General features: G+C 73.5%; 32 protein-coding genes, 1 tRNA gene and 4 pseudogenes. 17 read left to right on the top strand and 20 right to left on the bottom strand.

Annotated elements, in window-relative coordinates; genetic code table 11:
* Both BJP40_RS05040 and BJP40_RS33990 read left to right on the top strand, forming a co-directional pair.
* Positions 1 to 1,055: pseudogene (locus BJP40_RS05040) on the top strand (YfhO family protein); the annotation flags it as partial.
* A gap of 10 nt (positions 1,056 to 1,065) precedes the next feature.
* Positions 1,066 to 2,028 carry a class I SAM-dependent methyltransferase gene (locus tag BJP40_RS33990; RefSeq protein ID WP_177204302.1) on the top strand — a complete coding sequence of 321 codons (963 nt, stop codon included), beginning with the start codon at positions 1,066 to 1,068 and terminating at the stop codon, positions 2,026 to 2,028.
* Positions 2,029 to 2,383: 355 nt separating this feature from the next.
* Here BJP40_RS33990 and BJP40_RS05030 read toward each other — a convergent pair whose 3' ends face one another.
* The 6 genes from BJP40_RS05030 to BJP40_RS35245 all read right to left on the bottom strand — a co-directional run bounded on the left by BJP40_RS05030 (position 2,384) and on the right by BJP40_RS35245 (position 7,160).
* On the bottom strand, positions 2,384 to 4,021 hold the full coding sequence (locus tag BJP40_RS05030; protein WP_071278897.1) for a serine/threonine-protein kinase: 1,638 nt from the start codon (positions 4,019 to 4,021) through the stop codon (positions 2,384 to 2,386).
* Positions 4,018 to 4,623, bottom strand: a complete 606-nt coding sequence (locus BJP40_RS05025; protein WP_071278895.1) for a hypothetical protein — start codon at positions 4,621 to 4,623, stop codon at positions 4,018 to 4,020. Before BJP40_RS05025 ends, BJP40_RS05030 begins: the two co-directional genes overlap by 4 nt.
* A 390-nt stretch (positions 4,624 to 5,013) precedes the next feature.
* Positions 5,014 to 6,192 carry a methyltransferase domain-containing protein gene (locus tag BJP40_RS05020; RefSeq protein WP_107416705.1) on the bottom strand — a complete coding sequence of 393 codons (1,179 nt, stop codon included), beginning with the start codon at positions 6,190 to 6,192 and terminating at the stop codon, positions 5,014 to 5,016.
* A gap of 13 nt (positions 6,193 to 6,205) precedes the next feature.
* Positions 6,206 to 6,337: a hypothetical protein gene (locus tag BJP40_RS35250; RefSeq protein ID WP_256220637.1), complete on the bottom strand. Its 132-nt coding sequence runs from the start codon at positions 6,335 to 6,337 to the stop codon at positions 6,206 to 6,208.
* Between the two features lie 75 nt (positions 6,338 to 6,412).
* Positions 6,413 to 6,509: transfer RNA gene (locus BJP40_RS33985), tRNA-OTHER, on the bottom strand.
* A gap of 75 nt (positions 6,510 to 6,584) precedes the next feature.
* Positions 6,585 to 7,160 (bottom strand): hypothetical protein, encoded by a 576-nt coding sequence (locus BJP40_RS35245; protein WP_071278894.1) that lies wholly within the window; start codon positions 7,158 to 7,160, stop codon positions 6,585 to 6,587.
* A gap of 107 nt (positions 7,161 to 7,267) precedes the next feature.
* On the opposite strand from BJP40_RS35245, the gene BJP40_RS05010 reads away from it, so the two are divergent.
* The 5 genes from BJP40_RS05010 (at position 7,268) to BJP40_RS04990 (ending at position 9,686) form a co-directional block, all read left to right on the top strand.
* On the top strand, positions 7,268 to 8,101 hold the full coding sequence (locus BJP40_RS05010) for a helix-turn-helix transcriptional regulator (RefSeq protein ID WP_071278910.1): 834 nt from the start codon (positions 7,268 to 7,270) through the stop codon (positions 8,099 to 8,101).
* Positions 8,098 to 8,283: a DUF397 domain-containing protein gene (locus tag BJP40_RS05005; RefSeq protein WP_071269151.1), complete on the top strand. Its 186-nt coding sequence runs from the start codon at positions 8,098 to 8,100 to the stop codon at positions 8,281 to 8,283. Before BJP40_RS05010 ends, BJP40_RS05005 begins: the two co-directional genes overlap by 4 nt.
* 11 nt (positions 8,284 to 8,294) lie before the next feature.
* On the top strand, positions 8,295 to 8,483 hold the full coding sequence (locus BJP40_RS05000; protein ID WP_371258601.1) for a DUF397 domain-containing protein: 189 nt from the start codon (positions 8,295 to 8,297) through the stop codon (positions 8,481 to 8,483).
* An 11-nt stretch (positions 8,484 to 8,494) separates the two neighbouring features.
* Positions 8,495 to 8,698: a DUF397 domain-containing protein gene (locus BJP40_RS04995; RefSeq protein WP_071278890.1), complete on the top strand. Its 204-nt coding sequence runs from the start codon at positions 8,495 to 8,497 to the stop codon at positions 8,696 to 8,698.
* 484 nt (positions 8,699 to 9,182) lie between these two features.
* A complete protein-coding gene (locus tag BJP40_RS04990; protein WP_071278888.1) occupies positions 9,183 to 9,686 on the top strand; it encodes a hypothetical protein in 504 nt (167 codons plus the stop codon).
* Positions 9,687 to 9,717: 31 nt separating this feature from the next.
* Here the strand turns inward: BJP40_RS04990 and BJP40_RS04985 are convergent, their stop codons facing one another.
* Positions 9,718 to 10,419, bottom strand: coding sequence for a VOC family protein (locus tag BJP40_RS04985; protein ID WP_071278886.1), 702 nt, complete (start codon positions 10,417 to 10,419; stop codon positions 9,718 to 9,720).
* A 479-nt stretch (positions 10,420 to 10,898) separates the two neighbouring features.
* Between BJP40_RS04985 and BJP40_RS04980 the strand changes: the two genes are divergently transcribed.
* Positions 10,899 to 11,336, top strand: coding sequence for a VOC family protein (locus tag BJP40_RS04980; RefSeq protein WP_071269155.1), 438 nt, complete (start codon positions 10,899 to 10,901; stop codon positions 11,334 to 11,336).
* A 49-nt stretch (positions 11,337 to 11,385) separates the two neighbouring features.
* On the opposite strand, the pseudogene BJP40_RS04975 reads toward BJP40_RS04980, so the two are convergent.
* Both BJP40_RS04975 and BJP40_RS04970 read right to left on the bottom strand, forming a co-directional pair.
* A pseudogene (locus tag BJP40_RS04975) lies at positions 11,386 to 11,705 on the bottom strand (hypothetical protein); the annotation flags it as partial.
* A 190-nt stretch (positions 11,706 to 11,895) separates the two neighbouring features.
* Positions 11,896 to 13,935, bottom strand: coding sequence for an N-6 DNA methylase (locus BJP40_RS04970; RefSeq protein WP_071278908.1), 2,040 nt, complete (start codon positions 13,933 to 13,935; stop codon positions 11,896 to 11,898).
* Between the two features lie 332 nt (positions 13,936 to 14,267).
* Between BJP40_RS04970 and BJP40_RS04965 the strand changes: the two genes are divergently transcribed.
* Positions 14,268 to 15,092, top strand: coding sequence for a DUF4190 domain-containing protein (locus tag BJP40_RS04965; RefSeq protein ID WP_071278884.1), 825 nt, complete (start codon positions 14,268 to 14,270; stop codon positions 15,090 to 15,092).
* Positions 15,093 to 15,184: 92 nt separating this feature from the next.
* On the opposite strand, the gene BJP40_RS04960 is transcribed toward BJP40_RS04965, so the two are convergent.
* Positions 15,185 to 15,934, bottom strand: a complete 750-nt coding sequence (locus tag BJP40_RS04960; RefSeq protein ID WP_071278906.1) for a GNAT family N-acetyltransferase — start codon at positions 15,932 to 15,934, stop codon at positions 15,185 to 15,187.
* Between the two features lie 261 nt (positions 15,935 to 16,195).
* Positions 16,196 to 16,414, bottom strand: a pseudogene (locus BJP40_RS04955) (HNH endonuclease family protein); the annotation flags it as partial.
* 87 nt (positions 16,415 to 16,501) lie between these two features.
* Here BJP40_RS04955 and BJP40_RS04950 point away from each other — a divergent pair.
* The 4 genes from BJP40_RS04950 to BJP40_RS04935 are packed head-to-tail and all read left to right on the top strand — an operon-like array spanning position 16,502 to position 22,417.
* The gene (locus BJP40_RS04950; protein WP_071278882.1) at positions 16,502 to 17,986 is read left to right on the top strand and encodes a tyrosine-type recombinase/integrase; all 1,485 of its coding nucleotides are present in this window, start codon (positions 16,502 to 16,504) and stop codon (positions 17,984 to 17,986) included.
* Positions 17,983 to 19,788: a hypothetical protein gene (locus BJP40_RS04945; RefSeq protein ID WP_071278880.1), complete on the top strand. Its 1,806-nt coding sequence runs from the start codon at positions 17,983 to 17,985 to the stop codon at positions 19,786 to 19,788. The genes BJP40_RS04950 and BJP40_RS04945 overlap by 4 nt, the downstream gene beginning before the upstream one ends.
* Complete coding sequence (locus tag BJP40_RS04940) at positions 19,785 to 21,908, top strand: hypothetical protein (protein ID WP_071278878.1); 2,124 nt, start codon at positions 19,785 to 19,787, stop codon at positions 21,906 to 21,908. Before BJP40_RS04945 ends, BJP40_RS04940 begins: the two co-directional genes overlap by 4 nt.
* The gene (locus BJP40_RS04935) at positions 21,905 to 22,417 is read left to right on the top strand and encodes a hypothetical protein (RefSeq protein WP_071278876.1); all 513 of its coding nucleotides are present in this window, start codon (positions 21,905 to 21,907) and stop codon (positions 22,415 to 22,417) included. Before BJP40_RS04940 ends, BJP40_RS04935 begins: the two co-directional genes overlap by 4 nt.
* Positions 22,418 to 22,452: 35 nt before the next feature.
* On the opposite strand, the gene BJP40_RS04930 is transcribed toward BJP40_RS04935, so the two are convergent.
* The 5 genes and pseudogenes from BJP40_RS04930 to mfd all read right to left on the bottom strand — a co-directional run bounded on the left by BJP40_RS04930 (position 22,453) and on the right by mfd (position 29,372).
* Positions 22,453 to 23,580, bottom strand: coding sequence for a DUF6183 family protein (locus tag BJP40_RS04930; RefSeq protein WP_071278874.1), 1,128 nt, complete (start codon positions 23,578 to 23,580; stop codon positions 22,453 to 22,455).
* A gap of 66 nt (positions 23,581 to 23,646) precedes the next feature.
* Positions 23,647 to 24,453 (bottom strand): HNH endonuclease family protein, encoded by an 807-nt coding sequence (locus BJP40_RS04925; RefSeq protein WP_079170928.1) that lies wholly within the window; start codon positions 24,451 to 24,453, stop codon positions 23,647 to 23,649.
* Positions 24,454 to 24,933 carry an HNH endonuclease family protein gene (locus BJP40_RS04920; protein ID WP_079170927.1) on the bottom strand — a complete coding sequence of 160 codons (480 nt, stop codon included), beginning with the start codon at positions 24,931 to 24,933 and terminating at the stop codon, positions 24,454 to 24,456. It abuts the gene before it with no gap.
* A 226-nt stretch (positions 24,934 to 25,159) separates the two neighbouring features.
* Positions 25,160 to 25,626: pseudogene (locus BJP40_RS31370) on the bottom strand (hypothetical protein).
* A gap of 215 nt (positions 25,627 to 25,841) precedes the next feature.
* Entirely contained in the window at positions 25,842 to 29,372 is a 3,531-nt protein-coding gene (gene mfd, locus BJP40_RS04915) for a transcription-repair coupling factor (RefSeq protein ID WP_071278872.1), read from the bottom strand.
* A 56-nt stretch (positions 29,373 to 29,428) separates the two neighbouring features.
* Between mfd and BJP40_RS31365 the strand changes: the two genes are divergently transcribed.
* Entirely contained in the window at positions 29,429 to 29,899 is a 471-nt protein-coding gene (locus tag BJP40_RS31365; protein ID WP_079170926.1) for a type II toxin-antitoxin system VapC family toxin, read from the top strand.
* Positions 29,900 to 30,317: 418 nt separating this feature from the next.
* On the opposite strand, the gene BJP40_RS04905 is transcribed toward BJP40_RS31365, so the two are convergent.
* Both BJP40_RS04905 and BJP40_RS04900 read right to left on the bottom strand, forming a co-directional pair.
* A complete protein-coding gene (locus BJP40_RS04905) occupies positions 30,318 to 32,912 on the bottom strand; it encodes an ABC transporter permease (protein WP_071278870.1) in 2,595 nt (864 codons plus the stop codon).
* A complete protein-coding gene (locus tag BJP40_RS04900) occupies positions 32,909 to 33,697 on the bottom strand; it encodes an ABC transporter ATP-binding protein (RefSeq protein WP_071278868.1) in 789 nt (262 codons plus the stop codon). The genes BJP40_RS04905 and BJP40_RS04900 overlap by 4 nt, the downstream gene beginning before the upstream one ends.
* Before the next feature lie 329 nt (positions 33,698 to 34,026).
* On the opposite strand from BJP40_RS04900, the gene BJP40_RS04895 reads away from it, so the two are divergent.
* The gene (locus tag BJP40_RS04895; RefSeq protein ID WP_371258600.1) at positions 34,027 to 35,811 is read left to right on the top strand and encodes an MFS transporter; all 1,785 of its coding nucleotides are present in this window, start codon (positions 34,027 to 34,029) and stop codon (positions 35,809 to 35,811) included.
* Positions 35,812 to 35,972: 161 nt separating this feature from the next.
* On the opposite strand, the gene BJP40_RS04890 is transcribed toward BJP40_RS04895, so the two are convergent.
* Both BJP40_RS04890 and BJP40_RS04885 read right to left on the bottom strand, forming a co-directional pair.
* On the bottom strand, positions 35,973 to 38,561 hold the full coding sequence (locus BJP40_RS04890) for an SUKH-4 family immunity protein (protein ID WP_071278866.1): 2,589 nt from the start codon (positions 38,559 to 38,561) through the stop codon (positions 35,973 to 35,975).
* Positions 38,562 to 38,571: 10 nt separating this feature from the next.
* The gene (locus tag BJP40_RS04885) at positions 38,572 to 39,558 is read right to left on the bottom strand and encodes an SMI1/KNR4 family protein (RefSeq protein ID WP_071278864.1); all 987 of its coding nucleotides are present in this window, start codon (positions 39,556 to 39,558) and stop codon (positions 38,572 to 38,574) included.
* Positions 39,559 to 39,787: 229 nt separating this feature from the next.
* On the opposite strand from BJP40_RS04885, the gene BJP40_RS04880 reads away from it, so the two are divergent.
* On the top strand, positions 39,788 to 40,351 hold the full coding sequence (locus BJP40_RS04880) for a YwqJ-related putative deaminase (protein WP_079170925.1): 564 nt from the start codon (positions 39,788 to 39,790) through the stop codon (positions 40,349 to 40,351).
* A gap of 12 nt (positions 40,352 to 40,363) precedes the next feature.
* The coding region (locus tag BJP40_RS04875; RefSeq protein ID WP_177204301.1) for an SUKH-3 domain-containing protein at positions 40,364 to 40,536 on the top strand (173 nt) is incomplete at its 3' end.

Genomic DNA, 40,536 nt, shown 5'->3' with positions numbered 1-40,536 from the left:
CGCGGCACAGCGAGCGCGCCGACGCCCTGGCGGCGGCCGACGGGTGGCCGCGGTACCGCACCGACCCGGGCCGGCCCGAGGTCACCGGCAACGACCCGCTGCTCCTGGGTGGCCAGGGCGCCTCGTACTACAGCAGCCACACCCCCGACGTGTGGACGAGGACGCTGGCCGCGCTCGGCGGCGGCTGGACGTCCAACGGCCGCAACGTGCAGAGCCTCGACAACCCGGTCACGGACGCGCTGTTCGCCGTGGGCGCCCGCTGGCGTGGGGACGGCGGGATCGTGCGGAACGACCGGGTGCTGCCGCTGCTCACCGTGCGGCCCGGCCTGTCGGAGGAGGCGGGGCGGGCGCTGCGGTACGGGCCGTCCGCGTTCCGCAACCAGGAACTCCTGCTCGGCGCCCGGGTCTACGACCTGCCCACCGACGGTGTGTGTCCGGTCGGCAGCGACGTCTTCGTCTGGGCGCCGGACTTCACCGGCTCGGCCCGGCTCGGCGCGGGGGGCCGCACGGCCGAGCTGCGCGGCGGGCTGCCCCGGCGGCGGGCCGCTATGGAGGCGCTCGGCACGCAGGTCACGGGGGGCACGAAGGTGGCGTGGCGCGGCAGGGGCGCGGTGCCGCAGGGCAGTGTCGGCTGCCTGGACCGGGACCGGTTCGCGGCGGCGGTCGCCGCCCTGGAGTCGGCGGGCGGCGCCCCGGACGTGGACGTCCGCGGCGACGGCGTCCGCGCCGTGTTCCCGGCGGGCACGGACGGCCTGGCCGTGCTGGCGGCGCCCCGCATCGCGGGCTGGCGGTGCGCGGGCCGGCCGGCCGGCGAGTACCTGGGCCTGGTGGCCGTGGAGCTGTCCGGGCGGGTCACGGTGAGCTGCGCGTTCCGGCCGCCGGGGCTGCGTGCCGGGCTGGCCGCCGGGGCGGGTGCGCTGCTCGTCTGGGCGGCCTGGGGGGTGCTGCGGACGCGGCGGCGCGCCGGGGCGGGGGGCGCCGCGGCGGAGGAGGCCACGGGGAGTTCACCCGTACGACACCGTGCCTTCGGCCGGGAGCCGATCGACGCGGCGTAGCTTGCCCGGCATGGCCTCTCTTCTGAGTAACCGGCTGGTGACGCGGGCGCTGCGGCCGGCGTTCACCCTGGTCGAGCAGCGTATGGAGCGTGTGACGCACGCGTTCCAGAAGGACCTGGACGCCCTGCACCACGAGGTGGCCGATCTGCGGCGGCAGAGCTACGGGCTGGGCCTGCTGCTCGGTGAGCCGGGGCGGGACGGCCACCGCATGCCGACGGCCCCTCAGGTGGACCGGCTGGTGGGCGAGGTGTGCGCGGTGACGGGCGCGCCCGCCGAGCGGGTGCGGGGTGAGGTCGCGGTGGCGTACCGGCATGTGGTGGCGCTGGAGGCGCTGGGGGTGGGGGCGGTCGGCGGGGCCCTGTCGGACGTGTGCGGGCGGCTGGCGGCGGTGCCGCTGCTGGCCGCCCGGGGCGGCGGGAACGTGCTGGAGGTGCTGGAGGTGGGCGCCGGGCACGGGCTGTTCGCGGCGGGGCTGCGGCGGATGCTGGGGCGCGGCGGTGCCGAGGCGCGGCTGACCCTGGTGGACGCGGCGGACGGGACGCCGCCCCGCGAGGAGGTGGTGCGGGCGAACCTCGCGCTGGGCGGCGCCGACGGGGCCGTGCGGCTGGTGCGGGGCGCCCTCGCGGACGCGGAGGTGCGGGCGCGGCTGGCGGACCGGCGCTACGGGGTGGTGCTGCTGTCCGACGCGCGGGACGCGGACGCCGTGCGGGACCTGGCGGCGCCGGGTGCCCTGCTGGTCGTCCCCGCCGCGGCGGCGGACCCGACCGCTGCTCCTTCCGCTTCCGGCGGCGGCGCGGGGCTCCCCGGCCACCGGGCGGCCACGGGCGGGCTGCGCGCGCAGGACCCGGTGCGGGCGGCGGGCACGACGCTGCTGGAGGACAGGCCCCCGTCCGGGGGCGGCCGGGCCGGGGCTCCGGTGCGGGGCACGTACCTCGGCCGGGTCGCGGACTCCGTGTACTTCCGGGCCGGCTGAGGCGCGCTGCGGGGCCGCCTGGGGCGCCGCTCCGTTCGAGGTACACCACCGGGCCGTCTGGGGCGTACCGCTCCGGCCGAGGTACACCACCGGGCCGCCTGAAGCGCGCTACGGGGCCGCCTGGGGTGTACCGCTCCGTCCGAGGCGTGCGTCAGGCGCGTTCGAGGCGTATGACGGGGGCCGCCTGGGCCCCGCCGCCCCGGGTCGGCGGCCGGGGCCCGCCGGGGCCCCTGACGGCCCGTTGCCTTCCTGGTCACCGGCCGCGGACTCCGGCGCCCCGCCGATCCCCCTACGGCCCGCCGCCCTCCGGGTCACCGGCCGCCACGGGACGGCCTGGCGGCCCCGCGCCTCCCGGTCACCGGCCGCGGACCTGCTGCTGGTGGAGGAGGGCGCGGCGGAGCTCCGCCGGGAGCGGGTGGTAGGGCCCGTACACCCGCTCCGTGTCGTACAACAGGTTCTGGAACTGCTGGTGGGCGGCGCTGTGCTCGCCGGTGGTGAGCAGCAGGTGCCCGATGCGGTGCCGGATGTCGAAGGCCCTGGACGGGTCGCCGCCCGGCTGCCGGGCGCCGCTCTCGTGGTACGGCAGGAGCGCCCGGTACTCGGCGAGCGCGGCGGCGGCCTCGCCGAGCTGCTCCAGGCACAGTGCCGCGTCGTACCGGTACTGGAGGGTCTTCGGGTCGCCGGGGCCGGCCTCGGCGGCGCGCTCGTCGGCGAGGCGGCGCAGCTCGGGCAGGGCCCGCCGGTACTGCCCGTCGTCCATGAGGGTCGTGGCGTACTGGCGGCGCAGGATCCGCACCACCGCCGACTGCTCGCCGTGCGCGGCGGCGGCGGCCGGGAGGATCGCGCCCAGCAGGTCGACGGCCTGCGTGATGCGGCCCTCCCCCAGCAGGCGTTTCACCTCGTCGACGGCCGACGCCACGTCGGTCCGGGAAGCGGCGGCGGGCACGGACGGCGGCCGGGTCGGCGGGGGCGGGAGGGGCAGGGGGGTCTGCTGGGGCACCGGGGTGTGCTGAGGCAGCGGGAGCGGCGTCTGCTGCGGTAGGGACGGGGATGCGGGGACGCGGGCGGCGGGGCCCGCGGGGCGGTCGGGCCACGGGGCCAGGGGCCGCAGGAACGGGCGCGTCGGGTCCATCGGCGCCGGCACCGGCAGCGCGGATCGGTCCGGCAGGAGCGGCGCCAGCGCCTCGTACACCTCCTGCGCGCCGGACGGCCGGTCCTTCGGGTCCTTGGCGAGGAGCCGCAGCACCAGGGCCTCCAGCGGCTCGGGCACCTCCGGGCGCAGCTGCCGGACGGGCGGCGGCGCCTCGTACAGGTGGCGGTGCAGCACGCCGAGGGCGGTGGAGGCGGCGAAGGGCACGTTGCCGCTGAGCAGTTCGTGCAGCAGCACCCCGAGCGCGTATAGGTCGGTGCACGGGCCGACGGCGCCGCCCATGGCCTGCTCGGGCGCCATGTAGGCGGGGCTGCCGATGGGTGAGCCGGTGTGGGTGAGCCGGGTGGTGTCGGTGTCCAGGACGGAGGCGACGCCCAGGTCGAGCACGGTGACCGTGCCGTCGGGCTTCACCATCACGTTCCGCGGCTTGAGGTCGCGGTGCACGATGGGCACGGCGTGCACGGCCGCGAGGACCGCGCAGAGCTGGGCGGCGACGGCGACCGCCCAGGGCCAGGGGTAGGGGTCGTGCTCGGCCAGGTGGTCGGCGAGGTCGGCGCCCTCGACGTACTGCATGACGAGGTACAGGTCGTCGCCGTCGCTGCCCGCGTCGTGCACGGTGACCAGCCCGGGGTGGGCGACCTGGGCGGTGACCCGGCACTCGCGGACGAAGCGGCGGCGCATCTCCTCCGCGGCGGTGGCGGGCGCCATGTGGTCGGGGCGCAGCAGCTTGACGGCGACTCGGCGGTCGAGCCGCCGGTCGTAGGCCGTCCACACCTGGCCCATGCCGCCCTGGCCGATGACGGTGGACAGTTCGTACCGGTCGGTGATGACCCGCCCGTTCACGGGCGCTCGTCTCTGCGGAGGAGGTCGCTGAGCTCGTCGAGTTCGGCGCGGACCTGGTGGATGCGCGGCGACGGCGGCCCCTGGGGCTGCGGGGTCGCCTGCGGCGGCGGTGTCTGCGCGTGAGCGGCACCCGTCGTGTGCGGCGGCGTCTGCGTGTACGGGTTGGGCTGGGGCGGCCGGGCCGGCCCCGCCTGCTGCGGGTACGCGTAGCCGCCCGGCGCGGGGGTCTGCGGGTGGGTGCGGGCGTACGGCTGCGCGGGGGCGGCGTGCGCGGCGTCGTGGTGGCGGATGTCCGCGTACAGGAAGTACCCGGTGAACAGGGCCGCGTTCAGCAGCATGGCGCCGGCCGCGAAGCTGTTGCGCACGGACTCCGGGTCGGAGCTCGTGAGCATCAGGCAGCCGATCGTCGTCACGATCGACAGGCCGAACAGCCACCAGTCGCGGGGGCGTCGCGTGACAATCGCCAGCCGCAGCGTCGTGGCGCCGGTGAGGAAGCCGATGCTCAGCAGCGGCAGCACGGCGAACAGCACACGCCACACGACGACGTGCGTGGGCGTGCGCTGCGGTGGCGGGGTGCCGGGGCCGTGGCCGTAGCCGTACATGGCGCCCTCCTGACGACGTGTGGGTGACGTGGTCGAGGGTATACAGCCACGCCGACATCCACCCCGCGGTGTACCCGACCTGTGACCCTGCCCAGGGCCACCACGAGCCCCGGCCCGCCCCGGCCCCGGACGCCCCGGCCCGCGGGCCGGGACCGGACCCGGCCCCTGGCGGGGGAGAAGCGTGCCTGACCCGTGGCCCGGACGCAACGACCCGCAGGACGGGAGCGGACCCGGCCCCGGCGGGGGACAACCGCGCCCGCCCCGTAGCCCGGACCCGACACCGGCGGCGGCGGCGGCGGACAACCGTGCCTGGCCCGGCCGGCGAAGGCCCCGCTCGCGCGCCACGAACAGTGCACATGGCAGGGCACGGGCGGGGCCGTCGCGGACGCGTCAGACCGGCCAGTGGTCGGCCGGATCGTCCAGCCAGGCGCTCTGCCCTTCCGCCGTCACGGTGAGCCCGAACCGCTCGTGACCGGGCTCGCCCTTGTCGCGCCACCACCGGTGGGCCGCCTCGGCCTCGTCCCACAGGCGGCGGGGACCGGACTGCCAGACCGACGCCGTGCCCGCGTCGCGGAACAGCGCGCACGCCCACGACCTGCCGTCGAGGCCGTACAGCCAGACGGGCCGCGCACCGTCGCGCTTGTCGGCCACCGCGTGGGCGCAGTCACGCACGCGCAGCCCGACCGCGAACCTCTGGGCGCTGAACCGGTCCTCCCCGAGGAACGCGCTCTCCGTCAGGTCGGTGGACGACGTGGCACGGCCGTCCGCGCCACCCGTCACGTACGCGTGGTGGTCAGGCCGGACCGCCCGCTGGGCCCGCAGCTTCATGAACTCCACCGGCCCGGTGAACGTCCCGGAGGCGCTGCGCCCGTCCCTGGCGACCACCAGCCGCGCCACGGCGTCACCGTGCCCCCAGTGGGTCCCCCAGGGTGCCACGATCACCCCAAGGGGACGGCATTGGGCCACCCACGCGTACGGCAGGGTCCGCACCGCGCACGTGGCGATGACCCGGTCGTACGGCGCGCCGTCGGGCCGGCCCGCGAGGCCGTCGCCGTGGACCGCGCGGACGGCCAGGCCGAACCGTTCCAGTGCCGTGCGCGCGGCAGCCGCCACAGCCCGGTCCACCTCGACGGTCACCACGTTCCCGGCGCCCAGCCGGTACGCCAGGAGGGCGGCGTTCCAGCCAGTGCCGGTACCGATCTCCAGGGCGCGGTGGCCCGGTGAGACGTCCAGGTCCCGCAGCATGCGGAAGACGACGCTCGGCATGGACGCGGACGAGGTGGGTTCCGTCCCCGGTTCGGTGCCCCGGTGCAGGCCGTCGTCCCACTGGGTCACGATCGGCACGTCGGCGTCCGCGTAGTCCTGCCAGCTCTGCGGGTCGTCGCTCCGCGAGACGGGCACGCTGCGCCCGGACGCCATGTCGAAGGGCCACATCAGGTCCGGCAGGAACGCGGCGCGGGGAACGTGTGCATAGGCGGGCGCCCAGTCCGGCGTGAGGGCGCCCGCTGCCATGAGGACGCGCCCCAGCTCCGTGCGGCTGGGGCGGTCCTGGTGTGCGTGGGTGGTCACGGTGTCGGCGGCCCTACTTCTTGGGCGGGTTGGGGACGCCGGGCCCGCCGTCCGGGGTGGGCGACGGGTGCGGGCCGGGGTACGGCTCGCCCGGCAGGCCGTCGCCCCCGGCGCCGGTGCGGTGGATGGTCTCGGGAGGGGTCATGACGTATCTCCTTCGTCTCTGTCTGCTGGGTGTGGCACCTGGCGGCCGGCCGTCACACGGCAGCCGGGTGGGCCGCCCCCTGGCCCGGACTCGAACCGGGGTCTTCGCGCGCCTCACGGGTGATGTGTACGAGCTCCCGCGCGCGGGCTCTTCCTGACTGAGCTACCAGGGGTGGTGCCGCCCCCGTCCCGGGACCGTCCCGGCGGTGGGGGGGCCGGACCGGGGCGTCCGGCACGGGGGCGGCGGTCTACCGGCGCATCCCCTTGAGCCGCTCGTGATGGAGTCGGGCCAGGGCCCGCAGCTGGTCGCGTTCCCGGTCGGTGGCCGGGCGCAGCCGATTCCCGTACGCGTCCCACTGCCGACCGGTGGGGCGGACGAGCCGCACCCTGGGCCCGCGGCATCCCGCCACCACGCCGGGCATCTCGTCGTCCAGGTCGTACACGGCCGTCCCGGGCCGCAGGTCCGAGGGGCGCGTGAAGGCGGACGGGCGGGCCCCGGCCGCGACGGTGGCCGCCGTGACCGCCGGTCGGGTGCGCTCGTGCGGATGACACGCCAACTCACGGTTGCAGTCGTCGACTTCGCCGCAGCGGCCGGCGGACCGGGCCTCCTCCCGCTGCCTGGCGAGCGCCCCGCACACGTCACAGCCGTCCACGGGCACGGGCTCCAGGGCGGGAAGCGGCACAACGGGCCGCGTCAGCCCGGCGAGGACCCGGGTCAGCAGGTCGGGGGTGGGCGGGGTGTGCCGGCCGTTCGGGACTCCGGCGGGATGCGGCACCCGCCCGGCGACCGCGCCGCCCCCTCCCGGGAAGTACGGCAAGCTCATGACCACTCCTCTCCGTAGTGACATCGCTACTCAGGGAGGTTCAGCGTGGCCCACGGAGGGGAACGCTTCAACCAATCAGAAGCGAACGAAGGGCCGGTGAAAGTCCCCTGAACCGCAAGGAGTTACACCCGGACAGCTCTCCACAGGCGGCCTACGGGGCGCGTTTGCGCAGCTTGCGGGAGGCGCGGTGCTGGACACAGGACGAGCTGGCCGAGCGCACGGGGTATTCCAGCGTGCACGTCTCGGCAGTGGAAACTGCTCGGAAGCCTCCAACCCTCCGGTTCGCGCGCTGCCTGGACCGCGCCTTCGGCATCGAGGGAGCCGAGACGTTCGAGCGCCAGTGGCGCGAGCTCCGTCAGGGCAGCCTGCTGGAGGGCTTCCCGGAGTACGTGGGCCACGAAGGCAGGGCGGTGGAGATCCGCCTCTACGAGGTGGGTGTCATCCCGGGGTTGCTCCAGACGCCTGAGTACGCGGAGACTCTGGCGGCTGACGCGGTTCGGAGGGGAGCCGTCACTGCCGAACAGGCCGCGGAACGTGTGGACGTCGTAGCGCGAAGGCAAGCCGCACTCGCGCGCACCCCGTCCCCGTTGATCCTTGCCGTGCTCGACGAGAGCTGTATCCGTAGGCCGATTGGTGACCGCACGGTCATGGAGGCGCAGTTCGAGCGCCTGTTGAGCTTCGCCGAGCAGCCTCACACCCTGTTGCAGGTGGCGCCGTTCTCCATCGGTGCGCGACGACCGATGAACCTGCCGGTCTACATACTGACGATGCCCGACCGCTCGCTGATGCTGTACTCGGGGTCGGCGCAGCGGGGCCACCTTGAGCGGGAAACCGCCTCTGTGGTGCCCATGCTGACGGCCTACCATCAGTTGCAGGCGGAAGCACTGCCCCAAGCGGCATCCGTGGCCATGATCGAACAGCTTCGAAAGGGCACTCCGTGACGACCGTACCTCTCCGTTGGGTCAAGTCCTCCTACAGCGACAACGGCGGCGCCTGCGTCGAGGTCGCCACACTGCCCGGCGCTGTAGCCGTCCGCGACAGCAAGAACCCGCAAGGCCCCCGACTCACCCTGACCCGCGACGGCTTCGCCGGGCTCGTGCAGCTCGCCAAGCACACGGCATGAAAGGGCGCGCGGTGACGACGACCGTACCTCTCCGTTGGGTCAAGTCCTCCTACAGCAACAACGGCGGCGCCTGCGTCGAGGTCGCCACACTGCCCGGCGCTGTAGCCGTCCGCGACAGCAAGAACCCGCAAGGCCCCCGACTCACCCTGACGCGCGACGGCTTCGCCGGGCTCGTGCAGCTCGCCAAGCACACGGCGTGAAGGGGCACGCTGTGACGACAACCGATTCCCTCCGCTGGACCAAGTCCTCCTACAGCAACAACGGGGGCCAGTGCATCGAGTGGGCCCCCGACCACGCCGCGACGACCGGCGAGTTCCTCGTCCGCGACAGCAAGAACCCCCACGGCCCCCGACTCACCCTGACCCGCGACGGCTTCACCGGGCTGGTCGAACTCGCCAAGCACGCGGAGCTGTAGCCGCTCCCACCACACTCACCCGGAGCTCCCGTCCCTGACGTAAGGAGGCGGGGGCTCCGGCCGTTCGGTCTTGCCGCAATGGCGGGCCGACAGGAGGGAGCCCGGTGGGGGCGACCGAAGCAGTCCGCGACGGCCTGCGCGCCGGTTCTGTGGCATGCACGAAGGCTGGACCGGGCGGTCAGCGCCGTCTGGTGCACCCTGACGCCGGCCGCAGGAACTCGCGGCCCCACGCATCCGGACCGTGATCGCCACCTGCTGTCTGTGCACTCCCCGCGGCACTGCTGTGCGGCACGCCCCCAGCCGCCCCTGGCGCGGGCAACTGCCGACGCCCGCGGCTCCGACCGCTTGAAGCTCCCAGAGACACGCGACCCCGGACCTGCCCGCTCCGTGCCCGCATCACCCCTGCTCCGAGGTCACCACAGGACGCCCCCAGGCAGGATGCCCCACGCGGCGAGTGCCGCCCAGACCACCAGGGAGTCCCCGCATGGCTGACTGCTATCCGTACCGGATCACGACCCACCGAGAGGTCCTGACGGTGATCTGGCAGCCCGGGGAGGACGATGGCCCCGATGCGCTCGCCGTCGACGACCACGGACGACTCCTTGTGGTCGAAGACCGTGAGACGCTCCAGGAGTACTGTGCTCGCAACGGATGGAAGCTCGTCGGGGAGGGTGAAGCCACTCTCGATCTGGACGTCGTACGGCAGTGGGTCGAGCACTCGGACCTCGGCCCGGTCACGGCAGGTCTGCTGTTGGACGCGTGGAACTTCATCGAGGACCTCTCCCACAGCCTGAAGACCGGCCCCTCCCTCCCCTCCCAGGGACCGATCCACGACAGCGCCTACGAGAAGATCTTCCGCGGCGATGCCCTCGTACCGGCCGCTGCCGCGGGGGCCTGGACGGACGAGGAGACGGCGGCCGTACGCGAACTCCTCCGCGCAGGGCTGAGCCTCTGGGAACGGGCCGTGCGGGGGCCCGGAACCGACTAGCGGCTGTGACCGGCGCTTCGGCTGCCGGCCCTCAGTCCGACAACTGCGCGAGGCGCTCAAGGTCGTCGCGTACGGACTCCTGTTCCGCCGCGGTGAGGTGGACCGCGGAGGCAGCGGCGAGAGCGGACGTCGCGGTATCCGTATCGCCGAGGCGAGTGGCGACGTCCGCCCGCAGCGCGAGGAGGCGGAGCAGTTGCACAGGCGTGGGCCGCTCGTCCTCAAGGCGCAGTGCCCGGTCGATGATCTTCGCGGCGCCCGCCGGATCCTCCTTGGAGTCCGCGAGGAGGGCTGCGTGGTGCAGAGCCCGGGCGAAGGTCTCCCTGGGGGCGGGCCGGTGATGCTGGTCGTCGCTCGTCTGCTGCCCGATGCGGATGCAGTTGCCGCCCGGATCGGTCATGAGGAACTGCCGCACGCCGTGTGACGTGTTCTTCAGCGGCCCGATGCGCGGCAGCCCTCGGTTCGGCACTCTGCCGTACGCCGCTTTCAGCCGGGCCCGGAAGGTCTCGTGGAGTTCGTCGACATCATCGGTCTGGACGATGCACGTGCTGAACGACTCGGCCGGCTCGTACTGCTTCATCGCGAAGAAGTGGAGCTGTATGCCACCGCGCTGGACGGCCGCGTACGGATTGGGGCTCTTCTGCTGGAAGGTCACCTCGAACCCAAGGGTCGTGTAGAAGTCGAGAACGGGCTGGATCGTCCGGCACGGCAGGATCGGAATGGTCTTCTCACCCATACCGTCACTCTAGTCAAAGTTGAGTAGTAGGTGGGTGGGATGTGTCGACGATCCACCCTCGGAGGCCGCCTGCCCCGCGGGGCCGTGCGGGACCGACCCAGGGGCGTCAGGCTCCCGGCATCCTCCCCGGGCGAAGACCCGAGACGCCCGGAGCCGCAGGCCCGGAGCAGCGGCCCCCGTCACGCCCGTAGCGTGCCGTCGGTGAGGCCGTCGTACACGCCCTGGACGAGTTGTTCGCCGAGGCGGCCCGCGAGACGGAGGGCCTGTTCGAACCCTTGACCGGGGAGGCGGGGGTTCTCGCCGCACTCCTACCGGCGACGACAGGCCGCGCCCTGCTGTGCGTATCGGAGGTGGCTTGGGAGGTGGGTTCGTCAGTCCCGAGGCGAGGCAGCGAGCCAGCGGTCGTCCTGGAATGCGGCGGGAACCAGGGAAGATCGGACTTAACGTCCCGCAGATGCCGGCTTCTCTAGACTGGCCAGATGTCTCTCAGGCTGGACAACGTCGGCATCGTCGTCGAGGACCTCACACCGGCGATCGAATTCTTCCGCGAGCTCGGCCTCGAACTCGAGGGGCGAACCACGGTGGAAGGTGAGTGGGCGGGGCGTGTCACCGGCCTCGGCGACCAACGCGTCGAGATCGCCATGATGCGCACGCCGGACGGCCACGGACGGCTCGAACTCTCGCGCTTCATCGCGCCGCACGTGGTCGCCGATCACCGGAGCGCCCCGGTGAACGCTCTGGGCTACCTCCGCGTCATGTTCGCCGTGGACGACATCGACGAGACGCTCGTCCGGCTCCGCAAGCACGGCGCGCAGCTCGTCAGCAGTGACGTGGTCCAGTACGAAGACGCATACCGGCTCTGCTACGTCCGCGGGCCCGAAGGAATCCTCATCGGGCTCGCTCAAGAACTCCGCTGATCCCGAGTTCACCGTTCTTGCGGTCAGAGGTTCAAGAGCAAGGTGCCGCTGCGGCTCCTGCCGGATCACGCCAGACGTCGACCCCATGCAACCGGCGGGCGCTGCGGCGCAGCCGGATGCGCAGTCGTAGGCAGTACCTGCAGCCCGGCCGCCAGAAGACGACGGGTCGGCCGTCGACCGCGCTCCGGCGCTGTGCCTCCAGAGAACCGATCGGCCTCGGGAAGATCAGGGGGAGCTCACACCGGCGAGCACCAGGAACGCCGGCAGGAGTGCTGCGGCCGTGCCAGGGCTCCCCTTGAGGGCCCGCCCAGCCGCAACGGCTGAGCCGCTGAGCACACGCAGCATCGGCAGGATCCAGGTGCGCATCATGGACATGCATGCTATCGGTGATGCGAACCCCTCAAACCGGGCTGCTCACGGGGGTGTTCACCCGCCGCTGAGGCGGCCTTCGTCTGATCATGTGCTCCCGCCGGGGATGTACGTGACCAGGCTCCGGGCACCCTCCCCCGGGCGAAGGCCCGAGACGCCCGGAGCCGCAGGCCCGGAGCAGCGGCCCCCGTCAGGCCCGCAGCGTGCCGTCGGTGAGGCCGTCGTACATGCCCTGGACGAGTTGTTCGCCGAGGCGGCCCGCGAGGCGGAGGGCCTGTTCGAACTCGGCCAGGGCGTGGAAGCGTTCGCCGTACCGCCGCTGTTCGGCGAGCGGCAGCCGGGGGAGCTGGAGGCGGCGGACGTCGAGGCGGGTGGCCGTCGACGCGTAGCTGCTGGCCTGCCGCTGGTTCGCGCTGCCGCGCAGGAAGCCGGCGAGGAACCACGGGTCGAGCGCGGCGGGGTCGGGGCGCAGCGCGTGCAGGCCGCGTCCCAGTGCGGCCCCCGCGGTGGCGTCGTCGACGACGCGGACGACGGTGCCGCCGCCCAGGACCGGCACGACGACGTCCCCGGCGCGCAGGCGTACGGGCTCCTCGGCGGGGGCGTCCGGGAGGCTGCCGCTGGGGTCGCGGCCGGCGAGGACGTCCTGTTCGGTGAGCACGCGGCCGCCCCCCGCCGCAGGGCCCGTGGCCGCGACGGCGGTGCCCGCGTGCAGGTGCAGGGCGCCGGCGCGGGCCAGCTCGCCCACGGTGACGCCCGGCGGCCTCGCCCCCGTCCCGGGGGATGTGCCCGGGTCGGCGGGGGGCGGGGTGAGTGCGCCCGTGCGGCGGAGTTGGGCGGTCAGCCGGTCCCGCACCGCGTCGAGTACGGCGGCGCCGCCGCCTTCACCGTCCGGGGGGAGGTGGCGGGCGGGTGCCAGGTCGACGTCGTCGTCCAGCAGGTCGATGACCGGCACGGACCGGGCGGTGCCCGGGCGCGGCGGGAGCGTCCCGTCGCGGTCGAAGGCGGTCCACGCGTCGAGGACCGTGCCGTGGACCGCCTGCCAGTCCAGTCCGGCGCGTCCGCCGGCGGCGTGCCCGGCGGTGTCGGCCAGCAGCAGTTCCGGTGCGGCGGTGGTGCCGGGGGCGGGCCTGCGCAGGACCCACAGGTGCAGGGCGAGGTGGTACGGGGGCGCGGCCCCGGCCGGCAGGGCGACGACGGCCCGCAGGGCGCCGCGCCGCAGCAGGTCGGCGCGGATGCGGCGGCCGGAGCGGCGGGAGGCGGCGGCGGGCGGCATCATCAGGACGGCGGTGCCGCCGGGCCTGAGCCGGGCCAGGGCGTGCTGCACCCAGGCGAGCTCGGACTCGGTGCGTGCGGGGAAGCCGTACTCCCAACGCGGATCGTAGGCGAGTTCGTCGTGGCCCCAGTTGCGTTCGTTGAACGGCGGGTGGCAGAGCACCGCGTCGGCGGTGAGCTGCGGGAAGGCGTCGGCGCGCAGGGCGTCGCCGGCCTGGGCGTGCACGTCGGCGGCGCCGTGGAGGGCGAGCCGCAGGGCGGTGGCGGCCGCGAGGTCCGGCTCGGCCTCCTGGGCGTAGAGGGCGGTCGCGCCGGGGGTGGCGCGCAGCAGGGTGCCGGTGCCGGAGGCCGGGTCGAGGACCGTGCCCGGGGGGCTGTCTCCGGTGGCGGCGAGGGCGGCCATGAGGGCGGCGGGCCCGGGCGGGGTGAGGGTGTACTGCCGGGGGTTGGCGTCGAGGTGGCGGCCGAGGAGGAACTCGAAGGCGGAGCCGCTGCCGTCCTCGGCGGCCAGTTCGGCGGCGCCGCGCAGCAGCGGCACGGACGGCAGGAGCGCGCCCGGGTCCGGGGCGGTGACGGAGCGGGGGGCGCCGAGCCGTTCGGTGAGCACGTCGTCCAGTGCGGTGGGGACTTCCTCCGCGAGCCGGGCGTCCGGCATCGCGGCGAGCTCACGCCAGCGGCCCGGCCGTTCCCGTACGAGGAGGAGGGCGCAGCCCGCGTGCACGAGGGCGGTCATGGCGCCCGCGGGGTGGGCGGCGACGTGCTGCCAGACGCGTTCCCGCAGCGGCACCTCGGCGAGCTTCCCCTGGGCGCGCAGCCAGGCTTCGACGTCGGCGAGGGCGAAGGAGGGGCTGGTCTCGGTGCCGCCGACGGGCCGGGGGAAGTCGGCGTGCCGCCGCCGCCAGTTGCTGACGGCCGCGCGGCCGACGCCGGCGAGCCGGGCGATCCCGGCGGCGGTCACCTCGGCGCCGGGCGCCGAGGGGGCCGGTGCGGTGACGCGTGCCGGTGCGGTGACGGGCGCCGGTGAAGTGGCGTGTGCGCCTCCGGGTGGTGCTGTGCTCTTCGGCTTGTCCGGCACCTGGCCGCTCCCTCCGCCCGCTGTCCGATCCGTTCGGGTGTGCCGCTGATCCTACGGCTCCGGTTGCCGGTCAGGGTTTCACAGCGTGAGCAAAGACGATAGGCGTGAACGTGGTTGACTCGGTTCACAAGCTCTGGTGTGATTGACGCATCGTCAGAGGGGGCCGGCGCAAGGCTCCGCTCACCAGCCATGTCTCTGTGTCCGGGAGGGCATCCATGTCCCACTCCACGCACCAGTCACACCACACCGCCCCCGCCCCGGCAGCGGCCCGCAACGGCCTGGGGGTCGCCGCTCTGGTGCTCGGCATCATCGGCGCCCTCTCCGGCCTCGTCCCGCTGCTCTTCTGGCTGGCGGGCACCCTGGGCCTGCTCGCCCTGGTGTTCGGCCTGGTCGGCCGGGGCCGCGCCAAAAAGGGCCAGGCCACCAACAAGGGCATGGCCACGACGGGCGCGGTGCTCGGCCTGGTGTCGCTGCTGCTGGCCTGCTTCGGCGTCTACTTCACCTTCAAGGCCGCGGACGAGGCGCTCCAGGAGATCGACAAGGCCCTGCAGAGCGCCGCCCCGAAGGCCACACCCGGAGACCAGGACGCCGGCACGGGCGCTGGTACGGGGGCCGACGCGGCGGGCGGCGGAGACGCTGCGGAGAGCGGCAAGGCCCTCGCCGCCGGGGCCACCCACACCTACGCCGACGGCCTGGAGATCACCGTCTCCGCGCCCAAGCCCTTCGAGCCGAGCGAGTACGCCCTCGACCACACCGAGGGCAACCAGGCCTACCAGGTCACCGTCACCGTCGAGAACGGCTCCAAGAAGGACTTCGTCGCCGACGGCGTCCTCCTGGAGGGCCGGGCGGGCGCGGACGGCGTGGACGCCCCGCAGATCTACGACGAGGGCCTCGACGGCCTCAGCGGCACGGTCCTGCCGGGCAAGAAGGCCACCGCCACGTACGCCTTCGACGCCCCCGCCGACGCCAAGACGCTCACCGTCGAGGTGTCCGTCCTGGATCTGGAGCACGACTCCCGCCAGTGGGAGCTGAAGCTCTGAGCGCACCCCGCGGGGGACACGACGCGAGAGGGCCGGGAGGCCGCCGCACGGGCGGCCGTCCCGGCCTCCGGTGTGCGCGGGCGGTACGGGCGTCAGAGCCGGTGCCGCACCCACACGTTGGGCTCGACGTACACGGCGTGACCGCCGACCATGTCGCAGACGACCGGGGACAGCGCCTCCGGCACCTCCACGGCGCCGTCCACGTCGAACGGCAGCCCGGTCCAGGACCGCCACTGCTCCAGCGACCCGGCGATCGTCATGGATGCCGGGGCCACCGAGTGGACGACCCCGCCGGCCCGCACGTGGACCCGCAGCCACGGGTCGTGCGGCAGCCCGTCGTCGGGCCGGGTGCGGAAGGCGTACTCGTCCATCGGGGTGCGCGGCTCCAGGTGCTTGGCGTTGGGCCGGACCGGCGCCACGAGCTCCGCGAAGCCACGCGCCCGCGCGTTGTCCCGCAGCGCCGCCACCATGACCGCGGCGAGGCCCTTGCCGCGCAGCTCCGGCAGGATGGCGATCTCGATCGCGCTGACCGTGTCGGGCTCCCGCCCGTCGCGCCGGTCGGCGAACCCCCACAGCATCACCTGGTCCCAGCCCCGCGCGGGCAGCCTGCCCTGCCGGCGCGGCGAGTGCAGCAGGAACGGCACGCTGAACGCCCGCGCCACGAGGGTGCCGTCGGCGTCGGTGGCCACGAGCACGTACTCGGGCAGGTCCCGTGCCATCCAGTCGTACGTGACGGCGGCGACGGGATCGTTCAGCATGAACTCCGGCCACAGCCCGGCCATGTCCCACATCGCCTGCTCCAGCTCGGGGCGCTCGGCAAGGGTCGTGACGGTCAGCTCCAGTGCGCTCATCCCCGCAGGCTAATGAGCGTTCACCGGCGGCCCAACCGGTTTTCCGCCCCCGACCGTCGGCGCCCCGACCGGCCGCCCGCGCCTCCTCGGAGCCCCGGCCGCCTCGGCGCCCCCGGCCACCGTCCCGCGCCCCTTCGGACAGGCCGACCGGCCCCCGGCCCCGTCTCTCCCGCGGCGCCCCGCCGCCCAAGGGCCCACCGGCGCGGGTCCCGCACGGCGGACCGACCGCGCCGGAACCCCGGCGGCGGGGCCCTACGGCAGCGGCTCGTCCGGGCAGGTGTTCAGGACCCGCTTCATCGCGTCCCGCTCGGCGGCGGTCACCCACACCCCGTACTTCTTCTTCACCGCGACCTGCCGCGCCACGTAGGCGCAGCGGAAACCCTTGGCGGGCGGCAGCCAGGTCGCCGTGTCGCCGTCGCCCTTGCGGCGGTTGGCGGGCGCGTCGACGGCCAGCAGGTTCAGCGGGTCGTTTATGTCGGCACCCGTAACTGTCTCACCGACCCCTCCGTTATGTGCGCGTACAGCTTGTCTCACACCGGGGAGGGTGGCTCGCGCGTGATGGAGTCGGAAGAGACGGATGCCAGTTCCGGGACGCTGGTGCTACTGCACCGGACGGCGCTCGGGGCGCCACCCATCGACCCACTTCCCTTCGACGGGGACGCGGTCCTTCGGCGAGCCGGCGCCGACGAGGGCAGAACCTTCATCCTCGGACCGGACGGCGGCTACGACCACCACCTGAACCGCTTCCTGCGCGACCTGGAGCACTGGGGCGTGCGATCGGACAACAGCCGCATCGCCTACAGCACCGACGTCATGCTCTACTGCCGCTTCCTCCACGAATCCCGGGGCGGCAAGTCCATCTGGGACACGGACGGTGCCGATCTCCGCGCCTACAAGACCGTACGCCTGCACGGCAACGGACCGGGCAGCGTCTCGGTGGCGACCTGGAACCGCTCAGTTGCCGCACTCGACAAGTGGGTGCAGTGGTCGCTGTACGAGGAACTGCTGCCCGCCGCGCCGTTCCGGTACGTCGACAAGACCGTGGTGTCCCCTCAGGGGCCGAAGCGCGTAAGGGTCAACGCCGACGCCGAGCCCGAGGTGCCCCGACAGCCGATCCGGTTCCTCTCACACGAGGACTTCATGCTCTGGCGGGACGTCGGGCTGCGCGGGCTGCTGCCGGACGGCTCTCCGGACGCCAAGTGGCGCGGACGCAACGGCGAACGCAACGCTCTCTTCGCCGACCTCCTGGTCTGCACCGGCATGCGGCTGGGCGAGGCTGCGAGCCTGCTGACGACGGAACTGCCGCCGGTGACCGGCAGACGCCTCATCGGCGACATCACCGTCTCGGCCGCCGTAGCCAAGCGTGGCAGGACACGCACGGTGTATGTCCGCCCCCGGGTGGCCCGCGACCTGCACCACTACGTCGGTATGGAGCGTGACGAGCTGGTGCAGCGGCGGCGCGTCCGAGGCGTGTACGAAGCGGATGCGGACCGACTGCCGGTCCGCCGGGTGAGCCGGCGCGCGCTGGTGGTCGAGAACGGAACGAGCTGGTCGTACTCGCGCATCGGTGCGGCGGACCGGGCACGACTCGTCCAGGTCGACAGCCGAGGAAGCGCGGTCGGTCCCCTGTGTCTGTGGCTCGGTGAGAACGGGTTGCCACTGCGGCGCAGTACCTGGCAGTCGGTCTTCCAACGGGCGAACGAGCGGTGTGCCGCCTTCGGGCTCGACTTCGACGTCCACCCGCACGCCCTGCGGCACACGTTCGCGGTGCATATGCTCGGCCTGCTGCTGCGACAGACCGTCCGGGCACTCGGCATGCGTGAGGACCGCCGGTTCACTCATGCGGAAGTGAAGCGCCTGCTCATCGGCAACCCCCTGCGCAAGCTCCAACTCCTGCTCGGCCATCGCCACGAGGCGACCGTCTACACATACCTCGACGTCCTGGACGAGGCCCAGGAGATCGTCCTCGCCGCTCTCGGCGACTGGGACGAACAGGCCGCCGCCTTCGAGCGGATCCCCTTGGATGTGGAGGAGGACCGGTGAGCCCGCGCCGCGTCCGCTTCCCTGCCGTTGTCGAGACCCCCGCCGCGGCCGAGCCCGTGCCGACGATCGGCCCGGTGATCTTCACCGTGGATCTCAATGGGAGTCCCGAAAGCATCGACCTGTCAGGGCTCCCGTGTCCGCGTCTCACCCGGGCGCTCGCCTCCGCTCTCGCTGAAGTCGTCAGCGCTCCCGGCACCCTGCGTGACCGCAATGGTGTCCGCTATGTCGTCAAACGCATCCGGGAGTTCGTCGAGTTCACGGCCGCTGCCCTACCGGGCTCCGCCTCCGACCTGCGTCTCAGCGACCTGGAGCCCGATCTCCTGGACGCGTTCGAGACGCGTCTGATCGCCCAGTACGGAGGGACGAGCAAGGAGCCGTACCTCACCATGACGTACCTCGTGCGGCTTCTGAAGCTGGTGCACGAGGCACACCCCGACGCCTTCGGGGCCGCCTTTCACGCCCGTCTGGGCTTCACGTCGGCATCGGCCCACCGGGCGTCGAAGCCACTCGACGCGTACCCGTTCCCGGTGCTCGACGCGTTGGAGAACGCCGCCCGGGACGATGTCGCCCGCGTCCGTGACCGAATCCTGGAGGGCGAGAATCTGGCGGCCACGGGCCGCGACCCGCGCCGACACGGGTGGGACCGGCTGGAGAACGTCCTCTGGTACATCGCCAACCACGGCCCGCTGACCGTCGACGACGCATCGTGCAAGGTCCTGCGCCCCTTGGGCGGAAGAGAGGAACTCAACGGTCGTCTCCACCTCACCGCTAGGGACCTGGTGCCCTTCCTGCTCCTTCTCGCCTGTCAGACGGGCATGGAACCCGAGTGCATCCGGCAGCTGCGCTCCGACTGTCTGGCGAGTCCGGCACGCGGCTACGTCAGCATCGCCTACGTCAAGAAACGCGCCCCGGGTTCCACGCACAAGACAGTCAGGATCACCGATGGCGGCTCGCTGCGCTTCCCCGGTGGCGTGATCCGGCTGGCCCTGCGCCTGACGAAACACACCCGCGAGCTGATCGACAGCGACGCACTGTGGTGCGACGTCGGTCGTCACGGGCAGGCCCGGGCATCCTTCGACGGTCCCCAGGGGTCGGCCGTGAGCCGGCAGTGGATGTCCGAGCGTGGGCTCGACCGCCTCACCGACCGTGACGGCGGGCCCGTCGCCCTCGACCTGCGGCGGGTACGCAAGACCGTCAAGTCCCGTCAGTACCTCCGGGCCGGCGGGGTCCTTGAGGACTTCGCCTCCGGCCACACCCGGCCGGTCGCCGCGAAGCACTACGCGGACATCGGCGCGCACGAGGAGACCCACGAGCAGGCAGTGGAGGCGGGCCTTGAGCAGGCGCTCGGCGCGGCGCTTTCCCCACCTGTCGTGCTGTCGGATGACGGCGACCGGCTCGACGACGGCCAGGCGGCGCTGACCACGCGGGAAATCGAGTCGGCGCTCTCCGGCGAGCAGGACGTATGGCTCGCCTCCTGCCGCGACTTCTTCGCCTCACCGTTCGCCCGCAAGCCCGGGGCTGCCTGCCCCGTTCCGGCCTGGGGGTGCCTGGAGTGCCCGAACGCGGTGTTCACCAGCCGACACCTGCCGAGCCTGCTGTCCTTCCTGGACTTCCTGGAGCGACAGCGCGAGGAGTATCCAGCCGCTGAGTGGACCACGCGGTTCGGTCTCGCGTGGGACCGCATCGTCCACGGTGTCCGCGCCCGCTTCAGCACGCGCCAGATCGCCACGGCGCAGGTCATCGCCGAGGGCGGCGGCGATCGCCTGCTGCTGCCCGCGTCGTTCCTGGAGGTCATCGCATGACTGCCTTCCCCGAGTCGCGGACCGGTGATCACGACCTGCCCTCAACCTCGGAGTACGTGCTCCCGGAACGGCTCACGCGGGGCCTGCCGAGCCGGGGCCCACTCCTGTCCGAGGACGTCTGGGACCTGCGGTGCGTGCTGCCCCGCACCTGGCGGACGTGGCGGCTCGACTTCACGCAGATCTCTGATCCGGTAACGCGGCGCACGGCGAAGGAGTACGTCGCCTCCCGCCTGCGTCGGGGGTCGCTGGGCCTGGTGCCGATCAAGGCCACTGCGGCGTACGGAGAGCTGCGTGTCTTCAACACCGTCATGAAGGATCTACGGGAGGCGGGCACGCCGCGGCTGTCCGAGGTGGACCGCGCCCACCTGGACGCGGTGCTGAAGAAGTGGAAGGGCAGCCCACACAACGCCGTCCGCAACGTGACTCTCCTCAAACATCTGTCGGCGCACGGACCGTTCCTGTCCCAGGACAGGCTGCACGTCCTCCCGTGGAACGGTCGCAGCGCCTACAACGTCGCCGGAGTGCAGCGTGTCAAGGGCGAGAACGCGACGCCACGCATCCCCGAGGATGTCCTCGCGCCCCTGCTGCGGGCAGCGGTCTTCTATGTGGAGACCGCGAGCGGCGACCTCTTGGCCGCACGGAGGGAGATCTCCGCACTCGAAGCAGCACGCAGGGGCAGAAAGCTTGGACACGGCCAGGCGCAGGAGCGCGTGTTGGCGTTCATCACCGAGCGTCGGGCGGCAGGCCGGGGCATCCCGGCGGTTCCTCGTGAGGCCGCGCATACCGTGCCTGATGCCGCCGTCGCCGACGGGATCCTGCAGGCCCCCAACCACACTCTCGTCTCTCTCCTCGCCGGCTGCGGGACGGCCAGTCATCTGCGAGCGCTGATGGCCGAGGCCGGGGAGGCCCTCGGATACGAGGAAGGCGGACTCGACACGCCGATGTCGAAGTGGCCCGACTCGGGCAAGCCGTGGCGGACACGGCTCAGCCCCTTGACCGTGGTCAACGAGCTGTCCTTCCTGCGCACGGCGTGCTGGATCGTGATCGCCTACTTGTCCGGGATGCGGGATGTGGAAGTGCGTGAGCTGGGCCGGGACTGTGGGCTCACCGAGCGAGGGGCCGACGGCCGGATCCGGTACAAGATCCGAGGCAGGGTCTACAAGGGGAAGGGGCGCAAGCTCAGCGGAGACGAAGCAGAGTGGGTGGTCCTCAGCATCGTCCACGAGGCCGTTGCGGTGCTGCAGCAGATCAATGACGACCCCGGCCACCTCTTCGGCTACGACGGTGGCGGCCGCAACGGGTATGTATTGCTGAGCAACATGCCAGGCCGTATCCGTGCCTTCCGGGATCACCTCAACGAGTTGTTCAGTACACCGGAGAGCTTCTACGTTCCCCTGGTCACGGCGGCACCGGCCGAAGCCGTCCCGGACGCCGACGGCACAGCCGGGAAAGACTCCGCTCTCCCCTGGGCCTTCGACACACGGCAGTTCCGGCGAACCCTGGCCTGGCACATCGCCCATCAACCCTTCGGCGTGGTCGCGGGCGCACGCCAGTACAAGCACGCGGCGATCACCATGTTCGAGGGATATGCGGGGACCTCCGCCTCCGGCTTCGCCGACGAGGTAGCCGCCGAGGAAGCCGTCGCCAAGCTCGACTACGTCGAGGACCTCTACCACGACTGGAACGAGGGCGGACGCTCCGCGGGCGGAGCCGCCCAGCGCATCGAGGCCGAGTTCGACCGTATCCGCAGCGAGCTCGGAGATCTTCCCGGTGCGGTGGCCAGCCCCTCCCGCCTCCGGACGCTGCTGCACCATCTGACGAAGACCCTGCACCCCGGCGTGCTCAACGACTGCTTCTACCAAGCCGAGACTGCCGTGTGCCGCAAGCGCGCCAAGCCACTGGGCCGTCCTGTTCCCATGCTCGACATGTGCATGCGCTGCCCCAACTCCCGCCGCTCTGCCATCCACGTGCCTCGCCTGGAGCGAGCGCACGACATGGCACAAGCAGAACTGGGCGAGGCAACCGGCCTCCCGCGACTCCAGCAGCTCGCCATCACCGAGCACTTGGCCACGCTCACCCACCTGATCGCCGAGATCAACCACGAGGACACCCGCCGATGACGGATTCCACGAACGAGACCCTCCTGGCCGTCCGCACTGCCTTCGCCCGCTTGGCCCGGGAGAACTCCGGGCTGACCGACATCGACCACAAGATCATGCGCGCCTTCGAGCAGCTCATGCTCGGCCGCCCCGAGATCACGGACGGCCGCACGTCGGCGGTGAACATCTGCGCCGAGGCCGGCGTCTCCCGAGCCTCGTACTACCGCTCTCCCGTCGCCCCGGTGATCAAGGGGATTCTCGGCTCTCCCGAGGCCAGACGCCCGGAGTCCGACGAGCTCAGGCAGGAGATCACACGCCTGAAACAGTCCGATCGGGAACTCCGGAAGGAGAAGGCGGACGAGATCAGGGAACTGCGTGCCACCGTCGCGGCGTACGCAAACCAGATCCAGGTTCTGGCCCTCAGGAACGCGGAGTTGGAGGCGGACACCCGGCGTCTTCAGGCCCAACTCGACGGAGGCCGGAAAGACGTGGTCAAACAACTGAGGCGATCGCAGGAACCGGCCACCTGACTACCTCAAGCCGCAAGCAGCATGCAGGACGGTGCTCAGTCGGTGTCCGTCGCGGCCAGCACCGCCAGCCGTCGGCCTTCTGGGGAGACCGAGGCAAGGCCGATGTCCCAGGCCACGCGCTCGAACCACTTGGTGGCGGCGTCGAAGCCGTACCAGGCACACTCTCGTGCACGTGCTTCGACCACCTCAGCAGGGACACCCTCCGCGGCCCCGGCGAGGCAGGCCAGGGACTGCCACGCGGCCAGTCGGCCGTAGGCACCGCGAGCACCGGAGTTGTAGGCCCCTCCCGAGGACGCGGCGGCGAAGAGCACCCGCCATGCCTGGTCCGGTGGACAGGCCACGACCGAGAAGGCGGTCTTCCTCCCCGCGTCCTTCAAGCACTGCAGCCCCAGCGTCAGCAACGCACTCGGCACCGATTCGGCGTCGAGAGGAGCTGCCAGGCCGAAGACTCGTGCCTCGATTCGTCCGTTCGATTCCTCGGCCCAGTTCGCCGCGGCCGCGCTGATGCGCTTGGCAACGGCGGGGGTCGTCGTCTCCTCGGCCGACGGCACTTGCGCCCCGCGTTCGACCACCACACGACCGTTCTCCAACGAGCCGTACGGCATCGAATGGCTGCTGCCCCGGGTGCTGTAGCTCGGCAGATCCAGCTGTCCTTCCACGTCCGACAGCGCCATCGGCAGCCATCCCAGAGGGTGGTGCCTCCAATGCGGCGATGTCGCCCACCCTGCGATCCCCGGCGTCTCCATGACTGCGACACCCCTGAGTACGAGCTCATGGACGAGGCAGGCACGCAGTTCCTCAGAGGCGTTGCCTGTGAACGCCTCGGCGAGTTCCTCTGCCGGGTGGCTGGAGGCCAGCAAGGATGCCGTGTAGTGATCCAGCTTCCTGTGGGCGGCTTCCGTCGAGGAGACCAGGCGTAGCGCCTGCCTCACGTTCCCCGGGCCGGGATTGGTGGCCAGAAGCCGGAGCAGGTAGTCGAAGACGCTCCCGTACTGCCAGATCGGCCTGGGTTCGGAGCCGTACGCCCCGGCGAGCGCGATACCGAGGTCCGCGATGAAGGCGGCGTCTCCTTGTGCCAGACGGCGGTCGGCCACCTTCCAGACGTCGGTGACGCTCTTCAGGCCCGGCAACTCCGTCACGATCTTCTGTATGCGATCAGCCACAGCAACGGAGCATAGGCGTCCCGCAGCGCGGAAGCGACGGCATTTCCCCAGGTCATCGCAGCCCTCTCAGTCCCCGCACTGCTTGAGCATCATTGCCTTGTCCGAGGCCGTCACTGGGAGCTCATACTTTGCCGCGACCTGCGCGAACCGCACCACGTAAGAGCACCGGATCGCCTTGTTCGGCGGCAGCCAGGACGCCGGCCCGGAGTCGCTCTTGGCGGAGTTCGCGGATCCCGAAACCGGCAAGAGGTTCAGCACGTCGTTGGCCAGCCGCTGCCGCTTCTCCTTGCTCCAGCGAGCGGCGCCCATCTGCCAGGCGTACGACAACGGCACTACATGGTCTATCTGCACTTCGGCGGCCTTCGCCTTCTTCCAGACGATGTCCTTGCCGGTGTACGGGTCGTACAGGTCCATCGAGACGACCACGCAGTCGGAACCGGCCCGAAACCGAACGTTCCGCCCATGCAGCTTCAGCAAGTCATTCCGCGTGTCACAGCCGTTCCGGGCCAGTGGCACACCGTCCGCCGTATCCATCCACGCGTAGCCGAACTCGTCCCGGTCGTATCCGGTCTTCGGCCCTCGCCCCTTGGTCGACAGCTTGGAGATCAGCTCACGCGCTGTCGTCTCGTCCTTCTCGGACGCGATCGGGGCCAGCCCTGGACTGATTCCGTCAGGCTCGGCCAAAGGATTCGTCCCGTACTCGGCGGACGAGCCGCCACCTGTCGAACCGCTCTCACCGGAAAGCCCGCCTCCCGTGCAGCCCGCCAGAGACGCCCCGACAACCAGCACGGCGCCGGCATGCAGCACGCCGCTCGTGAGACACCGCTTGGACACGCAGCCACCCCGCCCCTGAGACACATCACCGTGAGACATCTATGCCGCCAACATAAGGTCGTTGGCGAACTCCCGCCGCTTGTCCGCGTCCCACTGCCGGGCGCCCTTCTGCCAGGCGTCGGACAGCGCCACCACGTGGTCGATGTCGACCTTGCCGTCGCCCCGCGCGAAGGCGATGCGCCGCCCCGTGTACGGGTCCTCCGGCAGGACGCCGCGCGCCACCTTGCAGCGCCGGCGGTCCTTGTACGCCACGTCCACCGCGTCGCGGGCGAGTATGTCCTCACGCGTACCGCAGCCGTTGCCGTCCGTGTCGGCCCAGGCCCGGCCGAACTTCTCCCTCTCGTACCCCGTCTTCGGCGCCCGCCCCTTCACGGTGAGAGAGTCCACGGCGGCCAGCGCCGACCCGCTTCCGGCCCCGGAACGCCCGCCGCCGCTCCCGTCGTGGGAGCAGCCGGACACCAACAGGGCAGCGGCGAGGGCGGCCACCGGAGCCGTACGGAGCAGTCGAGGGGCGGGCATCCCCGCATCCTAGGCGCCGGGGGCCCGCGCCCCCGGCGGCAGGGGCGCCTTCGGGCCGCCCGGTGCTCGGGCCGCCGCGAAGGCCGGCCGGCGGCGTGGCCGTTCGGCTCACCGTCCGGACCCCTCGCCACGGCCCACGCCGTGCGGTGGGGCCCCGGCTGCCGCCGCGGGCGGACCACAGCGTGGTGCAGGGCACGGGCCCGGCGCGGCAGTGCACAGGCCGGGCTCAGAGGATCAGCAGCAACGCCCGGGAGACGAACGCCTCGATCGCCTGCTTCGCCTCGGTGTCCCGCGCGTCCCGGTCCGCCTGCTCCTGTGCGTGGGACACCTAAGACGTGCAGCGGTAGGCCCGCTCGGCGGCGAGGACCACCTCGCGGCCGTCGGTGAGGAGCTTGACGCGGTACAGCGCCTGCCGGGCCGCTGTCCGCAGGCGGTGCGCTTCGTCCCGCGCCCTGAGGAACGCCTCTCCGTCCGGGTCCTCCAGCTTGCGGTACCAGCGGTCCGACTGGCCGTGGCGGTAGTCCTCCGCCGCCGCGGCGAACGCGCTGTAGTGGCTATGCGTTCCTGCCGCAGCGCCTCGGACCTCGTGAACACCTCACTCCGCCGGGAGGCGAGACGCTGGAAGGTGTGCGTGATCACCGAGCCCAGCAACGTACCGGCAACCGCTACGGCACTCGTCCAGATGGCTTCCATGCCGCCAGTCGACCACAGGGAAGCGGGTCCGAGGCGCCGGAAGGACCTTCCCCTCTCCGCCCCGGTCCCCGCGTTCCCGGACGCGACCCCCCGCCCTTCTGACGCGCCTTCGGCCGACCGGGCGGCGCCGGCTCCAGAAGCCGGCCGGCGGCCACGGCCGGGGCGTCGACGGCACGCCCCGGGCCGCGGGCCCGCCGGTCCGGACGAAGAACCGGCTACGAGCCCAGGATCGTCGTCAGGAACTCCCCCGTCCACGCCAGCAGTTCACGTCCGACCAGCGGCTTCCCGCCGATCTTGCCGGTCTTCGGGCGGGGCACCAGGACCTGGTGGGCCGCCGGCTTGATGACCGTGCCCGGGTGCAGCCGCTTCAGCCGCAGCTCCTGCGACTCGCGCAGCTCCACGGGCGCGAAGCGGACGTTGGGGCCCTGCAGCACGATCTCCCCGACCCCGCAGGCCCGCGCCAGCATCCGCAGACCGGCCACCAGCAGCAGGTTCTCGACCGGCTCCGGCAGCTTGCCGTACCGGTCGACGAGTTCCTCGCGGACCGCCCGGATGTCCTCCTCCGAGTTCGCGGAGGCGATGGACCGGTACGCCTGGAGGCGCAGCCGCTCGCCGGGCGCGTAGTCGTGCGGGACGTGCGCGTCGACCGGCAGCTCGATCTTCACCTCCAGCGGCGGCTCCTCCTCGACACCGCCCTCCAGGGAGGCCCGGTAGTCGGCGACGGCCTCGCCCACCATCCGCACGTACAGGTCGAAGCCGACGCCCGCGATGTGCCCGGACTGCTCGCCGCCCAGCAGGTTGCCCGCGCCGCGGATCTCCAGGTCCTTCATCGCCACGTACATGCCCGCGCCCATCTCGGTGTGCTGCGCGATGGTCGCGAGCCGCTCGTGCGCGGTCTCCGTCAGCGGCTTCTCCGGCGGGTAGAGGAAGTACGCGTAGCCCCGCTCCCGCCCGCGGCCGACCCGGCCGCGCAGCTGGTGCAGCTGCGACAGGCCGAAGTTGTCGCCGCGCTCCACGATCAGGGTGTTGGCGTTGGAGATGTCGATGCCGGACTCGACGATCGTCGTCGACACCAGCACGTCGAACTTCTTCTCCCAGAAGTCCACCACCACCTGCTCCAGGGCCTGCTCCGACATCTGCCCGTGGGCGGTGGCGATCCGCGCCTCCGGAACGATCTCCCGCAGCCGGGCCGCGGCACGGTCGATGGACTCGACGCGGTTGTGGATGTAGAAGACCTGCCCCTCGCGGAGCAGTTCGCGGCGGATCGCGGCGCCGATCTGCTTCTCCTCGTACGGCCCGACGAACGTGAGGACCGGGTGCCGCTCCTCCGGCGGGGTCGTGATGGTCGACATCTCGCGGATGCCGGTGACGGCCATCTCCAGGGTGCGCGGGATCGGCGTGGCCGACATCGTCAGCACGTCGACGTTCGCGCGCAGCTTCTTCAGCTGCTCCTTGTGCTCGACGCCGAAGCGCTGCTCCTCGTCGACGATGACCAGGCCGAGGTCCTTGAACTTCGTCTCCGACGAGAACAGCCGGTGCGTGCCGATGACCACGTCGACGGAGCCCTCCCGCAGCCCCTCCAGGGTGGCCTTGGCCTCCGCGTCGGACTGGAACCGGGACAGCGCCTTCACCACCACGGGGAACTGCGCGTACCGCTCGCTGAACGTGCCGAAGTGCTGCTGCACCAGCAGCGTCGTCGGCACCAGCACGGCGACCTGCTTGCCGTCCTGCACGGCCTTGAACGCGGCCCGCACGGCGATCTCCGTCTTGCCGTAGCCGACGTCGCCGCAGATCAGCCGGTCCATCGGGACCGTCTTCTCCATGTCCTCCTTCACCTCGGCGATGGTGGACAGCTGGTCCGGGGTCTCCGCGTACGGGAAGGCGTCCTCCAGCTCCCGCTGCCACGGGGTGTCCGCGCCGAAGGAGTGCCCGGGCGCGGCCATCCGCGCCGAGTACAGCTTGATCAGGTCGGCGGCGATCTCCTTGACGGCCTTCTTGGCGCGCTGCTTCGTCTTCGTCCAGTCGGCGCCGCCCAGCCGGTGCAGGGTGGGCGCCTCCCCGCCGACGTACTTGGTGACCTGCTCCAGCTGGTCGGTGGGGATGTACAGCCGGTCGCCGGGCTGGCCGCGCTTCGCGGGCGCGTACTCGACCAGCAGGTACTCGCGGGTGGCGCCCTGCACGGTGCGCTGCACCATCTCGATGTAGCGGCCCACGCCGTGCTGCTCGTGCACGATGTAGTCGCCCGCCTCCAGGGTCAGCGGGTCGATGGTCTTGCGGCGGCGCGTCGGCATGCGGCGGCCGTCCTTGCCCGCGGCCTTCTGGCCCGACAGGTCGGTCTCCGTCAGGACGGCGAGCTTCAGCGCGGGGTCGACGAACCCGTACTCGATGGACCCGCACGCCACCTGCACCACCGACGGGGACAGCTCGGTGAGGTCCGCTTCGAGGCGGGCCGCGACGCCCTCGCCGCCCAGCACCTCGACGGTGCGGGCGGCCGGGCCGTGCCCCTCGGTGACGTACAGGACGCGCCAGCCGTCGGCCAGCCACCCCTTCGTGTCGGCCAGGGCGCGGGCGGTGTCGCCGCGGTACGCCTCGGCGGCGTGCATGCCGAGCTGCAGGGTGTCCTCGTCCAGCTCCGCGTCGGCCGCGAACGGCGACACCGACCACCACGCCATGCCGAGCTCCCGCGCCCGGTCCCGGACGTCGGCGATGCCCCACAGGGAGGCCGCACCGACGTCGATGGGCGCCTCCCCGCCGCCCGCGGTGGCCGCCCACGACGCCTGGAGGAACTCCTGGGAGGTCGCCACCAGGTCGGCGGCCCGGGTCCGCACCCGCTCCGGGTCGCAGACGACCGCCAGCGAGCCCTTCGGCAACACGTCGAGCAGCAGCTCCATGTCGTCGACGAGCACCGGCGCCAGGGACTCCATGCCCTCGACGGCGATACCCTCCGCGATCTTGCCGAGGAGTTCGCCGAGCTCCGGGTGGGCCTCGGCGAGCGCCGCGGCCCGCTCCCGCACGTCCTGCGTCAGCAGCAGCTCCCGGCACGGCGGCGCCCACAGCCCGTGCTCGGCGACCTCCAGGGACCGCTGGTCGGCCACCTTGAAGTACCGGATCTCCTCCACGTCGTCGCCCCAGAACTCGACGCGCAGGGGGTGCTCCTCGGTGGGCGGGAACACGTCGAGGATCCCGCCGCGCACGGCGAACTCGCCGCGCTTCTCGACGAGCTCGACCCGCTGGTACGCGGCCGCCGCGAGGCCCTCCACGACGGCGTCGAGATCCGCGGCACGCCCGGTCCGCAGGCTCACCGGCTCCAGGTCGCCCAGCCCCTTGACCTGCGGCTGCAGCACGGACCTGACGGGCGCCACGACGACCCGCACCGGCCCCGCCGCCGGGTCGTCGGGCGACGGGTGGGCGAGCCGCCGCAGCACGGCGAGGCGCCGCCCGACGGTGTCGCTGCGCGGGGACAGCCGCTCGTGCGGAAGGGTCTCCCATGCCGGGTACTCCACGACGGAGTCGGGGTCGAGCAGCGACCGCAGGGCCGCCGCCAGGTCCTCCGCCTCCCGCCCGGTCGCGGTCACGGCCAGCACGGGCCGCCCGGCGTCGCGGGCGAGCGCGGCCAGCGCGAAGGGCCGCGCCGCGGGCGGACCGACGAGGTCGACGTGTGCCCGGTGCCCGTCGGCCGCGGCCTCGACGGCCTCGGCGAGGGCGGGGTCCTTGACGACGACGTCGAGCAGACCGTGCAGACTCATGAACTTTTCCGTCCGTGGTCGGGGGGCGGGCCGGGTGAGGTGGCGCCCTCGGAGGCGTGCAACGCGAAGAGCCCGACACGTGCGACGGGCCGGGTGGTCCCAGCGTACGACGCCGGGCCCCCGGCGACCGGGCGGAAGGCGCGGGCCGGGCAGAGCGAGGGAGCCGGCGCCAACCTGTCGGGCGGACCGACGGGGTCGACTCCCCGGAGCTCGCCGACGAGGTCAAGGAGCTGCTCGACACGGATCCGCACGCCCACGTCAGTGCCGTCACGCCCTGGGAACTCAGCGTCAGGCAGGCCCTCGGCAGGCTGGACTCACCCGCGGATCCGCCCGAGCGCAGCGCGCACTGCCGGCTCAAGCCGCTGCCGGTCACGGCGGAGCACGCCATGCGGGCGGGCCGCCTGTCCCTCCAGCGCCGCGACCCCTTCGACCGCATGCTCGTCGCGCAGGCCCGGGCCGAGGAATCGACGATCAGCACGTGCGGGGTCTGGATCCCGAAGTACGACGTCCGGGTCCTGCGGGTGTGACGGTGGCCGTGCCCGGCACGGACCGACCGGACCACCCCCGTCGAACGAACGGCACCCCGGCGAACGACCGCGACGGCGATCGGCGGCGCGGCCGGCGAGGCGGGACCAGGGCGACGGACCGGCGGCCGGCGGGGCGGGACAGGGGCGACGGGACGGCGGCCGGCGAGGCGGGACAGGGGCGACGGGACGGCGGAGCCCGGCACCGGAGAGCCCTCGACTCCCGGCACCGGGCCCCCTCCCGCCGGGCGCCCCGGGTCGTCACCGGGCGCCCACGACCGCGCGCTCACCCCGCCCCCGCCCCACGCCGCCCGACAGGAGGCCCCACCGCAGGAGCCCCACCGCGGAGCAGCCGCGGGGAGCCCGCCGGGCGGGGCCGGGGCGGCGCCTCCCGGGCCACTCGCCGGGAGGCGCCGGGGCGTCACTCCGTGGCGATCGCGGCCAGCACGTTCATCCGGCCCGCCCGGAACGCCGGGACGAGCGCCGCGACGAAGCCCACCAGGGCCGAGCCGAAGAACACCGTGACGATCGTGGACCACGGGATCTCCAGCACGTGCAGCCCCTGGAGCGCCAGCAGCTTCTGCGCCGCCACGCCCCAGGCCATGCCGAGGCCGAGCCCCAGCAGCGCGCCGAACAGGGCGATGACCACCGACTCCAGGCGGATCATGCGGCGCAGCTGCCGCCGCGACAGGCCGACCGCCCGCAGCAGCCCGATCTCCCGCGTCCGCTCCACCACCGACAGCGCCAGCGTGTTCACCACACCGAGCACCGCCACGATGATCGCCAGCGCGAGGAGCCCGTACACGATGTTCAGCAGCTGGCCGACCTGCGCCTGGATCTGCTCCTTGTAGTCGGTCTGGTCGTACACGGCGTACTGCGGGTACCGCTCCAGGGCGTCCTTCAGCGCCGCGTACACGGCCGCCTCCTGCCCGTCCTCCGCCTGCACCAGCAGCAGCCCGGGCTCGGGGAGCCGGTCGGCGGGCACGTACCGCTCCAGCGTGGCGGGGGACGTGTACATCATGCCCTTGTCGATGTTCGTGTCGTCCGAGGTGACCGCCCTGACCGTGAGGGTCGCGGGCCGGCCGCCGGGGAAGACGACCTTCAGGGTGTCGCCCACCGCCACGCCGTGCTTCTCGGCGTACTCGCTGCCGACGGACACCGCGTCCTTCCCGTACGCCTCCCTCAGCTCACCCGCGACGGTCTCGCGCCGCACGTCCTCGACGTACGTCACGCCGGTCACCGCCACGTCGGCGTCCGCCTCGGTCCCGTCCGGGGCCGTCACCGCGGCCTGCACGTACCGGTACTCGGTGACGTGGGCGAGGCCCGGCGCCCCGGTCACGGCGGCCCGCGCCTGCGGCACGACCGGCACCGGCTGGCCGGGGTTGGCGGGCTGCACCAGGAAGTCCGCGCCCACCGACCGGTCCAGTTCGTCCGCCGCCGACGCCGTCATCGACGAGCCGACCACGGACATTCCGGCCACCAGCGCCAGCCCGATCATCAGCGCCGCGGCGGTCGCCCCGGTGCGGCGCGGGTTGCGCAGCGCGTTGCGCTCCGCCATCCGCCCGACGGGCCCGAACGCCCGCAGCACGACCGCGCTCAGCGCCCGCACGCCCCCGCCGACCAGCAGCGGCCCGACCACCACGAACCCGACGAGCGTCAGCACCACACCGGCCCCGAGGAACAACGAGCCCGCGGCTGCCTCGTCCGCCCGCGCGGCGGCCACCAGGGCGGCGGCACCGGCGGCCGTCAGCAGCAGCCCGGCGGCGCCGCGCACCCGCCCCGCGGCGCGGCTGTCCGCCGCGGTGCCCGCGTCCCGCAGCGCCGCCATGGGCGACACCCGTCCGGCGCGGCGGGCCGGGACGTACGCCGACAGCAGGGTCACGACCACGCCCAGCACCACACCGACGACGGGGGTGGTCCACTTGACGGTGAGGTCCTGGGTGGACAGCTCCATGCCCAGGGCGCCCATCAGCTCCATCAGGCCGACGGCCAGCCCGACCCCGGCGGCCACGCCGAGCGCGGAGCCGAACAGGCCCAGCAGCAGGGCCTCCGCCAGGACGGAACGGTTCACCTGGCCGCGGCTCGACCCGACGGCCCGCAGCAGTCCCAGCTCGCGGGTGCGCTGCGCGACGAGCATGGAGAAGGTGTTCACGATCAGGAAGACGCCCACCAGCAGGGCGACCCCGGCGAAGCCGAGCATGGCGTACTTCATGACGTCGAGGAACCCGGCCATGTTCTCGCTCATGGCGTCGGCCGCCTCCGCTTGCGTCTGCAGCCGGTACGCGCCGGCGTCGCCGCCCAGCGCGGCGGCGATGTCCCGCTTCAGCTGCTCGTGTCCCACACCTGCTTCGGCAGCGACGTTGATGTGGGTGAACAGCCCTTCCCTGCCGAGGAGTTCACGCTGCACGGTGGCGGTGTCGTAGTAGAAGACGGCCGCGCCCGGGTTGGTGATCCTGAAGGTGGCGATACCGGACACGGTGCTGGTGAAGTCGCCCTTGACGGTGATCGTCCGCAGTTCGTCGCCGATCTCCAGCCCGTGCTTGGCGGCGGTGTCCGCGTCCACCATCACGTCGGTGGGGCCCCGGGGGGCGTGGCCGGAGCTGATCTCCATGGACCGCAGGTCGTTGCGGGTCCAGTTCCCGGCGATGGTGGGGGCACCGCTGGTGGGTCCCAGGTTCGTGTTGCGGGAGTCGACGACGGTGACCTCCGCGGACGCGACGACGCCTTCGGCGTCGGCGACGCCGTCGGCCGCCGCGACCCGGTCGACGAGCGCCGCCGGCAGCACGTCGGCGCGGCCCGGCGCCGGCGCCCCTCCGTCGCCGTCCTCCGCGGCGGGACTGACCGTCACGTCGGCGGCGGAGACCGTGAACAGCTTGTCGAAGGTGGTGTTCATGGTGTCGCTGAACACCAGGGTGCCGCTGACGAACGCCACCGACAGCAGCACCGCCACCGCGGACAGCGCCATGCGGCCCTTGTGCGCGAGGACGGTGCGCAGGGAGGTCTTCCACACGGTCACGACGTGCGCCCCCGCCCGTCGAAGTCCTTCATCCGGTCGAGGACGGCCTCGGCGGTCGGCGCGGTCATCTCGTCGACGATGCGCCCGTCCGCGAGGTACAGCACGCGGTCGGCGTGCGAGGCCGCGACGGGGTCGTGGGTGACCATGACGATGGTCTGCCCCAGCTCGTCGACGGACCTGCGCAGGAAGCCGAGCACTTCGGCACCGGCCCGCGAGTCGAGGTTGCCGGTCGGCTCGTCCCCGAAGATGATCTCGGGCCGGGCGGCGAGGGCCCGGGCGACGGCGACCCGCTGCTGCTGTCCACCGGACAGCTGGGCCGGCCGGTGGCCGAGCCGGTCGCGCAGGCCGACGGTGTCGACCACCTTGTCCAGCCACGGACCGTCCGGCCTGCGGCCCGCGATGTCCATCGGCAGGGTGATGTTCTCGATCGCGGTGAGCGTCGGCAGCAGGTTGAACGCCTGGAAGACGAAACCGATCCGGTCGCGGCGCAGCCGGGTCAGCTTCTTGTCGTTCAGCCGCGTGATGTCCACGTCGCCGAGGAGGATCTCCCCGCCGGTGACGGTGTCGAGCCCGGCGAGGCAGTGCGTGAGCGTGGACTTGCCGGACCCGGACGGGCCCATGATGGCGGTGAAGCGGCCGCGGGCGATGTCCACGTCGACGTGGTCGAGGGCGACGACACGGGTCTCCCCCGACCCGTACGCCTTGACGACCTGCCGTGCCCGCGCGGCGACGGCCGTACGCCCTCCGGTACCCCCGTGCTGGGGAGTGGTGACAGCCGTGGTCACGGTGTGCCTCCTGGCGATGGATGAGAACGACGGGGAAGGTGCCGGTCGGTGTCCGGACACCGGCCGGCCTTCCGGAGCCGGAGCCGACCCCCGCGGCCCGCAGCCGGAGTCCCGGGCCCGCAGCAGGGCCCCGGGACTCCGGAGCGGTCCGGCTCCGGCTCCGTAAGGACAAGGTAAGGACAGGCAGGTCACCGGCTCGTCCTCCGGCGGTACGACCCCACCCGGGTTCCCCCCGGGGCGCTCCCCCTAGGGGTCCGGGCCGGTCCGGATGAGAAGGTGTCCGGGGCACGGGCGCGGCGCAGGGGCGGACGAGCGAAGGGGCGGGCCGGGTGGCGGCGCACGAGGACGCGGGGAGAACGGGCCCGGAGCGGGCGGCGGGGCGCGACGACGCGGGGGGAACCGCCCCGGACGGGGCGCCGCGGCACGGCGGCGCCCACGGGACACGACCGGACCGTAGGGCGGGGCCCGAGCACACCGGCACAGCTGCCGATGGCCGGGCGGCGGCACCCGCACCCGCACCCGCACCCGCACCCGGAACGGCCACGGGACACCCGGCGGCACACCGGCGCGCAGAGGCCGCAGACCCGGGGCGGGCTGCCGGGCCGGGGGACGCGGGCGCGGCCGCGCCGGCCGCGGGGCCCCGCCGGGGGCCGGTGGTCGCGGCGCTGATGCTGGCGATGGCACTGGCCGCGCTCGACGGCACCGTACTCGCGACGGCGGTCCCGCAGATCGTCGGCGACCTCGGCGGCTTCTCCGTCTTCTCCTGGCTGTTCTCCGGCTACCTGCTCGCCGTGACGGTCACCCTGCCCGTGTACGGCCGGCTCTCGGACACCTACGGCCGCAAGCCCGTCCTCGTCGGCGGCATCGCGCTGTTCGTGGCGGGCTCGCTGCTGTGCGGCGCGGCCTGGAGCATGGCGTCGCTGATCGCGTTCCGGGTGGTGCAGGGCCTCGGCGGCGGGGCCCTCCAGGGCACCGTGCAGACGATCGCCGCCGACCTGTACCCGCTGGAAGAGCGCCCGAGGATCCAGGCCCGGCTGTCCACGGTGTGGGCGGTGTCGGCGGTCGCCGGGCCCGCGGTGGGCGGGCTGCTGGCGGCGTACGCGGACTGGCGCTGGATCTTCCTGGTGAACCTGCCCCTCGGCGGCCTCGCCCTGTGGCTGACCGCCCGGTACCTCGTCGAGCCGGCGCGGCCCCGCCCCGCGGAACGCCTGCCCGTGGACTGGCCCGGCGCGCTGCTGCTGCTCGGCTCGGGCACGCTGCTGCTGGCCGCCCTCGTGCAGGGCGGCGTGGCGTGGCCGTGGCTGTCGCCGCCGTCGCTGGCCCTGCTGGGCGGCGGCCTCACCCTGGTCGCGGCGACCGTCGCCGTGGAACGCCGGGCGCGCGCCCCGATCGTGCCCGGCTGGGTGTGGCGCCGCCCCACGATCGCGGCGGTGAACCTGGCCCTCGGGGCACTGGGCCTGCTGATGGTCGCCCCGGCGGTGTTCCTGCCGACGTACGCGCAGACGGTCCTCGGCCTCGGCCCCGTCGCGGCGGGTTTCGTCCTGTCCGTGATGACCCTGAGCTGGCCCGTCAGCGCGTCCCTGTCGCACCACGTGTACCGCAGGGTCGGCTTCCGCCAGTCGGCCGTCATCGGCATGACCGGCGCCCTGCTGGTCCTGCTGGCCTTCCCGCTCCTGCCGTACCCCGGCGCGGCGTGGCAACCCGCCCTGCTGATGCTGGCGCTGGGCGCGGCCCTCGGCCTGTTCCAGCTCCCGCTCATCGTGGGCGTGCAGGCGACGGTGCCGTGGGCGGAGCGCGGCACGGCGACGGCCTCCGTGCTCTTCTGCCGCCAGATCGGGCAGAGCCTCGGCGCGGCCCTGTTCGGCGCCGTCGCGAACGCCGTCCTCACCGCCCGCCTCGGCCCGGCCGGCGGCGACCTGGACGCGGTGGCCCACGCCCTCGACCCCCCGGGCGCCGCACCGCCGCCGGAGCCCGTGCGCCGCGCCGTCGACGCGGCGGTCGACCACGTGCACCTCGGCGCGGCCGCCGCGGCGGCCCTCGCCGTGCTGGCCCTGCTCCTGGTCGCCCCGCGCCGCTTCCCGGTGCTCGCGGACGACGACGCCCCCGGCCCGTGACCCGCGGGCCCCTGCCGGAGAGCGGCGCGGACCGGGGCGGGGCCCGCTGGTCAGGATGAGGGGCCCGCCCCACGGACAGGGGGCGCGGCCGCCCTCCCGGCGGCAGCCGCGCCGCGCCCCTTCAACAGCCCCGCCGCACCGCTACGGCAGGCGGGCCCGCATCACAGCAGCCCGTCCCACATCTGCTCCAGCAGGACCGACCACCAGCTCTCCGGCGACGACAGCGCCGCCGGGTCCAGCATCGCCAGCTGGGCCTGGAAGTCGACCGTCCAGCGGCCCGCCTGCTCCGGCGTCAGCCCGTACCGCAGCCGCCACATGCGGCCCAGCAGCGCCATGCACCGCGTGAACTCGGGCAGCCCGGAGTTCACGAACTGCGGCGCCACCGACCGGCCGCCCGGGCCCGCCTCCACCGGCACGGCGACGATGTGCGCCGTCCCGTACTGCACGCACACCGCACGCCCGAAGTCCGAGCCGACTACCAGGTACGAACCCGCGTCCGGCGCCGGCTGCACGCCGCGCTGCGCCGCCAGCTCCGCCAGCGTCGGCACCACCGGCTGGGCCGGCTGCGCCCAGAAGAACGGGCCGAAGTCCGCCGGGAGGCCCGCCCACACCAGGGTGCGCGCCACCAGGTCCGGCACGCCCTGCCGGGACACCGCCCGCTGGTCGAACCGGCAGATGCCGTGCGGCCCGAACGCCGCCGCGAGCTCCTGCGCGACGCCCTCCGGGGGCAGCGGAGGCGCCGGCTGCACCTGCGGCAGCGGGGCCCGCACGGGCGCCGGGCGGGCCGGGCCGTCCGCGACCTGGTGCAGCTCGCCCTGGTGGGCCAGCAGTTGCGCCATGCCCTGCCGGCGGCTCGCGTGGTCCCTGCCGTACGAGGCGATCGACGTGATCCGGGCCTGCGGCCACGTCTCCCCGATCATGCGGGCGCAGTACCCGCCGGGCAGCTCGCAGCTCGCCAGCTCCGTGTGCAGCTCCAGCACCTGCTGCGGCGGGACGTTCATGGCCCGCAGCTCGTGCAGGATCTGCCACTCCGGATGCGGCACGCCCGGCGCCGACCTGCGGATGATCTGCGCCTCGGAGCCGTCGGGGGCGCGGTAGCGCACCACCACCTGGTAGCCGGGACCCACGGTCGGCAGGCCCGAGGGCTGCTGCGGGTAGCCGTACGAGGGCGCCGCCGGCACCGGACCGGGAGGCGCCGGCGGGCCGCCGGGGCCGGGGTGGGCCAGCATCGTCGCCGCCGCGTGCACCCCGCCCGGAGGCGTGCCCGGCGCACCGGGCGGCCCCGGAGGCGCGGGAGGACCACCGGGCCCAGGGTGGGCCAGCATCGTCGCCGCCGCGTGCGCGCCGGAACCGGCGCCCGGCGGAGGCGTCGCCCCCGGCGCGGGCGGCGGACCGGGAGGACCGGGAGGTGCCGGCGGCCCGGGAGGCGCGGGGCGCCCCGGGGGCGGCGTCGCCCCCGCGACCGGTCGGGCCAGCATCGTCGGCGCCTGGTCCACCGGCGCCCCCGGCGGAGGCGTCGCCCCCGGCGCGGGCGGCGGACCAGGAGGACCGGGAGGCGCGGGCGGGCCCCCGGGAGCCGGGGTGGCCGTACCCGCCGCGGGCGTGCCGGGCTTCGGCGCGTCCGGGCTCAGCGCCGCCACCAGCTGCGTCGGCACGTACCCGCCGGCCGGCGCGCCCGGAGCACCCGGACCCGACGCCGCCGGACCCGCCCCCGGCGCACCGGGCGCACCGGGCGGCGGCGTCGGGCCCCCGCCGGGCGCCTCCGCGGGCCGCCCCGCGTCCGGGTCCAGCGCCGGACCCACCGTCGTGCGGGGCAGGCTACTACCACCCTTCATCAGCGCCGTCGGAGCGTCCGCGGGCACGGACGGCGGCGGAGTGTCGTCCTCGTCCGAACCGGACAGCGGCGGCGCGAACACCGTCGCGGGCAGCGGCACCGAACCGCCTTCCCCACCGGACGCGTTCACATCGGTCCACAGCGAACCCGTGTCCGTGAAGGAACCCCCGCCCGTGCCCGGAGCCGTAACCGGTCCCGTGCCCGAGCCGGTACCGGAGTCACTGCCCGGGCCCGGAGCCGCGCCCCCGCCCCTGCCGGCACCCGTGTCACCGCTCGTGCCCGCGCCGGAGCCCGCGTCGCCGCGCGACCCCTGGCCGGCGCCGGTGTCCGGGCCGGTGCCGGTGTCCGGCCGCGCGTCCTCGACCGCGCCGGTACCGCCGTCCGCACGGGTGACCGCGGCGGCCTCCGCGTCCCGGACCGCCCCCTCGCCACCCGGCATGCCCCCGCCGGACACCGCCGGCCCCGGCTCCCCGCCCGGCTCGCCCCCAGACGCCGCGGAAGCCACCGGTCCGGCGGACGCGGCATCCTCCCGCCGGTCCGGGACACCCATCCGGTCCGCCGCCTCCTGCAACCACTCCGGCGGCGTCAACAGGAACGACGTCTGGTTCAGGTCGATCCGCTCCGGCGACCGCACCGGCTCCGCAGGCACCTGCGCCACCGCCCCGTACTCCTCCTCGTACCGGCGGATCACCTCACCCACCGGCAGCCCCGGCCACAGTGTCACCTCCCCGCTGTCCCGGGCGATCACCAGCCGCTGCCGGCCGCCGTCCGACACCGGGCCCTCCGGGCGGTCCTCCGCCCACACCACGAACCCGGAACCGAACTCCCGCACCCGCACCTCCCGGTGCTGGTACGCCGGCACATCGCCGTTGACCCACTCCTCGGCGCGCTCCTGCGCCTGCGCGAACGTCACCATCGGACCGTCCTCACCCCTCGCCCGCCACGACCGGAACCACCCGCGCGAAACCGCCGTCCACCATCAGGTTCGCCACCGTCTCCAACTCCGGCGGACTTCCCGCCAGACGCTCCAGGAACGCGTCGAAGTCATCCCCGCACGGCAGCAACAACCGCTCCATCCGTTCCTCAAGCACCGAACCGTCCCCGTCCCGCGCGTCGTCGTACGGGCAGAACCACACCGAACCCGCACCGGCCCCCCGCACCTTCACCGCCAGCAGACCACCCTGCACGAACCCCACCCCGAGGTAGTCCTTCGTCAGGTGGTCCCGCAGGCACTTGTTCGCATACACCAGGTCGTTGACCGCCGCCTCGTCCCGCACCGTGAAGAACGGCTGGTCCACCAGCAGCCCCAGCTCCGCGTCCAACGCCACCCCCACCGGCGCACAGCCCCCGGCCGCCTTCAGGAACGACCGGTACGCCCCCGGCAGCCGGAACCCCAGGTCCTCCTCGACCCCCTGGACCTGCGACTCGGACACCGCCACACCGCTCTTCGGCACCGCCACGTGCGCCGGACGCGTCTCCTGCAGCGGGCGCGTCCCCCGCTTGCCGTGGTCCACCGGCGCCGTCGCCAGCCCCCCGTGGTGCCGCAGCAGCGCCTTCACCTCCACCGGCACCAGCTCCAGCCGGCGCGACCCCGACACGTGGTGCCACGTCCACCCGTGCGGCGTCGCCACCGGCGCCACCGTGTCCCACAGCGGATGCCCCGAAGCGTGCAGCGCGGCGTTCGCCGACACGTAGTCCGTCAACCGCAGCTCGTCCACCCCGAAACCCTCCGGCGGCTCCGCGATCTCCGCCGCCGCCCGCGCGTACGGCGAGAAGTCCGGGTAGCCGTCCGCGTCCACCCGCACACCCCCCGGGTGGCGAGCGGCCCGCACCGGATCCGGGAAGTGCACGACCTGCCCGGCATAAGCCGCGTTCGGCGGCGCGGCCTGGTTCCCGAGCCGACCTGTCGTCATGGCGGTAGCCCCCTGCTGCTCTGGCTGGTTCCGCACAGCCTATGCCGTGCCCCGACGCAGCCAACCCCGCCTCCGACACCGTGACCAACCGTCACCCCCAGGTGACGTATCGACGACCTTCCGACACACCCGTGCCACGAAACCGCCACCGCGTTTCCCAACACGTCACCGCATTTGGCAGGCTGTCCAGGCAACTCGGGGGATTGCACAGAGGGGATCACCACGCACCATGCACACCGCGCGACCAGCACCGACCGCCACGGCCGCCACCGCGGACACCACCGCGGACACCGCCCCCGCACGCCCGGCCGCCGCACCCGGCGACCCGCGCCTCACGTGGAGCACCACCCCCGACCAGGCGCCCACCCTGCGCCACCGCCGCGACGGCATACTCCCCTCCGTCGGCGCCGCCCTCTCCGTCCGCGGCCACACCCTCACCTGCACCGCCGCACGCGGCAACCACCCGCCCACCCTGCACCCGCTCGTCCAGGACTTCCTCGACACCCTCGCCACCAGCCAGCGGGAACGCTTCACCGGCCGCTGCCCCGAAGCCATCCTCCTCTCCCGGCACCTCACCGCCGCCGAGGACAACCGCTCCAAACGCGCCCGCAGGAAACCCCTCACACCCGGCGAAGCACGCCGCTCCCTCAAGCACGCCAAGATCACCGCACGCCGCATCCGCGAGGACGGCGACCCCCTCCACGGCAGCTACGCCCCGCCCTGCCGCACCTGCGCCGCCCTCCTCGCCCACTTCGGCGTACGCCCCGTCGACCCCACCCACCCGAACGGCTGACACCGCCCCGCCATGCCCGACCTCAACACCACCCGCTTCCCCGTCTCCGTCGACGCCGCCCTCCGCGAAGCCGGCTGGCAACCCGGCCGCTGGGACATGACACAGGCCGAGCACTGGGCCGACGCCCTGCGCGCCCACACCTCCCCCGCCGGCCACCGCCACGAGGTCTTCCCCGCCGCCGTCGA

It is taken from the genome of Streptomyces sp. CC53 (assembly GCF_001865245.1).
Lineage (GTDB): Bacteria > Actinomycetota > Actinomycetes > Streptomycetales > Streptomycetaceae > Streptomyces.
Note: the sequence above shows the minus strand (reverse complement) of the source record. Positions and strands in the feature narration are given on the sequence as shown.

Excerpts from the sequence above, each read along its gene's own strand:
- BJP40_RS04985 (WP_071278886.1), bottom strand. The coding sequence starts at position 10,419 with ATGGGTGAGAAGACCATTCCGATCCTGCCGTGCCGGACGATCCAGCCC.
- BJP40_RS04935 (WP_071278876.1), top strand. The coding sequence starts at position 21,905 with ATGACGGATTCCACGAACGAGACCCTCCTGGCCGTCCGCACTGCCTTC.
- BJP40_RS04980 (WP_071269155.1), top strand. The coding sequence starts at position 10,899 with ATGTCTCTCAGGCTGGACAACGTCGGCATCGTCGTCGAGGACCTCACA.
- BJP40_RS04940 (WP_071278878.1), top strand. The coding sequence starts at position 19,785 with ATGACTGCCTTCCCCGAGTCGCGGACCGGTGATCACGACCTGCCCTCA.
- BJP40_RS33990 (WP_177204302.1), top strand. The coding sequence starts at position 1,066 with ATGGCCTCTCTTCTGAGTAACCGGCTGGTGACGCGGGCGCTGCGGCCG.
- BJP40_RS04990 (WP_071278888.1), top strand. The coding sequence starts at position 9,183 with ATGGCTGACTGCTATCCGTACCGGATCACGACCCACCGAGAGGTCCTG.
- BJP40_RS05025 (WP_071278895.1), bottom strand. The coding sequence starts at position 4,623 with ATGTACGGCTACGGCCACGGCCCCGGCACCCCGCCACCGCAGCGCACG.
- BJP40_RS04920 (WP_079170927.1), bottom strand. The coding sequence starts at position 24,933 with ATGCCCGCCCCTCGACTGCTCCGTACGGCTCCGGTGGCCGCCCTCGCC.
- BJP40_RS04890 (WP_071278866.1), bottom strand. The coding sequence starts at position 38,561 with ATGGTGACGTTCGCGCAGGCGCAGGAGCGCGCCGAGGAGTGGGTCAAC.
- BJP40_RS04880 (WP_079170925.1), top strand. The coding sequence starts at position 39,788 with ATGCACACCGCGCGACCAGCACCGACCGCCACGGCCGCCACCGCGGAC.
- BJP40_RS04965 (WP_071278884.1), top strand. The coding sequence starts at position 14,268 with ATGTCCCACTCCACGCACCAGTCACACCACACCGCCCCCGCCCCGGCA.
- BJP40_RS04885 (WP_071278864.1), bottom strand. The coding sequence starts at position 39,558 with ATGACGACAGGTCGGCTCGGGAACCAGGCCGCGCCGCCGAACGCGGCT.
- BJP40_RS35250 (WP_256220637.1), bottom strand. The coding sequence starts at position 6,337 with ATGACCCCTCCCGAGACCATCCACCGCACCGGCGCCGGGGGCGACGGC.
- mfd (WP_071278872.1), bottom strand. The coding sequence starts at position 29,372 with ATGAGTCTGCACGGTCTGCTCGACGTCGTCGTCAAGGACCCCGCCCTC.
- BJP40_RS35245 (WP_071278894.1), bottom strand. The coding sequence starts at position 7,160 with ATGAGCTTGCCGTACTTCCCGGGAGGGGGCGGCGCGGTCGCCGGGCGG.
- BJP40_RS04950 (WP_071278882.1), top strand. The coding sequence starts at position 16,502 with ATGGAGTCGGAAGAGACGGATGCCAGTTCCGGGACGCTGGTGCTACTG.
- BJP40_RS04925 (WP_079170928.1), bottom strand. The coding sequence starts at position 24,453 with ATGTCTCACGGTGATGTGTCTCAGGGGCGGGGTGGCTGCGTGTCCAAG.